Origin of the sequence: Thalassospira sp. ER-Se-21-Dark (genome assembly GCF_017922435.1) — a bacterium.
Lineage (GTDB): Bacteria > Pseudomonadota > Alphaproteobacteria > Rhodospirillales > Thalassospiraceae > Thalassospira.
This window is the reverse complement of record NZ_VDEZ01000002.1, coordinates 909,640-967,310: the sequence shown is the minus strand read 5'-3', so window position 1 is coordinate 967,310 and position 57,671 is coordinate 909,640. Positions and strand designations below refer to the sequence as shown.

Here is a 57,671-nt window from a genome sequence, read left to right as displayed (position 1 = left end):
TCTGACAGCCTGTGCAGGCACGGCACCCAACCAAACCAAGATGGCGGGGGACGTCATCAATGCGGGTGCGCATCCGATCACGATTGTGCCGATGGGCGAATATCGTACCGGGATGCTGGATGAAAGTGCGGCGGAAATCCCGGCATTTGATCCGGTGACAAAGCGCATCTTTGTCGTCAATGGCGCGGACAAAGTGGTCGATATTCTTGATATGTCCGATCCGTCCGAACTGACCAAGATCGCCGCGATTGATCTTTCCACCTGGGGCAAAGGTGCCAACAGTGTTGCCATCAAAAATGGCGTTGTCGCCGTAGCCGTGGAAAACAGCGATAAGCAGGCACCGGGTCAGGCCGTTTTCTTTGATACCGATGGCGGGTTCATTTCAGCGGTCACCGTTGGCGCGCTGCCCGACATGATCAAGTTTTCCCCGGATGGGAAATATGTTCTGGTCGCGAACGAGGGTGAGCCGAATGACGCATTCACCAATGATCCGGAAGGTAGTGTTTCGATCATTGCCATGGCCGGTGGTGCAGAAAACTTGTCCAATGATGACGTCCGCACGGTCGATTTCAAGTTCCTGAATGATGGCAAGCTGCCCCATGGCATGCGGACATCCAATCCGGGGACCTCAAGCGTCGCACAGGATGTAGAGCCGGAATATATCGCCGTCTCCAACGACAGCAAAACCGCCTATGTGTCGCTGCAGGAAAACAACGCGGTTGCGATTATCGATATCGAAACTGCAACGGTCAAAAACGTCGCCGGTCTTGGCTTCAAGGATCATTCGGTGCATGCCTTTGATGCCAGCGACAAGGACGGCAAGATCAATATCCGCACTTGGCCGGTGATGGGCATGTTCATGCCTGACACCATCGATGCGATCAATATTGATGGCAAGGAATGGGTCCTGATCGCCAACGAAGGCGATTCACGCGACTATGACGGTTACAGCGAGGAAACCCGCGTTGGCAAACTGACCCTTGATCCGGTTGCCTTCCCAACCGCAAGCACCCTGCAAAAGGATGAAAATCTTGGTCGTTTGAAGACCACAACCGCGCAGGGCGACGTTGATGGCGATGGTGATTTCGATGTCATCTATAGCTATGGCGCACGGTCGTTCTCGGTGCTGGATGCAGACGGTGAAATGGTCTTTGACAGTGGTGATGCGTTTGAGCAGATCCTGGCGGCGAACTATCCCAACGTTTTCAATTCCTCGGATACTGAAAACTACAGCCGCGACAACCGCTCCGATGACAAGGGCCCGGAGCCAGAAGGCATTGCAAGTGGCTATGTCAACGGCACGCCTTATGCCTTTATCGGGCTGGAACGTCAGGGGGGCTTTATGGTCTATGATCTGACCAACCCGACCAACCCGCAATTCGTCACCTATCACAGTGATCGTCGTTTCTCTGGCAATCCGGAAAATGATACTGCTGGTGAACTGGCCCCCGAAGGCCTGCAGTTTGTTGATGCCAAGGATAGCCCGACCGGGAACGCAATGCTGGTGGTGGCATCGGAAGTATCTGGTAGCACCAAGGTTTATGACTTGAAGTAACCCGATTACAGCCCTGATTACTGGATATGGGGAAGCCGGGCATTGCCCGGCTTTTTCCTTTTTAAACGCCAGATGGAAAACGGTTCAAACCGGTGACGATATCGACTAAACTCCCGCCGCGGTCGGGGACATGGCCGATGAATATCAGGGGAGTTCGGGACACTGACGACGCGACGTGAACCACATATTCTGGTCGTTGATGATGACCAGGAAATCCAGAAGCTTTTGAAGAAGTTCCTGTTGCAACACGGTTTTCGCATTACCACCGTGTCCGACGGCAATGAAATGCATCGTGCACTGCGCGACTGGAAAATCGATCTGGTGATTCTTGATATCATGTTGCCGGGCGAGGACGGCTTTGCGCTGTGCCGGGACGTTCGACGGACCTCCAAGGTGCCGATTGTCATGCTGACTGCGGTGGGCGAGGATACCGACCGTATTCTTGGCCTTGAACTTGGTGCAGATGATTACCTTACCAAGCCGTTTAACCCGCGTGAATTGCTGGCCCGCATCCGTGCGGTGTTCCGGCGCTTTGAAACGGGTGCGGTTGGGCCGTCTGATAACGAAGTCGCCCCGGCGCACAAGATCATTTTCGGCGAATGGACGCTTGATATCGGGTCACGTGAATTGCGCGACGCCGATAACGTTGCCGTGCATCTGTCGACGGGCGAGTTTTCGTTGCTGTTGGCACTGGTCAAGAACAACAAGCGGGCGCTGTCGCGTGAACAGCTTGTCGATATTGTGCGCGGGCAAAGCTCGCTACCGTTTGATCGCAGCATCGATATCCAGATCAGCCGCCTGCGCCGCAAGATCGAAAAAGACGCCAAGAACCCGAAACTGATCAAGACAGTGCGCGGCATCGGCTATCAGTTCTGCGCCGACACCCAAACGATTTAGGCCGACTCATGGCCGATATGTTCGCAAAATTCAGCAACTATATGCGCCGCTACAAGCCGCGCACGCTGGGCGGGCGTATCTTTCTTCTTATGATGCTGGGCGGGCTGATCATTGCAGTCCTTAGCGCCATGGCATCCTATTACGTGATCGAGCGGGACGAACGCATTGGCCGGGCCTATACACTGGGCTTTACCATTCGCGAACTGGTACGGATAGCCGAAAACCCGGAATTTGAAGAAAACATCATCGATATCGCTGCGCGCGATGGCATGACAATGCGCATCCTGCCATCCGATGATGTCGGGACCTTGTTGTTGTTTTCCAGGCCCGCACAGCATATCGCCATGCCGGTGCGTCTGGCCAATACCGGTTGGCCGACCTCGGTCAAGGTGCATTTCGAACGTGGTCGTTTGAGTGCCGAACAGCGCGCCACCATCGAGGCCACCGAAAATCCCAGCCTGTTTTTTGCCGAACTGTCGCGTGAAATCGCGCGTCTGGGGCTTGAGGCGCAGGTGGAAATCATGATGCCGTCGGGCAAGCGCATTCTGGTGCACCATAACGAACTGTGGGCGAACTATTCATCGCCGTCGCTGGTTTTTCTGATGTTCCTGATGGGGGTGGCCGCGGTTCTTGTCGTGTTTGCCGGGCTTGCCGATTTGTTGGCAGGGCCGTTCAAGCGCCTGACGCGTGCGATCATTGATCACGCCGATGATGTCAGCGGCCCACCGGTCGAGGAACGCGGACCGACCGAGGCCCGGTCAATGGCCGCGGCCTATAACGATTTGCGCGAACGTATTTCAAGGATGCTGGGGGACCGCACCCGGATGCTGGCCGCCATTTCGCACGATTTGCGCACACCCAGCACGCGGTTAAGACTACGCGCCGAGTTCATTGAAAATGATGAGCTGCGCGAAACCGTTTTGCGTGATCTTGATGAAATGGACAGTCTTCTCAATGACGCGCTTGATTTCCTTGGTGACTGGATCGCCAAGGAAGAAGAACGCACGGTTGACTTCATTTCCGTGCTTGAGGCCATCTGTGACGATTACGCTGATCTTGGCCGCCCGGTGAGTTTTGCCGGGCCACAACCCTTGCAGTTCAGTTCGGTCCATACGGTGTTCGGCGGCAATGATGATGCCCATTCCTTTGAGGGCAAACGCAGCATCCGGTTGTCCTGCCGTCCTGGCACGTTAAAGCGGGCCTTTACCAACCTGATTGAAAATGCCCTGAAATACGGCCATCGCGCCAATGTCAGCCTCGAAGCAACGGCCGATACCGTGCTGGTCACCATTCGTGACGAAGGGCCCGGTATCCCGGTCGAACATCAGGATAAGGTGTTCCTGCCGTTTTATCGTGTCGAAGGATCTAGGGCGCGCAGCACCGGGGGCAGTGGTCTTGGGCTGTCAATCGTGAAAACCGTGATTGATGCCCATGACGGACGCATCGAGTTGCGCAATTTGCCGGGAAAAGGTCTGGAAGTGATCGTGTCCCTGCCGCGCAGGGTTTAGGCCGAAGTCGCACAGTATCGGGCAGAGCAGGGCCCAAAAAGAAGAATGGCGGGTGGCCCCCAGAACCACCCGCCAATCAGATCAGATCCGCAACTCGGTATCCGGGTCAAACAGACTGATCTGAGACATGTCGGCCGAGAACGTCATGCTCTCGCCCGGTTTCGGCTGACGGTCCGGACGGACGCGCGCCACGATTTCCTTACCGGCGATTTCGATCACGGTCATCGTGTCGGCACCGGTCGGTTCGATCACTTCGACCTTGCTGTCAAAATTGACATACTGGCTGCCCGGTTCGTCCGACCCGGTACGCTTGTGGGTCAGGGCTTCGGGGCGAATGCCGAACACGACATCCTTGCCGATATAACCACGATAGCTTTCCGGCGCCTCAAACAGCGGCAGGACAATCGGGTTGCCATCGCGCGGGATGGTCAGGGCCAGCTTGCCATTGTCTTCGGTCAGGGTCGCGTCAATGAAGTTCATCGACGGCGATCCGATGAAGCCTGCCACAAACATGTTGTTCGGGCGTTCATAGATGTTCTGCGGCGTATCGAACTGCTGGAGGATACCGTCCTTCATCACCGCGATGCGCGATGCCAGGGTCATGGCTTCGATCTGATCGTGGGTGACATAAACGATGGTCGAGCCAAGACGCTGATGCAGCTTCTTGATCTCGGTCCGCATGTCGACACGCAGTTTCGCATCAAGGTTGGAAAGCGGTTCGTCAAACAGGAAGATATCCGGATCACGCACAAGCGCGCGGCCCATGGCCACACGCTGACGCTGACCACCCGAAAGCTGGGACGGTTTGCGATCCAGAAGTGCTTCGATCTGAAGCAGCTTGGCAACATCGGCAACGGCCTTGTCACGTTCCTGATTGGAAACGCCACGGATTTCGAGGCCAAAGGTGATGTTCTTGCGCACCGTCATGTTCGGGTAAAGCGCATAGGACTGGAACACCATGGCGATGTTACGGTCTTTGGGATGCACGTCGTTGATAACGCGATCCCCGATGCGGATTTCCCCGTCGGTGGCTGTTTCCAGACCTGCAATCAGGTTCAGAAGGGTCGATTTGCCGCAACCGGACGGACCGACAAGGACGAGAAACTCGCCATCGTCAATCGCCAGATTGATTTCCTTGAGAACTTCGACAGGGCCAAAAGCCTTGCGAACTTTATCGAGGGTGAGTGATGCCATTTGCTTATCCCTTCACCGAGCCGGCGGTCAGGCCGCGGACGAAGTATTTGCCGGCGAGAACATAAACCAGCAACGTCGGAAGGCCGGTCAGCAGGGCTGCTGCCATATCAACGTTGTACTGTTTCACGCCGGTTGTGGTGTTGACGATATTGTTGAGTGCGACGGTCATCGGTGCGTTTGCGCCAGAGGCGAACGAGGCACCGAACAGGAAGTCGTTCCAGATCTGGGTGAACTGCCAGATGACCGAAACCACGATAATCGGGGTCGAGATCGGCAGAATAATGCGCCAGAAAATGGTGAAGAACCCGGCACCGTCAATGGTGGCTGCCTTGACCAGTTCGTCCGGGATCGAAACGTAGTAGTTCCGGAAGAACAGGGTGGTAAAGCACAGGCCGTAAACGACGTGGACCAGAACAAGGCCCGGGGTCGAGCTGGCAAGACCAAGCTTGCCAAGAACCTGCGACATCGGCAGCAGAACGACCTGGAACGGAATGAAGCAACCAAACAGCAGCAGGGCAAAGACGATGTTCGCACCCTTGAACCGCCACTTGGTCAACGCATAGCCGTTGATCGCGCCAAGGAAGGTCGAAATCAGAACGGCGGGGATCGCCATTTTGACCGAGTTCCAGAAATAGATTTTGATCCCGGTACATTCGACACCAACGCAGGCTTCGTTCCATGCATAGTTCCATGCATCAAACGTCACCACGCGCGGCAGCGAAATCAGCGACCCTTCACGAATTTCGTCAAGCGACTTCAACGAGGTCGAAATCATGACGATCAACGGGAAAAGGTAATAGGCCGCAAACAGGATCAGAATAAGATACAGCAACCCGCGCAGAACGGTATGTTTCCAGCCTGCATCGTGGCTATAGGTCTGAATATCAGCCATTTTTCTTGCCTCCGCGCAGTTCGGAATACAGATACGGCACAATGATCGCCATAACGGTCGCCAGCATCATCATGGCACTTGCGGCACCAACACCAAGCTGGTTACGCTGGAACGCCATCGTGTACATGAAGGTTGCCGGAAGATCGGATGAATAGCCCGGGCCACCACCGGTAAGCGCAATGACAAGGTCAAAGCTTTTGACGGCAAGGTGAGCCAGAACGACGATCGCACTCAGGAAAACCGGGCGGATCGACGGAATGATGATACCGAAATAGATCCGGGGCAGGCTGGCACCGTCCATATAGGCTGCGCGAATGATGTCCTGATCGACGCCGCGCAATGCCGCAAGGAACATTGCCATGACAAAGCCCGATGCCTGCCAGACTGCTGCGATCACAACCGTGTAGATCGCCATGTCCGAATTGACCAGCCAGTCGAACTTGAAGCTCGTCCAGCCGAGGTCATGCATCATGCTTTCAAGGCCAAGGCCCGGATTAAGAAGCCATTTCCAGACAGTACCCGTCACGATGAAGGACAGGGCCATCGGATAAAGGAAGATCGTACGAAGCGCACCTTCGGCGCGAATACGCTGATCAAGAAGAACTGCCAGAAGGCACCCGATGATCAGGCAGGTCACAATAAACAGACCGCCAAAGATCAGCAGGTTTTCAATGGCAACATGCCAGCGTTCCATCTGCCACAGACGTTCATATTGCCGAAGCCCTGCCCAATCCCAGACGGGAAGCATGCGCGACTTGGAAAACGCCATATAGCCGGTCCACAGGATGAACCCGTAGACAAAAAACAGGGACGCAGCAAAGGACGGTGCAACAACGATCTTGGACAGATGACGCTGGATGCTGGCCGTCAGGTTGCTTTCGGTGCTTTGAGAAGCCCCCATAACCTTTGCCTCAAAAGTTAAATGAGTGGGAAACAGGCCCCGGAAATTCCGGGGCCTGCAAATTGCTCATATCTCAGATTGTACTGATCAGATGAGATTAGTCTTTGGCCAGTTCAACAGCTTCGACCAGACGCGAGACGGCTTCGTCAGACGACATGTCGGAGTTGAAATGTGCGGTCACGACGTCAACGATCGCACCTGCAAGGTGGCCACGAAGCGCCATGCCATGTGCCATGGACGGAAGGAAACCACCGGCTTCCTGTGCGGCCTGGAGGTCAGCTTCGGACTTCTTGGCGCAATCGTCGAACTTATCAAGCGAAACGCCTGAACGTGCCGGGATCGAACCTTTGAGAAGGTTGAAGGTTTCCTGGAACTTCTCGCCAACAATCAGTTCGGCAAGCAGTTTTTGGCCTGCGACCTTGTCGTCGCCCGAAACGTTGAACATGGCAAAGCTGTCAACGTTGAACAGATAACCGTTTTCAGACGGGGTTGCGGCACAGATGAAGTCTTTGCCCGGTACTTTGCCAGCAGCAAGGAATTCGCCTTTTGCCCAGTCACCCATGATCTGCATGGCGGCTTCGCCATTCATGACCATTGCAGTTGCAAGGTTCCAGTCACGACCCGGGAAGTCGGCATCGACATAACCACGGATTTTGCGCATCTGGTCAAACACCGCTTTCATGGTGTCGGAGTTCAGGGCGTCTTCGTCGAGATCAACCAGGGCGCTCTGGAAGAATTCCGGGCCGCCAAGGCCAAGAACGACGGTTTCAAAGACGGTTGCGTCCTGCCACGGCTGACCACCATGGGCAACCGGCGTGATGCCAGCAGCCTGGAGTTTGTCAGCAAGGGCGTTGAACTCGTCCCAGGTGGTCGGTGCGGAATCGGCACCAACTTTTGCCAGAAGGGTCGGGTTTGCCCAGATCCAGTCAACGCGGTGAACGTTTACCGGAACAGCAACATAGTCGCCTTCGTATTTCATAACGTCCTGGATCGCAGCCGGGATAACGTCATCCCAACCTTCAGCAGCGGCAACGTCATTGAGATCAGCAAGGGCACCCTGTTCAGCCCATTCCTGAATTGCCGGACCTTTAAGCTGAACAGCAGCCGGTGCATCACCCGACAGAACGCGCGAACGCAGAACGGTCATGGCTGCATCGCCAGCACCACCAGCGACCGGGCTATCAACCCAGGTGCCGCCATTGGCTTCGAAATCTTCTTTAAGGGATGCGACAGCTTTTGCTTCGCCGCCCGAAGTCCACCAGTGCAGAACTTCAGCGGTCGGCTCGGCATGAGCAAAGTTAGCAGTCGCGAGTGCAGAAAACGCCACACCAGTGGCGAGGATGGTTTTGCGCAGATACATCTAGGTTTCCTCCCTGGCTTTTAACCATTTGCAGCGACAACATGCTGCGAGAAGGGGCACAATGCATCCACAAAACTGTAACAGGGCGTTTCCAGATTGCGAACTGAAACACTTTGTTACAAAATTGGCAATATACATCGCTAATATATTGCAGAGCAGCAAAAACAATTAGGGCGTTTGTCGGCATTAAAGCTGTGACGCATCGGAATAAGTGCATTGAATTTAGTCGTGATTATCATGCGATAACAGGGGAATAGAGGACGGCCATGTGGAATAGCGCACCTGTTATCGACTGGATCGCCAAAGAAGGTCGCCTGATCGAGGATGCAAATGCCTTCCTTGACCAACTGATGACACGGATCAACGCCCAAGGATTTCATATTGCACGCATGCGCTGCTCGATGGAGGCACTCCATCCACAAGTTGCCGTCTGGTCGTTTCTTTGGGATCGCGAACACGGGGCCCGTCTGTGGGAAGCCACCCATGGCATTCATGAAAGCGGTTCTTACATCGGAAGTCCGGTCGAAGACGTGAACCTGCATGGGGGCCCGGTGCGCATTCACCTTGCCAGGGTCAATCCGGCCGATCATCACCCGCTTGTCGGCGAACTGATCGGCATGGGGTTGACCGACTATTATTGTACCCGCATTCGGTTCAGTGGCGGCCGCTGGTGCGTGATGACCATCGCGACAGACCAGCCCGACGGTTTCGATGACCCAGAAATCGCCTGTTTCGAAGGATTACTGGATCACGTTGGCGGGGTGCTTGAACTGCATGTGACCAAACGGATCGAACATTCGTTGCTTGATACCTATTTGGGCGAACGCACCGGCGCGCGGGTCATGCATGGTCATATTCGTCGCGGCGACGGCGAAACCATTCGTGCAGCCCTTTGGTTCAGTGACGTGCGCGATTTTACGGTGATGACCGAAACCCTGTCGGTCGAGCAGCTGCTTGACAGTCTTAACGTCTATTTTGAAACGGTTGAACGTGCCGTGCGCGCCCACGGTGGCGAGATTTTGCGTTTCGTCGGCGATGCGATGCTGATTGTCTTTGCCCAGGAAAACAATCAATCCGCTGAAAGTGTCTGTGAAAACGCGGTGCGTGCGGCCGAGGCCGCCTTGGCCGATCTGGAAAATGTCAACCGCAACCGTTTGAAAGAAGGGCTGCCGATTCTTCGCTTTGGCGTCGGGCTTCATTACGGCGAAGTGGTCTATGGCAATGTTGGCGGCACCCATCGACTGGATTTCACCGTGATGGGGGTGGCGGTAAACCGGACGGCCCGTCTGGAAAGCCTGACCAAACAGATCGGCACACCCTTGTTGATGTCAGATGTTCTGGCAAGCCACATCACCGAGCCGACGGTTTGCTGTGGTGACTTCGCGGTCAAAGGCGTTGCCGCGCCGCTTACCGTCCACGCCCTTCAATCAGCTTTGCCTTTTGCCAAGGTCGCAGAGGGGAACGCCTAGGCAGGGCATGGGGCAGGGCGTTTTGATCTGAAAACTCAGCGAAAATGCTGCGCTGCACTATGCGCGTTCAGGTGTAATTCAACTCAAAACATCATACTTAATGCCCGCATCAGCCACGGATTGACGGGTATGGTTTGTTCATATGTGTTTATCTGTGAATAAACGGCACAGATGATATGCATTTTTTGGTGGTTGAGGATCAAGTGGAATTTCGACATATTGCAACGCGAAGCAAGTCAGTGAATGCGCCAGACAGTTGGAGGTCACCTCCAAGGCAGCATTCGAAATTGTAACCCAAGGAGGTTCAACATGTTCCTGTCCAGTATTCTTGTTGCTGTTCGCCGTTGGGCCTATGCACGCTCGGTCGCGAATGAACTTTACGGCCTTGATAAGCGCGATCTTGATGATGTCGGGATTTCCCAGTGGCAGATCAAAGACGTTGCTCGTAAAGCAGCACGTGACGCGATTGCATAACGCTCGCACCATATAGGCACCCGTCAATCGGGATTGCCAATGCTAAAGCCGGACACAAGTCCGGCTTTTTGTGTTTCTGGTATGGCTTCTGGTCCAAACCAATCCGGACAAAGTCACGCAGCGTATGGAAGCAATGTTCTTGTGATTGCGAGTTCCGTTTGCATGCCGCTGGTTTGTTTCCGCATTTTAAATCTGTCCACCACACCCGATGCAACTGTTGTCGTTGGGTGGTGCTGATGCGCACACCAATCACAATTGTCTGGTTAAAGCGCGACCTGCGTCTGCATGATCATGCGGCGCTGAATGCGGCGATTGCTGCCGGATATCCTGTTGCGTTGCTTTATGTCGTCGAGCCCGACTATTGGCGACTGCCAGACACATCTGCACGGCATTGGCAGTTTATCCGCGCGTCGCTTGATGAACTGGCATCTGATGCCCGTGCGCTTGGTCAATCCCTTACCGTGCGGGTTGGCGATGTTGTTGATGTCTTGGCCAGGCTCGCCGACACATTTGATATCCGTGCCATTCATGCACACGAAGAAACCGGCAATCTCTGGACATTCAAACGTGATCTGGCCGTTTCGGACTGGGCCCGCCAACATTGCATTACATTCCAGGAACATCGGCAGTTTGCGGTCATCCGTGGCAGGCTTGATCGCGATCACTGGCACGGGGCATGGCAGGCGTTTTTTGCCAGCCCACCGACCGGGCAGGTGAGGTTTCAAACACCTGCTGTTGATCTTGATCCCGGCTCAATTCCCGAACATCCGATTGCACACCTTTCCGCACCTTGCAATGACCCGCAGGGTGGTGGACGGCGCGCGGGGATGCGGCTGCTTGACAGTTTCCTTGAATATCGCTGGCAGAGATATCACCGCGAAATGTCATCGCCGCGAACCGCATTTGAAAGCTGTTCACGGCTAAGTCCACATATTGCCTATGGCACAGTATCCTTGCGCGAAATCATTCATGCCGTGCGTGAAAGACGGCGCGATATCCATGCCATGCCTGCAACAGATCGCCCAAAAGGATTTCTTTCGGCGCTAAAGGCGTATGAAAGCCGGCTGCACTGGCATTGCCATTTCGTCCAGAAGCTTGAAACCACACCGGGGATCGAGATTGAAAACCTGCATCCGGCCTATAACGGGTTGCGGCCTGATCATCCCGATGATCCGGGATTTCTGGCGTGGAAAGCGGGCAGAACCGGATTTCCGTTCATCGATGCCTGCATGCGCGCCCTTGATCACACCGGCTGGATCAATTTCAGGATGCGCGCGATGCTGACAGCCTTTGTCAGCTATCAGCTTTGGCAACATTGGCGCGAACCCGCCTTGCATCTTGCCCGGCAATTTGTCGATTACGAACCGGGCATTCATTACCCGCAAATTCAAATGCAATCAGGCACGACCGGGATCAACACGCCGCGCATCTATAACCCGGTCAAACAATCCAATGATCAGGACCCCGATGGTGCGTTCATACGCCGTTGGGTGCCTGAACTGCGTGACGTTCCGGACGCGTTCATTCACGAACCCTGGCGTCTTGCCCCGATTGAACAGATTGATCTGGGCGTTGAGATCGGAAAACATTATCCGGCGCCGATTGTCGATCATATGGCCGCCGCCCGGCATGCCCGCACCAACATCTGGGCCATTCGCAAAAACGATGATTTCCGCGATCAGGCACAGCAAATCGTCCAACAGCATGGCAGCCGAACATTTAAACAGAAACGACCGCCGGCCGGGCGCGATAAATCCGATCAACAGATCAGGTTTGATTTCTGATCCTTAGAAAAGGCTGCCTTGTTCTGATGCGGTATCAAGCTTGCCATCATCAAGTTTGCGTAAAAACGCGTCGGCCTGTGCGATCAGATCGCGCTTTTTGTCGTCCTTCATGCGGGCCCAATTACGGTATGGCATGCCAAGGCGCGGATTATTGCCAAGCTTGTCGGCGTTGCGATCCAAAAAATGCCAGTAAAGCGCGTTGAACGGGCAGGCATCCTTGCCGGTATTGTTGCGCGGGTTGTATTGGCAGTCCTTGCAGTAATCAGACATACGGTCGATATATTTTCCGCTGGCCGCATAGGGCTTTGACGCCATCTTGCCACCATCGGCATATAACGCCATGCCAAAGGTGTTGGGAAGCTCAACCCACTCAAACGCGTCGATATAGACCGCCAGATACCAGTCGCAGACCTCTTTGGGATCAAGCCCAGCCAGCAGGGAAAAATTGCCAATCACCATCAAACGCTGAATGTGATGTGCATAAGCATTTTCAAGCGTTTCCCCAATCGCCTGTTTCAGGCAATTCATCGGCACATCGCCATCCCAGAAAAATCCGGGCAGGGGGCGTTTGGCATCGAAATGATTGTCGCTGCCGTAATCCGGGCCAAGATACCAGTAAAGCCCACGGACATATTCACGCCAGCCAAGGATCTGGCGAATAAACCCCTCGACCGCGTTCAGTGGCGCCTTGCCCTCGTGATAGGCTTTCTCGGCCGCCCAGCAGACTTCATCAGGCAACAACAGCCCGGTATTGAGACACGGGCTGATCAGGGAATGATAAAGGGTGGCGCTTTTGACCGTCATCGCATCCTGGTAATCGCCAAACTGCGCCAAGCGATGCTTGATGAAATGATCAAGTGCCGCAAGCGCATCTTGGCGGGTGACCGGCCAGCCGAATGACGCAACATCCCCCAGTGCATCGGGAAAATCATCGCAAACGCGATCAAGCAAGTCCTGCGTGATCTTGTCGGGTGAAAATGTCTTTGGTGATGGGGGCGTCACATCATCGGGCAGGCTTTTACGGTTGTCGTGATCAAAGTTCCACTGCCCGCCAACCGGCTTGCCATCGGGTTCCATCAGGATGCCGGTATCGCGTCGCAAACCGCGATAGAAATACTCCATCCGGAGTTCCTTGCGGTCCTTGGCAAAATCCGCGAATGCCGAAAACGGGGCAAATAACCGGTCATCGGCGCGCACATCAACCGAGATATCAAGGTTTTCGGACCATGCATCGATTTCATGTTTGACCCGCCATTCGCCGGGCTCGGTGATGATGACTTCTTTGACGTTGTGTTCGGTAACGGCCGCTTTCAGGGCGTCGGTAAAGGACTTGGTCGGATGGTTTTGATAGTCAAAATATGCGACGTGAAATCCGTTTTCGCGCAAATCCTCGGCAAAGTGGCGCATCGCAGACAGGATCATCACGATTTTCTGTCGATGATGGGGGACATAGGTCGCCTCATCATGCGGCTCTGCCATGACGATCAGGTCCTGATCGGGATCGGCGTCCTTCAGGCTTGAAAGCGACGGTGTCAGTTGATCACCAAGGATGAAACGAATGGTTTGAAAGCGCGGCTTCATGTTTTGCTTCAATCTATTGCACGGCAGTTGCGAGTCGTACGAAAACATCCGGGCACAAGATCTTTGCGAAGGGCAATTTCGCCGAACCGATTTTCATTCTCAGGGAAATCCGTGCGAATGATTTTTAGTCATTCACCCCAACTGGCTTATTTCGGAAAAATCGGCTAAATTATTGATAATGGTAATCAAAGGCGCGTTTTTTCCTTGAAACAAGCCGGGTGGATTCCCACTATCTGCATAGCCCAACCATCAGGAGAGCCATGATGAAAGGTGATCCCAAGATCATCACATATCTTAATCGCATTCTGACCAACCAGTTGACTGCGATTAACCAGTATTTCCTGCATGCCAGAATGCTGCGGGACTGGGGCGTGGAAGAAATGGGCGAGTATGAGTACAAGCTCTCGATCAAGGAAATGAAACGCGCCGACGACACGATTGAGCGCATTCTGTTTCTTGAAGGTCTTCCCAACCTCCAGAACCTCAACAAACTGATGATCGGCGAAAATGTCGAAGAGATCATCAGCTGTGACATGAAGTTTGAATTGGCGTCTCTGCCGCTTCTGCGCGAAGCCATCACCGCCTGTGAAAAGGCCGAGGACTTTGTGACGCGCGATCTGCTTGTGAAATTCCTGGAAGAACAGGAAGAGCACGTTGATTGGCTTGAGACCGAAGAATGGCAGCTCGAAAATGTCGGGATTGCAAACTACATCCAGAGCCGTTCAGGCGACGGCGACTAATCAGATCAGGAGTATTACGCCATGAAGGGTAGTAAAAAGGTCCTCGCCGCGCTGAACAAACAGCTCACTGCCGAACTGTCGGCGGCCGACCAGTACAACACACATGCTGAAATGTATGCCGATTGGGGCCTGCATTCGCTCTATGAGCGCATGCATCACGAAAAGGATGAGGAGCTCGAACACGCCAAGCGTCTGATCGAGCGTATCCTGTTCCTTGAGGGCGTGCCCGATACCGCATCGCGTGAACCGATCAAGATCGGCAAAACCGTGCCCGAGATGATGAAAAACGATCTCGAACACGAATATCACGTGATCAATCTTCTGAAAAAGGCGATCAAGATCGCCGAGGCAGAGGACGATTTCCAGACCCGTCAGATGCTGGTCGCCCTGCTTGATGACAGCGAAGAAGATCACGCCTATTGGCTGGAACAGCAGATCCGCCTGATCGACATGATGGGCCTGCCGAACTACATTCAGTTCCGCGCAGCCGGGGAACCAAGCCCGGAAGGCTGATCATCAGCCAGCAAACAATTTTCAGAAGGCCCCGGCAATGTCCGGGGCTTTCTTTTTTTGGTATCAGAGGCTTAGCTCTGGCTTTTTATATATCTCTTTTTTATCTTGACCTTCCAGTTGCTGGAAGGTCTATCGTGCCCCATATCTTGTAATAACCCCTTTTTTTGAGGTGCGTGATATGGATCGCCGAACAGACGAGTATGATACCGCAGCAGGCGGTGGGGCATCCGTGCAGCCAACTGCCAATACCAGCGAAGTAAACCTCGAGATTGAAGGCATGACCTGTGCAAACTGTGCGGGCCGTGTTGAAAAGGCCATTGCTGGTCTTGATGGTGTTTCTGATGTCACCGTGAACTTTGCGCTCAACAGTGCAAATGTGCATTTTGACGACAGCAAGCTTGATACATCCAAAATCGCCGAGGCAGTCGCGGATTCAGGCTATAGCGTCGTGACCCAGCAGCTTTCCTTTGATGTCGATGGCATGACATGCGCGAACTGCGCTTTGCGGGTTGAAAAGGCACTTTCCGCATTGCCGGGCGTCACCGAAGCCAGTGTCAATTTCGCACTGGAACGTGCAGATATCTTGGCCCTGTCGGGCAAGGTCAATGATGCGATCGCGATCAAGGCGATCGAGGATGCAGGCTATCACGCAACGTCACGCAATAAATCCGGATCCGAAGAGGGTGACTCAGACGAAGCGGCACGCAACGAAAAGAAGCAGGATAAATCCCTGATCCTTCTGGCGGTATCGGCATTGCTGACCGCACCACTGGTTTTGCAGATGGTCTGGATGAACCTTGGTGTGTCCTATCATCTGCCGGCATGGGTTGAACTTGTACTTGCGACCCCGGTTCAGTTCTATATCGGTGCACGCTTCTATCAGGGGGCATATGCAGCCCTGCGCCATCGCAGTGCCAATATGGATGTGCTGGTCGCCCTTGGCACGTCGGCGGCCTATTTCCTCAGCCTCTATAACATGCTGACGGCCAATGCCGGGCAGACCCATCTGTATTTCGAAGCATCGGCTGCGATCATTACCCTGATCCTTGCGGGTAAAATCATGGAAGAACGCGCCAAACGCGGGGCATCAGCCGCTATTCGTGAATTGATGGCGCTCCGTCCACGGCGTGCGCGCAAGGTGGTCGCGGGCGAAGGAGAACAGGATGTTGCGATTGAAAGCCTTTCGGTCGGCGATATCGTTCGCGTTTTGCCGGGCGAACGTGTGCCGGTCGATGGCAAGGTTCATGCCGGTGAAAGTGAACTTGATGAAAGCCTGATTACCGGGGAAACCCGACCCGTGGCGCGAATCACGGGCGATACTGTCGTTGGTGGCGCTGTGAATGGCACCGGGCGTCTTGATATCGAAGTCAGTGCCGTTGGCGATGATACGACGCTGTCGCGCATCATTCGCCTGGTTGAAAAGGCCCAGACCGGCAAAGCCCCGGTGCAGAAGCTTGTCGACCGGGTATCGGCCGTGTTCGTGCCGATTGTGGTTGTCATTGCACTGCTGACCCTGGGCGCATGGTTGTTTACCGGCTTTGGCGCAGAGGCATCCATCGTTGCCGCGGTGTCGGTGCTGGTGATTGCATGTCCTTGTGCGCTTGGTCTGGCGACGCCGACTGCGCTGGTGGCCGGTACCGGCAGTGCTGCGCGCAACGGCATTCTGATCCGCAATTTCGAGGCACTTGAACAGGCCCATAATGTCGATACCGTCATCTTTGACAAAACCGGCACCCTGACGGAAGGCACGCCGACCGTGCGCGATATCTGCCCGGTTGAGGGTGTTGACCGTAATGAGTTGCTGCGCCTGACCGCAGCCGTTCAGGCCGCCAGTGAACATCCCCTTGCGCGTGCGGTTGTCTCGATTGCCAAGGATGAAGGCGTATCACTGCCCGATATCGATAACTTCAAGGGCAAAACCGGTGCCGGTGTCATGGCCGATGTTGAAAAGCACAAGATCGCCATTGGCAGCGAAGCTTTGCTGAGTGATCTTGATATCGCAGGTCCGGCGCAGGATCTGGCAAAGGACATCAAGAAACACGAAGGCGAAGGCAGAACCGTTATTCTGGTTGCGATTGATGGCACGTTTGCCGGTTACCTGACCCTTGAGGATCGCATTCGCGAAGGTGCCAAACAGGCAATTGCCGATCTGAAGGCACGCGGTATTTCATCGATCATGTTGTCGGGTGACAGTCAGGATGTCGCAAGCCACGTGGCGCGCGAACTTGGTCTGGAACGCGGCGAAGGCCGCATTCGCCCGCAGGACAAGGCACGTGAAGTCGAAAAACTCCGCAAGGAAGGCCGTCATGTCGCTATGGTTGGTGACGGGATCAATGATGCGCCCGCACTGGCCGCTGCCGATGTCGGTATTGCCATGGGCGGTGGCACCGATGTTGCCATGGAAACGGCTGGCATCACCCTGATGCGGTCTGATCCGGCACTTGTGTCTGCCGCGATTGATATTTCGATCGCCACCCGTCGCAAGATCGCACAGAACCTGTTCTGGGCCTTTGCCTATAACGTGGTCGGTGTTCCGTTGGCAGCATTCGGCGTGCTTAGCCCGGCGATTGCAGGTGCGGCGATGGCACTCAGCTCCGTCTCGGTTGTTGGTAACTCGCTGACATTGCGGCGCTGGACAGTCCGGAAATAGGAGAGGGCGATGAACATTTCTGACGCCGCGACTGAATGCGGACTTCCGGCGAAAACCATCCGTTATTACGAGGATATTGGTCTGGTTTCGCCGGGGCGCTTGGCCAACGGGTATCGTGACTATGACGAAAACGATCTGCACAAATTGCGGTTTCTGCAACGTGCCCGCGGGCTGGGATTTTCGGTCGAAGATTGCCGGGTGTTGCTGTCACTTTACGAGGACCGCAACCGTGCCTCTTCCGATGTAAAGGAAATTGCCAAGACCCATCTGGCAGAGATCGAACGCAAGATTGCCGAACTTCAAAGCCTGCGCGATACACTTTCCGACCTTGTGCAGTCCTGTCATGGCGATGATCGTCCGAACTGCCCGATCATCAATGATCTCGCCCGCAAGGCGTGATGCTGAAACACAGATGAATGAGAGAACACATTGAAGAATAAAGGTGTTATGGCGCTTGGCGCCCTTGTCGGTGCGGCGATTATGTATGGCATCGTCACATTCTTTGGCCCGGGCGAGAGCACGGATCAGGATGTCTCATTGCGTCCCGATGATCTGCAACTCGTGGCGCAGGGCAAGAAGATCTATGACGCAAATTGTGCGTCCTGCCATGGTGCCAGACTTGAGGGCGAAGCCAATTGGCGTGAACGCGGTCCTGACGGTTTGCTTCCGGCGCCACCCCACGACGAAACCGGCCATACCTGGCATCACCCCGATCAGGTGTTGTTTGAACTGACCAAATACGGACCGGCGGCGATGGCCGGAGGCGATTATAAATCGGCAATGCAGGGATATGAGGGCGTGCTGAGCGACGCGGAAATCATTGCCAGCCTGTCTTACATCAAAAGCCGCTGGCCCAAGGACGTGATCGCGCGGCACGACCAGATCAATCAATCTGCAGCCCAATAAGGCCTTGAAATCAAAAGACCCGCCTCGGACATGTCCGGGCGGGTCTTTTGCGATACAGAGTTAACGGTATCGGGTTACGGGCGGGGCAGAGTAATGCGCACGGTCGTGCCCTTGCCAAGGTCGCTTTCGATACTAAGCCGTCCGCCATGCAGTTCGACCAGAAGCTTGGCCAGTGGCAGGCCAAGACCGGTGCCGACACTTTCCTTCACCCCGGATGGATGAAGCTGCGAGAACCGGGCCAGCGCACGGGGAATGTCATTCGGGCTCATGCCGACACCATTATCCTCGATCGCAAAACTCACGTCTTCGTCGGTTGTGGTCAGTCCGATGCGGATCTTGCCATGTTCGGGTGTGAATTTTGCCGCGTTACTCAGGATATTGATCAGGATCTGTTTGAGTTTGAGCTTATCACAAAGCATCGATACCGGCTGATCCGGCAGATCGAATTGCAATTGATGGCTGCGACGCGAAATATCATCGCCGACAAGCCGGGCGGCATCGCGTATTACAGAACCAAGATCAGCCTTTTCAAGCTGCAAGGTCATTGAACCGGCCGACAGCTTTGACACATCCAAAACATTATTGACCAGTTCAAGCAGGTGCTTGCCCGCCTCGTAAACGTCACGGCCGCATTCGCGATACCCATCGGGCAGATCGCCAAGAACCCCATGCGCAATCAGTTCGGAGTTGCCGATAATCGCATTAAGCGGGGTGCGCAATTCGTGGCCCATATTGGCGATAAAGTCGGATTTTGACGCGTTGGCATCTGATTGATTGCGGTTTTGCTCCATCAGGGTGCGTTCGGCCTGTGCCTGACGGTCATTTTCAAGCAACGTCATCAACACCGCGGTCCGGGTTTCATTGTTCTGGCTATATTCAAGCGGCGCAATGGACAGATCGCAGACGTGGCTTTCCTTGGCGGCACCGACCAGAATGATATCGCCGCGCCAGGTCCTGCCCGAAGAAAACACATCTTCGATATCGCTCATTAGACCCTTGGAAATGAAACCGGCCTTGCGGCCCAGCATGCGATCACGCGAAACGCCGATCAAACGCGCGATGGCTTCGTTACATTGCATGACGATGCCGTTGCGGTCGCATATGACGGCGGCATAGGGCAGGGCGTTCAGAACAACCTGGTCGGCCAATGGCACATTGGTTGAACCAATTGGTGTGTTGCTGGTCATGTCAGCCCGTGATCCCATAATAATCAGGTCGTCCGCTAAAAGCGGTCGATACCCAGCCCCGTCAGAGAGATGTCAGGGGTCTTGTCGCTGATGAGATCGGCGACGGCTTTTGCTGATCCGCAACTCATCGTCCAACCCAACGTCCCATGCCCCGTATTAAGGTATAGATTAGCATACTTCGTATCCCCAAGAACAGGGGCAGAATCCGGCGTTACCGGCCGCAAACCCGACCAGAAATCAATGCTGGAGCGATCACCTGAATTCGGGAATAATTCCAGTGCTTTATCAACGATAAGTTTTTGGCGGCGTGGCGACATCCGAAGGTTATAGCCATCCAGCTCCGCTGTGCCAGCAACTCGAAGGTGTGTTCCAAGTCGCGAATACACCATTTTCACACTGTCATCGATCAGGGCCGTTTCGGGTGCCCCGGAATAGCCGGTGGTATCGATGCTGATCGAGTAACCCTTGCACGGATAAATCGGCAATTTAATGCCAAGCGGGGCCAGCATCAGCGGGCTGTAGCTGCCCAGACAGACCAGAAAGGCATCCGCATGGATGTCACCCTTGTCAGTTTGAACACAGGTGATCTTGCCCTCATCGTGCAAAAGGCCGGTGATGTTGGTATTGAACTGAAACGATGCGCCCCTGGAAATGCAATGTTCGCTCAGACGTTCGGTGAATTTGCGTGCATCACCGCTTTCATCGTCGGGGGTAAAGCTGCCGCCAATGATCGGGGCTGTGGCATCACGCAGGGCCGGTTCAATGCTAAGACATTCTTGGGGCGAGACAATTCTTCGGTTAAGGCCATATTCCTGCATCTGGGCAGTGGCTTTTTCGACCGCGACCATGTCTTGCTCGGTGCGGCAGATATGCAGGATGCCACGTGTGCTATGATCATATTCCAGATCAAGCTCGTCGCGAAGCGCGCGCAGGCAATCGCGACTATAGATCGCAACGCGAAGCGCCTTTTCCAGATTGATCATGGCCCGCGCATCGGTGCAGTTGCGCAAGAACCGAAGGCCCCATGAAAACAGCTGCGGGTCAAAGCGCATCCGAAACAGAAGCGGGGCTTCTTCGCGACCAAGCCAGTTCAGGATTTGTTTGGGGGAGGATGCATTCGCCCAGGGTGTGGCGTGACAGGCAGAAATCTGACCGCCATTGGCAAAGCTTGTTTCCTGCGCACTGGCATGCCGACGATCAACGACCGTAACCTGATGACCATTTTGCAAAAGATACCAGGCCGCCGTTGTCCCGATGACCCCGGCACCCATGACGACTACATGCATGCGGGCAAAGCCTTGCTGCGGAAAGTTTCGTGTTACGGTCTGATGGTCAGCCTTTCTGCCAACTATCCGACATGCGAATTTCGCTGCACTATAGTGGGGTGAAATTTAAATGGCTACAGTCGACTGGACCTGTTTTAAATGCTGTCTTGATGCACAACGCAGACCGGAAGATCAAGACAAGGATGACGGGGTGAAATGTTTGAAATCCTGACAACCGATCAAATGTACGAAGCAGACCGTCGCACAATCGAAGGCGGCATTCCCGGCGACGTTTTGATGCAAAATGCCGGTCGCGCCGTGTTTGAGGAAATCATCCGTCATTGGTCGCCGCGTTCCGTATCGGTGTTGTGTGGACCCGGCAACAACGGTGGTGATGGTTTTGCGATTGCCAAGCTTCTGCGCGATGAAGGCTGGTCGGTGCGTTTGGGCCTGATGGGCGATGTTGCTGATCTCAAGGGGGACGCGGCCTTGCATGCCGCGCGCTGGGAAGGGGCGACCGAACTTCTTTCACCCGCCCTTGTTGTTGGTGCGGATCTGGTGGTCGATTGCATTTTCGGGGCCGGGCTTGCGCGCGCCATTACCGGTGACGTGGCCGAACTTGTCACCACAATCAATTCAAGCCCGTGCAGCGTTGTGGCAGTCGATGTGCCATCGGGGATTGATGGCAATACCGGCATGGTTCTGGGCGTTGCGGTGAAGGCCGACCTGACCGTGACGTTTTGTCGGGCAAAGCCCGGGCATTATCTTTTACCGGGGCGTTTGATGTGCGGTGAACTGGCCGTGCGAGATATCGGCATAACCGATCAGACGGTCCTTGATATTGCGCCAGCCTGTTGGCGCAACGATCCGGTTTTGTGGCGGGCTGGCATCCATTGGCCGGGGCTTGAAGGCCACAAATACCATCGCGGGCATCTTTTGGCCTTTGGCGGCGCTACCATGACCGGGGCAACCCGCCTTGTGGCACGCGCCGCACGCCGATCCGGTGTGGGGCTTCTGACCATCGTGGCAGATGCGCAAGCGTTACCGATCTACGCATCGGATGCGCCGGGCAACATGACCGCCCCGATGACTGCGTTTGATGCGCTTGTGAATGACTGTCGTCATAATGCCTTTGTCATCGGGCCGGGATTTGGCGTTGGTGATGATACCCGTGCCCTTGTTTTGAAGCTTTTGCATCTGTGTCGGGCGACGGTGCTTGATGCCGACGCACTCACAAGCTTTGCCGAAGATCCGTCTACCTTGTGCTTTGCCGTTCAAGGCCCGACCGTCCTGACCCCGCATGAGGGCGAATTTGCCCGCCTGTTTCCTGATATTACCGGCGACAAGCTTTGTCGGGCACGGGCCGCGGCCAAACGCTGTAGCGCGACTGTTCTGATAAAGGGGGCTGATACGGTGATTGCCGCGCCGGACGGGCGGGCAGCAATCAGTGCGGTGGATGTGCCTTGGCTGGCAACCGCCGGATCGGGCGATGTATTGGCCGGGATCATTGGTGGTTTGATGGCGCAAGGCATGGACAGTTTTGACGCCGCCTGCATGGGGGTATGGCTTCATGCACGAAGCGGGGCGGATATGGGCCCCGGCCTGATCGCCGAAGACATTCCGGAACATCTTCCGGCTGTCTTGCGCGAACTTTGGCTGGCGTCGCGCAAAAAGGCATGACGTAAAATGAAGGTGAATAAGAAGTCGCCGCAGCCGCTGGCACTTGCGGTATAATCACCCGATATAAAAACGGTATGGCGTGATGGGATGGATCATCACGTATTGAGGAAACGATTTGAAGTTCTTCTGATATCGGAGTGGGAGACAGGCATGTCTCAGACGTTTCTCGACAGAACCCTTGATAATCTTCGCGGCGCCTGGCGCGAACTGCGCGATAGCCCGGTGGTGCGTGGCCTTGGTTTTGATGAAAGCCAGACCCGCCAGGATCGCTGGCGTGAACAAATCGCCGATTGTCTGGCAAGGCGCGGTGGGGCGGTATCGGCCCGTGCGCGTGCAGCCGCCCTTGGGCATGATTTCTTGCGCCTTGATGATGCGGGGAAACGTGAATTCCTGCATCTTCTGGTTAATGAATTCGGGGTGGATCGCGACCGTGTTGCGGCTGTTATGGCCGATTGGACGGCGGCTGATGATCTGGCCGAACAGGCATTGCTTGAAACTGAACTGCGTGCCGCACTGGTGCCGCCGTTTCGTTTGATCCTCAAGGAATTCAATTCATTACCACAAGGTGTGAAGTTCCTGGTTGATCTGCGCGCCGATCTTTTACGCTGGCGCAAGGAAGCCCCTGGGCTGGCCATTCTGGAACGCGATCTCAAGACACTGCTGGCAAGCTGGTTTGATATCGGCTTTCTCGAACTGAGCCGCATCACGTGGAATTCACCGGCAGCCCTTTTGGAAAAACTGATCGCCTATGAAGCGGTTCACGCCATTCAAAGCTGGGATGATCTTAAACGGCGACTGGCGTCAGACCGGCGGTGTTTTGCCTTCTTCCATCCCGGCATGCCAGATGAACCGCTTATTTTCGTGGAAGTCGCGCTTGTGAATGGCATTGCTGGCAACGTCGATGAACTGATCGAAAGCAAGGATAACGATTTGGGCGGCACGGAAAAGGCGCCCAAAAGCGACGCGAAGCCGGATACGGCAATCTTTTATTCAATCTCGAACGCGCAGGCCGGATTGGCGGGAATCAGCTTTGGGGATTTCCTGATCAAACGTGTGGTCGCCCAATTGCAACGCGATCTGCCGCATCTCAAACAATTTTCTACCTTGTCGCCGATACCGGCACTGCGCAGCTGGATGGATCGGCAGCTTGATACCATGGCCAAGGGGGAGGAAACCGGCCTGCCCAAGGCGATTGAGGCGGCCCTGACAGATTGCGATGACATGCTGGGGCCAAAACCACCCGCCACCAGCCCGGACGGGGTTTCTGAACGGACACGGACCAATATCGAGTACCTGACGGCGTGGTATCTTTTGAATGCCAAGCGGCCCGGTATGGACACCGCCTTTGATCCTGTCGCGCATTTTCATCTGAGCAACGGGGCGCGGGTTGAACGGCTGAACTGGAACGGCAATGCCAAGGAAAATGGCTGGAACCAGTCATTCGGGATGATGGTGAACTATCTCTATGACCTTTCGACCATCGAAAAAAATCACGAAAGTTACGTCGGGCAGGGCAAAATCGCGGTTTCCAGTGCCGTAAAACGTCATTTCCGCTAGGGTTGCGTTACCTGAAATCGGCTGATTGCCGTCGATTTAGGCCCTGTTTGACGGATATTTTCGACAAGATTGCGTTTGTCGAAAAGGCGATGCTTGCATGAGGGGATCGAAGTTTGTATTAAGGCGCACTCATTCCGGTGTGACCGGAGTGATTTCTATGCTTGTGTGCGGGTGTGGCGGAACTGGTAGACGCGCTGGATTTAGGTTCCAGTGGAGCAATCCGTGGGGGTTCGAGTCCCTTCACCCGTACCATAAGCAGGCCGAAAATTTGACCGGGTACCATATTCGTTTAGTCGTATTGACTTTCTGACGTCCGGACTGCGTCGCGTAACGGACATTATTCGAACCAAGCAAAAGAGTTATCTATGCAGGTTACTGAAACCAAAAACGAAGGCCTGGCGCGCGAGTTCAAAGTCGTCGTGCCCGCCGCACATATCGAAGAAAAAGTCGTCGCCAAACTTGACGAGATCAAGGATCAGGTTCGCCTGCCGGGCTTCCGTCCGGGCAAGATTCCGGCGAAACTCCTGCGTCAGCGTTACGGCCAGGCCGTCATGGGCGAAGTCCTTGAAGCCGCTGTCAACGAAAACACCGGCAAGGTTCTGAACGACAATGACCTGCGCCCGGCTGTTCAGCCGAAAATCGAAGTCACCAAATTCGATGAAGGCGGCGATCTGGAATTCGACATCGCAGTCGAAATCATCCCGGCCATCGAAGCAATGGACTTCAAAAAGCTGAAGCTGACCCGTGAAGTCGTTGAACTTGACGACAGCAAGGTGAACGAAACCCTCGAGCGCATCGCATCCGCACAGGGTACGACCGCACCGCTCGCACGTAAGCGCAAGTCCAAAGCCGGTGACGTTGTTGTTATCGACTTCCTGGGCAAAATCGACGGTGAAGCGTTCGAAGGCGGTAAAGCCGAAGATTACGAACTCGAACTCGGTTCGGGTTCCTTCATCGAAGGTTTCGAAGATCAGCTGACCGGTGTGAACGCTGGTGACGAAGTCGTCGTCAAAGTGAAATTCCCGGAAGCTTACGGTGCTGCCGAACTCGCAGGAAAAGATGCTGAGTTCGACGTAACCGTTAAGGAAATCAAGGAAAAGAAACCGGCTGAGCTGGATGATGAACTGGCCAAGAAACTCGGTCAGGACAGCCTTGAGTCCCTTAAAGAAGCGATCCGCAAGGACTTTGGCCGCGAATACGAATCGGTTTCCCGTCAGAAAATGAAGCGTCAGCTTCTTGATGCGCTGGCTGAAAACCACAGCTTCGAACTGCCGAAGTCGCTCGTTGAAAACGAACTCGAAGGCATCATCGGCCAGATCAAACAGGCCCGTGAAGCTGGACAGGAAGACGACGAGACCAAGGGCAAGTCCGAAGAAGATCTGACCGAAGAGTTCCGCGAAATCGCAGAACGTCGCGTTCTTCTGGGTCTTCTGCTTGCAGAAGTCGGCCGTGAGAATGAGATCCAGGTCACTCAGGAAGACGTCAACAAGGTCCTCGTTGCCGAAGCCCAGAAATATCCGGGTCAGGAACAGCAGGTTATCGAATTCTATAAAAATAACCCGCAGGCCTTGCAGGCGCTTCAGGGCCCTGTATATGAAGACAAGGTCGTTGATTACATCGTCGAACTCGCCAAGGTAGAAGAAAAAACCGTTTCGGTTGAAGACCTTCTGAAGCCGGAAGAGGAAGACGAAGCTCCGAAGAAGAAATCGGCTGCTAAAAAAGCACCGGCGAAAAAGGATGCAGAGAAAAAGGCTCCGGCTAAAAAAGCCCCGGCCAAGAAAGCTGCAGCCAAAAAGCCGGCCGCTAAAAAAGCTGCTGACAAATCCGAAGACAAGTAATCCGGCCGGACACGGTTTAGGATCATGCAGGGAGATTGCAGTTGATGATTGAAGAACGGATGAATTCGCTTGTACCGATGGTCGTTGAACAGACCAGCCGTGGCGAGCGTGCCTATGACATCTTTTCGCGCCTTCTTAAGGAGCGCATCGTTTTCATCAACGGTCAGGTCCATGACGGCATGTCGTCACTGATCTGTGCGCAGTTGCTGCATCTCGAATCGGAAAATCCGGATAAGGATATCTCGCTTTACATCAATTCACCGGGCGGTGTTGTGACCTCGGGTCTCGCCATCTATGACACCATGCAGTACATCCGTTGCGATGTCTCCACGGTGTGCATGGGGCAGGCGGCATCCATGGGCTCGCTGCTTCTGATGGCCGGTGCAAAAGGCAAGCGTTACTGCCTGCCCAATGCACGCGTCATGATCCACCAGCCGTCAGGCGGCTTCCAGGGTCAGGCATCGGACATCGAAATTCATGCCCGTGAAATTCTGGCTCTGCGTCAGCGTCTTAACGAGATCTATGTCGAACATACCGGCCGTGATCTCAAGACCATCGAAGACGCAATGGAGCGTGACAACTTCCTCACCCCTGATCAGGCCAAGGAATTTGGTCTGATCGACGAGGTCGTTACATCGCGTCCGAAGCCGGAAAGTGATGAAAAGAAAGACTGATCACTCAGGTGTGATTGGTGGAAACGCCCCGGTGATCAGCCGGGGCGTTTTTTTATGTCTTGCCTCATGGCAGTTTTAAGTCATAGACAAGAGTATGTGCAGGCTTGGGCGTTATTGTTCGGAACTTGCTGGCCGCCCGAACGTTTGGGTGATTAATGCAAGGGGTTTCGCAACCAAGATAGCGAACCCATATCAAACATGACGCCATAAAGCCGAAAAGCGCAGATTAAACGTTGAGATCGGTATCGTTTACCGGCTAACATGGCGATAAAAGATAACGTCAAACGTAATTGGGGTTTGTATGAGCAAATCGAATAGCGGGGACTCCAAGAACACTCTGTACTGTTCTTTCTGTGGAAAGAGCCAGCACGAGGTTCGCAAGCTCATCGCCGGTCCAACCGTGTTCATCTGTGATGAATGCGTAGAGCTTTGCATGGACATCATCCGCGAAGAGCACAAAACACATCTCGTCAAATCGGCAGACGGGGTGCCTTCTCCGCAAGAGATTTGCAAGGTCCTTGATGACTATGTCATCGGTCAGGGCCATGCGAAGAAAGTTCTCTCGGTCGCGGTTCACAACCATTACAAGCGTCTGCACCATTCCAGCAAGAATGAAGACATCGAGCTGGCAAAATCGAACATCATGCTGGTCGGTCCGACCGGTTGCGGTAAAACGCTTCTGGCCCAGACCCTGGCACGTATTCTTGATGTGCCGTTCACCATGGCAGATGCCACCACCCTGACCGAAGCCGGTTATGTGGGTGAGGATGTCGAAAACATCATTCTCAAGCTGCTGCAGGCTGCTGACTACAATGTCGAGCGGGCCCAGCGCGGCATCGTCTATATCGACGAAGTCGACAAGATTTCGCGCAAGTCCGACAACCCGTCCATCACCCGTGACGTTTCGGGCGAGGGCGTGCAGCAGGCATTGCTCAAGATCATGGAAGGCACTGTTGCTTCCGTACCGCCGCAGGGTGGCCGGAAACATCCGCAACAGGAATTCCTGCAGGTCGACACCACCAATATCCTGTTCATCGTCGGCGGCGCGTTCGCTGGCCTGGACAAGGTGATTTCCCAGCGTGGCAGGGGTAGCGCAATCGGCTTTGGTGCCGATGTCCGTGGCCCTGATGAACGCCGTGCTGGTGATGTTCTGCGCGAAGTCGAACCGGAAGATCTTTTGAAGTTCGGTCTTATTCCGGAATTCATTGGTCGTCTGCCGGTTCTGGCAACGCTCGAAGACCTCGACAACGAAGCTCTGGTCCAGATTTTGACCGAGCCGAAAAACGCACTGATCAAGCAGTATCAGCGCCTGTTCGATATGGAAGACGTGAAACTCACCTTCCAGACGGATGCGCTCAAGGCGATTGCCGACAAGGCAATTGAACGCAAGACCGGTGCGCGTGGTTTGCGCTCGATCATGGAAGGCATCCTGCTTGAAACCATGTTCGATCTGCCGACCATGGAAAGTGTCGAGGAAATCGTCATCAACGCTGACGTCGTTAATGGGAAGGCAAAGCCGTTGCTGATCCATGCAGAACGTCGTGAAGGTGTTGAAAATACTGCCTGAACGTAATTCCCGCACCGGCAACTATTGCGGTGCGGGAAATCCGGATTATCTAACGATTATCTAAAACATGTTCGCGTTGCTTGCGGGGCCTATGGCAGGACCGCACAGCAGCGTTACGGCTCAGAGTAGGGAAAGAACATAATGGTCGAATTGGCGCGTGGCGAAATATACCCGGTGCTGCCGTTGCGTGACATTGTCGTGTTCCCGCACATGATTGTTCCGCTGTTTGTCGGACGTGAAAAATCGGTGCGTGCACTCGAAGATGTGATGCGCGAAGACAAGCAGATCCTGCTTGTCACCCAGAAAGACGCCGGTCTTGATGACCCGGCTGTCGAAGATCTCTATGAAATTGGTACTGTCGCAACTGTCTTGCAGCTTCTCAAGCTGCCGGACGGAACCGTCAAGGTATTGGTTGAAGGCGGGAAACGTGCCGAAATTACCGGCTACGTTGATAATCCGGAATTCTTCCAGGCCTATGGTTCGGTGCGTGAAGACAGTGACGAGGATGACAGCGAACTCGAAGCGCTGGCCCGTTCTGTCGTCACCCAGTTCGAACAGTACATCAAACTGAATAAGAAAATTCCGCCTGAAGTTCTGGTTTCGGTCAATCAGATCGAAGAACCGGCCAAGCTTGCCGATACGGTGGCATCCCACCTGTCGCTGAAGATTTCTGAAAAGCAGGAATTGCTGGAAACCAAGCTGGTTGGCGATCGTCTGGAACGTATTTTCGGCTTCATGGAATCCGAAATCGGCGTGTTGCAGGTTGAAAAGAAAATTCGCAACCGCGTCAAACGCCAGATGGAGAAAACCCAGCGCGAGTACTATCTGAATGAACAGCTCAAAGCCATTCAGAAGGAACTGGGCGAGGGCGAAGATGGCAAGGATGAAGCTTCTGAAATCGAAGAGAAGCTGAACAAGGCCAAAATGCCCAAGGAAGCCAAGGAAAAGGCACAGGCAGAACTCAAGAAACTGCGCAATATGAGCCCGATGTCGGCAGAAGCCACCGTGGTGCGCAACTATCTTGACTGGATGGTGTCCATTCCGTGGAACAAGCGTTCGCGTGTTTCCCATGACCTGAAAAAGGCCAAGAAGGTGCTCGACAAGGAGCATTACGGTCTGGAAAAGGTCAAGGAACGCATCCTTGAATATCTTGCGGTTCAGGCGCGTACCAAAAAGGTCAAAGGTCCGATCCTTTGCCTTGTTGGTCCTCCCGGTGTTGGTAAAACCTCACTTGGCAAGTCCATGGCCAATGCGACCGGGCGCAGCTTTGTACGTATGTCACTCGGTGGGGTTCGTGATGAATCCGAAATCCGTGGTCACCGCCGGACCTATATCGGGTCCATGCCGGGCAAGATTGTCCAGGGCATGAAAAAGGCGAAATATTCCAACCCGCTCTTCCTTCTCGACGAGATTGAAAAGATGGGTTCGGACTTCCGCGGTGATCCGGCCTCGGCCCTGCTTGAGGTATTGGATCCGGAACAGAACTCGACCTTTAACGATCACTATCTCGAAGTCGATTACGATCTTTCGGATGTGATGTTTGTCACCACGGCCAACTCGCTTCGCATGCAGCAGCCGCTGCTTGACCGTATGGAAATCATCCGGATTTCCGGTTACACCGAAGACGAGAAAGTCGAGATTGCCAAACGTCACCTCATTCCCAAGCAGGTCAAGGATAATGGCCTGAAGAAAGGGGAATGGAGCATCTCGGACGAGGCACTTCGTGATCTGATCCGGTATTACACCCGCGAAGCCGGTGTGCGTAACCTTGAACGCGAACTGGCCAAGCTGGCCCGTAAGGCGACCAAGCGTATCATGCTTGAAAACCTGAAAACGGTTCGTGTCACCCCGCGCACACTTGGCAAATATGCCGGTATCCGCAAGTTCCGCTTCGGCGAGACCGAGGGTGAAGATCAGGTCGGTGTTGTTACCGGTCTTGCCTATACCGAGTTCGGTGGTGATTTGCTTCAGATCGAATCTGTTACCGTGCCGGGCAAGGGCAACATGAAAACCACCGGTAAACTCGGTGAAGTCATGACGGAATCGATTCAGGCGGCGACCTCGTTTGTCCGTTCGCGTGCGGTTGATTTCGGAATCAAGCCAACCTTGTTCCAGAAACGTGACATCCACGTTCACGTGCCAGAAGGTGCCACCCCCAAAGACGGCCCGTCGGCCGGCGTTGGCATGGTGACCTCGGTTGTTTCGGTTCTGACCGGCAACCCTGTGCGCAAGGACGTTGCGATGACCGGCGAAGTTACGCTGCGTGGCCGTGTGCTTGCGATTGGCGGTTTGAAAGAAAAGCTCTTGGCTGCGTTGCGCGGCGGGGTGAAAACCGTTCTGATCCCGCAGGAAAACGAAAAGGATCTCGAAGAGATTCCGGACAATGTCAAACGCGGCATGGAAATCATTCCGGTGTCGCATGTTGACGAAGTTCTGAGCCACGCCTTGGTCAATCCGCTTGTCCCGATCGAGTGGGAAGAAGAGGTTGATGACGTTGCTGTCAAATCCAAGGACGGCGAAGAATCGGAAATCGGCGGTGTGACGACTCACTAAGGATCGTCAGAACGCGCAGAAAACAAGGGGGCCGACACTGTCGGCCCCCTTTTTCTGTGGATAACTTTGCCCAAGAATCGGCACAGGAACATGTCGGGATTGGTGTAAAGCGCAAAAAATCGAAAAAAACGTCAAAAACCGCAGAAAACTGCGTCTCTCGCATTGACGAGCTGTTGGCGACCTGCTTACACTGCCCATGCAACAGGTTTGGGGCAAACCAAATTTCCTCATAACTCCGAACGTCCAAACAAGGGGGCCAGGAAGTGAATAAAAACGATCTCGTTGGAAGTGTAGCTGCTAAAGCTGATCTGTCCAAAGCTGACGCTGCAAAAGCGGTTGATGCTGTTTTCGATTCCATCACCGATTCTCTGAAATCCGGCGACGAAGTTCGTCTGGTTGGTTTCGGTACCTTCGCTGTCGCTGCTCGCGCTGCTTCAAAAGGTCGCAACCCGCGCACCGGTGAAGAAATCGACATCCCGGCATCGAAACAGCCGAAGTTCAAGGCTGGTAAAGGCCTTAAGGACGCCGTCAACTAAGTTTGACGATGTTCAGCTAAAAAATGCCGGTGACTTGCGTCACCGGCATTGCTTTTTGGAAAATCCATGCTATGTTCCGCTCCGCTTCGGGGCCATGGACCCCAAGAAGACGGGTGATTAGCTCAGCTGGTTAGAGCATCTCGTTTACACCGAGAGGGTCGGGAGTTCGAATCTCTCATCACCCACCATGATAAAGGCAGCCCTAAAGGCTGCCTTTTTTGTTTTTCCGATCCTTGCGAATCATCCAGCCCAAGTTTTGCGTTTCAGACCCGCCGGGCGCTTGTGTCATGTGCCTGAAAATACAGGGAAATCAGGCCATTTTGGCAGGCTTGGGTTGAGCATTTGCCAAAGATAATCCGCCCTGAAATAGAAGTTACATTTTTATGCAAAACTGGCATTGCTTTTTGGGAAAACCATGGTAAGTTCCGCCCGCTTCCGCAGAACAGCGCGGTTTGCAAAAGGGTGATTAGCTCAGCTGGTTAGAGCATCTCGTTTACACCGAGAGGGTCGGGAGTTCGAATCTCTCATCACCCACCATGATAAAGGCAGCCTTAAAGGCTGCCTTTATTCGTTTCCGGATTTTGCGTATCCCGACGCCTTGTAAGCAGTTGCTTTGCTTCCCCATATCGTCCTTCGGACAGGGGCTTGTATAAGTTGACGCTTGGTCGGCAGACAGGCACTGTTGATGCCATGGTCAAGAGAATCGGAACCTTCAAGATGAACAGTAATCCGGCCCGCCATCTGTCTGGCCCTGAGCGTATCAGCCGTGTCGCAATGCCAACGCGTTTCGCGCGTCAAACATGGTCGATATGCCGACAGGTTCTGATCGTTCTGTGTCTGCCGGTAATGCTTGCCAGCTGCTATCTGCCGGAGGCCTTTACGATTGATCTGTCCATGGAGCGTAATGGCGATTACCGACTGAGCTACCGCGGTTTGCTGGTGCAGCCAAACATTACCCAAGGCCTTCTGGATAAAAGCCTGGATGCGGAGGGTGAAAAGGAAAAGGTCGCCAAGGTTTTGGCCGATCTCAAGCGCGATTCGGCTGTAAGACAGCTGACCTATACCGGGCGCGGTGTGTTTAACATGGTCTATGAAAAGCGTGGCAACATCATGCGCGAAAAAAGCTTCGTCTTTGTCCGTCGGCAATCGCGCATACTGGAAATGTTCTTTAATTCAGAGCGAAACACCGTTGAAATTCGGGGTGGCTTTGTCCCGGATCAGTATCAGGACCGCCTGACTGCACTGGGCTACCAGATGACCGGCAAGATCGAGGTTCGTACGACCGCAGGGGTGCGGAGCCACAACGCGGCAGAATTCCGTGAAATCAACGGTCAGAACCGCCTGCGCTGGGAAATTCAGTCGATCTCTGATCCGGTACCTAACGTCATTCTGGGCTAGGGCAGGGTAGTTTGGCTTAGCTTGGGATATTCCCCCATCTGATCGCGCCTGACGAACGAAAAAAGGGACAGCATTGGCTGTCCCTTTGGTGTTTGTGCAGTTGCGGTATTTTGGTGGGGGCTAGAAGACCATTTCGTCTTCGGCGCCGCCTTCGGAAATGACGATCTGGCCCTGTGCGGCCAGTTCCTTGGCCAGCTGGACGATCATCATCTGCGACTCTTCGACGTCTGACAGACGGACCGGGCCCAGCGCGTCCATATCTTCCTTCATCATCTTGCCGGCGCGCTCGGACATGTTCTTGAAGAACAGGTCGCGCATCTGATCGGTCGACCCTTTCAGGGCCAGGGCAAGCTTGTCCTTTTCGACCTGACGCAGCAGCGTCTGAACGCCGTTGTTGTCGAGACGCGCAAGGTCTTCGAAGGTGAACATAAGCGCCTTGATCTTCTCGGCCGAATCACGGTTACGTTCTTCAAGCGCAGTAAGGAATCTGTCCTGACTTTGGCGGTCAAGGCTGTTGAAGATATCCGCCATCAGTTCGTGGTTATCACCACGCGAACCGCGCGCAAGGTTCGACATGAACTCGGTGCGCAGCGTCTTTTCAATGTTATCGAGAACTTCTTTCTGAACTGCTTCCATGCGCAACATACGCATGATGACTTCCATCGAGAAGTTTTCCGGCAAAAGTGAGAGAACCGACGCAGAATGTGCGGGTTTGAGTTTGGACAGAACCACACCGACGGTCTGCGGATATTCGTTTTTAAGGTAGTTCGCCAGAACCGCTTCGTTCACGTTGTTCAGCTTGTCCCACATGGTACGACCCGCAGGGCCGCGGATCTCTTCCATGATGCCGTTCACGCGGTCTTCGGGCAGTACCTTGGAAAGCAGGCGTTCGGTGGTATCAAACGAACCGACCAGTGACCCGGTTGAAGAAAGCTGGTCAGCGAATTCGACGAAAAGGCGCTCAACGATATTAGAGTTGATCGTACCGAGGCTCGACATGGTTTGGGAAATCTCTTTGATTTCCTCGTCATCCATCATGCTGAACATCTTGGTTGCGTGCTCTTCCCCAAGAGCAAGCATGAGAATCGCTGCCTTTTCAGGTCCGGCCAGTGATCTGTATTCTTCTTTTACGCGCCCCACGGGTGGTCTTCTCCGTCGTAATGACTCTGTTCGGGGTGGAACCTGACGCCCGAACCTGCCTCTATCGCACCGTAAGATAGGGGTTATTTGTCAACAATTCTATAAAAGCCGACACCCCTTTGCAAAGCCCCATCGGTATAAAGCGCCCTAAATGTACAAAATTGATTAATGCCGTACAATTTCGGGGCCAAATTACCCCGCAAAGGGTGATGTTTGCAGGCGCAATTGTCGAATGGGTTGAAATCGTTGCTAGCTGCTTGACTTGGTTTGGGGGGTGGTCTAACAAAGGCGCGCCGATTGATGGTCATTTTGCGGGCGTAGCTCAGTTGGTTAGAGCGCCGGCCTGTCACGCCGGAGGCCGCGAGTTCAAGTCTCGTCGCTCGCGCCATGATCCATCATCTGTTGTCTTTTTTAGGGCGAATTGTCTTTTCCGCGGTCGCCTTTTCTTGTGTTGCTAATGCTGCTTCGCACGATTGGGTCTTGATCATCTCGACGTCCAGCCCGATATCGGACGATAGTAAACGGTAAAAAGATTAGAAAGTTTCCGGTCTTAGAGCATGTTCAACGTGCTTGGGGACTGGAACTTGTGCGGTGCATACGTTATGGTGCGCCGTAATTGGCCAGGTGGGGACCTGGTCGGGTCAAAAGGCCTGTTCTTGAGAGGTCAGAGAGATGCAAGAGCTTCTTTCGGAATATCTTCCGATCCTGGTATTCATCGGGATCGCCGTCGGTCTTTCGGCGGTAATCGTCATCGCGTCGCTGGTTCTTGCCAAGCAGGCACCGGATGTTGAGAAACTGTCCGCATACGAGTGCGGGTTTGCGCCGTTCGAAGACGCGCGCATCAAGTTCGACGTTCGGTTCTATCTGGTCGCAATCTTGTTCATTATTTTCGACCTCGAAGTCGCCTTCCTGTTCCCGTGGGCTGTAACCCTCGGTGATATCGGAACATTCGGCTTTGTATCGATGGTGATCTTCCTGGCTGTTTTGACGGTCGGCTTTATCTACGAATGGAAGAAGGGAGCTTTGGAATGGGAGTGAGCACCAACTCAGGCGCACCCCTGGCACCCGGTTCGGATCAGGATGCAATGCTTAAGGGCGTGTTTGACGAGATGAACGACAAGGGCTTTGTCCTTGCCAATCTCGATAAACTCGCAAGCTGGGCAAGCACCGGTTCCTTGTGGCCGATGACTTTCGGTCTGGCCTGCTGTGCTGTTGAGATGATGCATTCGGCGGCGTCGCGTTATGACCTTGACCGTTATGGTCTGGTTTTCCGCCCAAGCCCGCGTCAGTCGGACGTGATGATCGTTGCTGGTACCCTGACCAACAAAATGGCCCCGGCACTGCGTAAGGTCTATGACCAGATGGCAGAGCCGCGCTGGGTTATTTCGATGGGCTCGTGCGCCAATGGCGGCGGTTACTATCACTATTCTTATTCGGTGGTGCGCGGTTGTGATCGCGTTGTGCCAGTGGACGTATACGTTCCCGGGTGCCCGCCGACAGCCGAAGCGCTGATTTATGGCGTGATGCAGCTGCAAAAGAAAATCCGCCGTACCGGTGTCCTGACACGCTGATCCGTAATAGGGGGCTTGCATGAGCGAACTGCTCAGCGATAACAGCGCTGCTTTGAAAGATCTGAAAGATCTGGTGGCGTCACAGCTGGCCAACGAAATTCTCGAAAGCGAGATTCGTTACGGCGAGCTGACCATCGTCGCCAAGCGCGATGATATCCTTAAAGTTCTGACCTTCCTTCGGGATGATACCGGCTGCTTGTTCAAGCAGCTTATTGATGTTTGTGGTGCAGACTACCCGGAACGCATTGAGCGTTTCGACGTCGTTTATCACCTGCTGTCTCTCAAGCATAACCTGCGCATTCGTGTGAAGGTCCGTACTGACGAAGACACCCCGGTACCAAGCTGTGTTTCGCTGTTCAGCGCCGCCGACTGGTTCGAGCGCGAAGCGTGGGACATGTACGGTATCTTCTTCGCCGGTCATCCGGATCCCCGCCGTATTCTGACCGATTACGGTTTTGAAGGTCATCCGCTGCGCAAGGACTTCCCGCTGACCGGGTATGTCGAAGTGCGTTATGACGACGAACAGAAGCGTGTTGTCTACGAGCCGGTCAAACTGGTTCAGGATTTCCGTAATTTCGATTTCGAAAGCCCATGGGAAGGCATCCAGCATGTTCTTCCGGGTGATGAAAAGGCGGAGGGCAACGCCTGATGTCAGAACAAAAAATCAAAAACATGACCATGAACTTCGGCCCGCAGCACCCTGCGGCGCACGGCGTTCTGCGTTTGGTTCTGGAAATGGACGGCGAAGTCGTCGAACGTTCCGACCCGCATATTGGTCTTCTGCACCGTGGTACGGAAAAGCTGATCGAATATAAGACCTATATTCAGGCAACTCCGTATTTCGACCGTCTCGACTATGTCGCACCGATGAACCAGGAACATGCATATTGCCTGGCCATCGAAAAGCTGATGGGCGTCGAAGTGCCCAAGCGTGCGCAGTATATCCGTGTTCTTTATGCGGAAATCGGTCGTATTCTGAACCACATTCTGAACCTGACCGCGTTCGCACTGGACGTTGGTGCGATGACCCCGCTTCTGTGGGGCTTTGAAGAACGTGAAAAGCTCATGGAATTCTATGAGCGCGCCTGTGGCGCCCGTCTTCACGCCAACTACTTCCGTCCGGGTGGCGTTGCTGCCGATCTTCCGGCAGGCTTGCTTGATGATATCGACGCATGGGCAGACCAGTACGAAATCTTTATGAAAGACTTCGACCGTGTTCTGACCGGCAACCGTATCTTCAAACAGCGTACGGTCGATATCGGTATCGTCAGTGCCGAGGAGGCCCTTGATTGGGGCTTCACCGGTCCGAACATCCGTGCATCGGGTCTGGCGTGGGATCTGCGCAAATCGCAGCCTTATGACTCTTACGAAGAATTCGACTTCGACATTCCTGTCGGCAAGAACGGCGATTGCTATGACCGCTTCCTTGTCCGTTTCGAGGAAATGTGGCAGTCGCTGAAAATCATCAAGCAGGCCATCAAAAATATGCCAGATGGTCCTGTCATTGTTGAAAACAACAAAGTGGCACCGCCGTCGCGCGCCGAAATGAAGCGTTCGATGGAAGCCCTTATTCACCACTTCAAACTCTTCACCGAAGGTTTCCACGTACCGGCCGGCGAATGCTATGCCGCGGTCGAGGCACCGAAAGGCGAGTTTGGTGTGTATCTTGTTTCGGATGGCTCGAACCGTCCGTATCGCTGCAAAATCCGCGCCCCGGGGTTCCCGCACCTCCAAGGCATCGACTTCATGTCAAAAGGCCACATGCTGGCCGACGTCGTTGCCAATATCGGGTCGCTAGATATCGTGTTCGGTGAGATTGACCGATGAGCCATTTGAGAAGACCAGCTCCGAAAGAGCTTCAGCCGACCAGCTTTGCTTTCACGCCTGAAAATCAGGAAAAAGCAAAGAAGATCATCGCCAAGTATCCGGAAGGCCGCCAGCAGAGCGCGGTCATGCCGCTGCTTGATCTGGCACAGCGTCAGACCGAAGGGAACTGGGTTCCGACCGTCGCAATGGATTACATTGCCGACATGCTCGAAATGCCGGCCATTCGCGTCTACGAGGTCGCAACCTTCTATACGATGTATAACCTTGCCCCGGTGGGTAAGAACTTCATCCAGGTTTGCACCACCACGCCGTGCTGGCTTCGCGGTTCTGCCGACGTTGTCGATACCTGCAAAAAGGAACTCGGCATCGGCGTTGGTGAAACCACCGAAGACGGTCAGTTCACCATGATCGAAGTCGAATGCCTTGGGGCGTGTGTCAACGCACCGATGATGCAGATCAACGACGATTATTACGAAGACCTGACGCCGGAAACGACCAAGGCCATCCTCGATGCCCTCAAAAAGGGCGAGAAGCCGAAAGCCGGTCCGCAGAGCGGCCGCAAAGGGTGCGAGCCGATCGATGGTCCGAAGGTTCTGAAGGCATTCTGTGGCTGCGGCGCAGCCCCGCAGGATGCTGATGCTAGCGAAGGGGACGCCTGATATGCTGCAGGATAAGGATCGTATCTTTACCAACCTGTATGGTTTCCAGGATTTCGGCCTTAAAGGCGCGCAGTCCCGTGGCAACTGGGATGGTACCAAGGCATTGATCGAAAAAGGCCGCGACTGGATCATCGACGAGATGAAAGCATCCGGTATGCGTGGTCGTGGGGGCGCTGGCTTCCCGACCGGCCTGAAATGGTCCTTCATGCCCAAGGAATCTGATGGTCGTCCGAGCTACCTGGTTGTGAACGCCGACGAAGGTGAACCCGGTACCTGTAAAGACCGCGAAATCATGCGCAATGATCCGCACACTCTGGTTGAAGGTTGCCTTCTGGCCAGCTTTGCGATGAATGCGCATGCGGCCTATATCTATATCCGTGGTGAATTCTATCACGAGGCATCCAACCTGCAGCGCGCGATTGACGAGGCATACGAAGCCGGTCTGATCGGTAAAAACGCCTGTGGTTCTGGTTGGGACTTCGACCTTTACCTGCATCTCGGTGCCGGTGCTTACATCTGTGGCGAAGAAACCGCCCTGATCGAAAGCCTCGAAGGTAAAAAAGGCCAGCCGCGCCTGAAACCGCCGTTCCCGGCGAACGCAGGCCTTTATGGTTGCCCGACCACGGTCAACAACGTCGAATCAATTGCTGCTGTTCCGACCATTCTGCGTCGTGGCGGTTCGTGGTTCGCTGGTTTTGGCCGCGAAAACAACCACGGCACCAAGCTGTTTGCCATTTCCGGTCACGTCGAAAAGCCGTGCACTGTCGAAGAAGCCATGAGCATTCCGCTCAAGGAACTGATCGAAAAGCATTGCGGCGGCGTTCGTGGCGGCTGGGATAACCTTCTTGCGGTTATTCCGGGCGGTTCATCTGTTCCGCTGATGCCAAAAGACGTCTGTGATGACGTGCTGATGGACTTTGATGGCCTGCGTGAAGTCGGCTCCGGTCTTGGGACCGCTGCTGTCATCGTCATGGACAAGTCGACGGACATTGTCTACGCGATCGCGCGTCTGTCGGAATTCTACAAGCATGAAAGCTGTGGTCAGTGCACGCCGTGCCGTGAAGGTACCGGCTGGATGATGCGCATGATGACGCGCATGGTTCGCGGCGAAGCCACGCTCGATGAGATTGATCTGTTGTGGGATGTGACCAAACAGGTCGAAGGCCACACCATTTGTGCGCTTGGCGATGCTGCTGCATGGCCGATTCAGGGCCTTATCCGTCACTTCCGTCCCGAAATGGAACGTCGGATCAAGGAATATCGCGCACGGATCGCGGCCTGAGAGAGGCCTGTTGAGAGGGATTGAGACATGCCGAAACTAACAGTTGACGGTATTGAAGTTGAAGTAGAAGCCGGGGCGACAGTCCTTCAGGCCTGTGAAGAGGCCGGTAAGGAAATCCCGCGTTTCTGCTATCACGAACGCCTGTCAATCGCCGGCAACTGCCGTATGTGTCTGGTGGAAATGGAACGTGCGCCGAAACCGGTCGCATCCTGCGCCATGCCTGCGGCAGATGGAATGGTGATCAAAACCGATTCCGACCTTGTGAAAAAGGCACGCAACGGTGTGATGGAATTCCTGCTGATCAACCATCCGCTGGATTGCCCGATTTGTGACCAGGGTGGTGAATGTGATCTTCAGGACCAGGCAATGGCCTATGGTTTTGACTCTTCACGTTACGCCGAGAAAAAACGTGCGGTGAAGGACAAGGAACTGGGCCCGATCGTCAAAACGATCATGACCCGTTGCATTCACTGCACCCGTTGCGTTCGCTTCTCCGAGGAAGTCGCCGGTGTCGGCACCATGGGTGCTGTTTACCGTGGCGAGGACACCGAAGTCGGACCGTATATCGAAGCCTCCATCAACTCCGAGCTTTCAGGCAACCTGGTTGACCTGTGCCCGGTCGGTGCTCTGACTTCCAAGCCGTATGCGTTTACCGCGCGTCCGTGGGAGCTCAAGAAAACCGATAGCGTCGATGTCATGGACGCTGTTGGCTCGAACATTCGTATCGATGCCCGTACCGGCGAAGTGATGCGTGTTCTGCCGCGCACCAACGAAGACATCAACGAAGAATGGATTTCGGACAAAACCCGTTACGCCATTGATGGCCTGAAACGTCAGCGCCTTGACCGTCCGTATGTTCGCAAGGATGGCAAGCTGCAGCCGGCAAGCTGGGACGAAGCATTTGCTGCGATCAAGGCAAAGGTTTCTGGCCTGGATGGCAAGAAAATTGCCGCCCTTGCGGGTGACACGGTCGATTGTGAATCGATGACCGCGCTGAAAGACCTGATGGGTAAGCTTGGTTCGCCGAACCTTGATTGCCGTCAGGACGGCTCGAAGATCGGTGGCCCGCGTGCCTCCTATATCTTCAACAGCACGATTGCCGGTATTGACGAGGCAGATGCCTGCCTGATCGTTGGTGCCAATGTCCGTGCCGAAGCGCCGATCATCAATTCGCGTCTGCGCAAACGCTGGCGCACGACCGCTGGCGATTTCAAAGTCGGCATCATTGGTGAAAAGTGGGATCCGACCTACAAGAACGATTATCTTGGTGCGGGTCCGGAAACCCTCCAGGAAATCCTGGATGGCAAGAACGAGTTCGCCAAGGTTCTCAAGGCTTCTGAAAAGCCGATGATCATTGTCGGTATGGGCGCGCTTAACCGTGAAGACGGTGATGCGGTTCTTGCTGCCACCCGCGCCATTGCCGAGAAATACGGCATGGTTTCCGGGGAATGGAACGGCTTTAACGTTCTGCACACCGCGGCATCGCGTGTTGGCGGTCTTGATCTCGGCTTCGTGCCGGGTGAGGGCGGTCTGGCAACCAATGACATTCTCGATGGTGCCGCCAAAGGCGATATCGAGGTTGTCTATCTTCTGGGTGCCGACGAAGTCGACATGAGCAAACTGGAAAAGGCATTTGTCATTTACCAGGGTGCAATGGGTGATGCCGGGGCGCAGGCAGCCGACGTGATCCTGCCAGGGGCTGCTTACACCGAAAAGAATGGCACCTATGTCAACACCGAGGGCCGCGCTCAGCAGGGCTGGCGTGCGATCTTCCCGGTTGGTGACGCGCGTGAGGACTGGGCGATTGTTCGTGCACTTTCCGGTGCGCTGGATCTGACCCTGCCATACAACAATATCGATGCCGTTCGCTCGCGTATGGTGGAACTCAGCCCGACCTTTGCGTCGCTGAACGTTCCGACCAAGGCAGAATGGACCGATTTCGGTGTGTCAGGTGACATGAAGTCTGATGGCTTCGTATCGCCGGTTCGCAATTTCTATATGACCGACCCGATCAGCCGTGCTTCGGTGACGATGGCCAAATGTACTGAGGCCTTTGTCAAGGATGCGGCTGCCGAGAAGGTTGCCTGAGTAAGGGGAGCGACGATCTGATCGTCGCTCATCCCGCAAGGGGGTGTCCCAATTTTGGGACGAAACGCAAAAGATACGGTTTGACCGATGGAACTTCTTTGGGACGGATATATTGAACCGCTCGTCTGGATCGTCGCCAAAATTCTGGCGATTGTTCTGCCGTTGCTGGGTGCTGTCGCCTATCTGACCTACGCCGAGCGTAAGGTCATCGGTGCTATTCAGCTCCGTAAGGGCCCGAACGTTGTGGGGCCGTTTGGCCTGCTGCAGCCGCTTGCCGATGGTTTGAAGCTGTTTCTGAAAGAGACAATCATTCCAAGCAGCGCGAACAAGGGCGTGTTCATCATCGCCCCGATGCTGACCTTTATTCTGGCAATCATTGCCTGGGCGGTTATTCCGTTCGACGAGGGCATGGTTCTGGCCGATCTGAATGTCGGTATTCTTTACATCTTCGCGATTTCTTCGCTGGGTGTTTACGGTATCGTGATGGCCGGTTGGGCATCGAACTCCAAATACGCCTTCCTTGGTGCGCTGCGTTCCGGCGCCCAGATGGTTTCGTATGAGATTTCGATTGGCCTGATCATCATCTCGGTTCTGCTGACGACCGGTTCGCTGAACCTCAGCGACATTGTCCGCGGGCAGGTCGGTGGTATCTGGGAGTGGAACTTCGTTTATCACTTCCCGATGTTCATCGTCTTCATCGTATCCATTCTGGCAGAAACCAACCGCGCACCGTTTGACCTTCCCGAAGCGGAAGCCGAACTGGTCTCGGGTTATAACGTCGACTATTCGGCAATGACCTTTGCGCTGTTCTTCCTGGGTGAATACGCGAACATGATCCTGATGAGTGGCCTGTGCGCCATTCTGTTCCTGGGTGGCTGGAGCGCGCCGTTGCCGTTCCTCGAATTCATCCCGGGCGCAATCTGGTTCATCATCAAGATCTGCTTCGTTCTGTTCATCTTCCTGTGGGTCCGTGCAACCTTCCCGCGTTACCGTTATGACCAACTGATGCGTCTGGGCTGGAAAATCTTCCTGCCGCTGTCGTTTGCATGGGTCATGCTGGTTGCCACGTTCCTCGTTGTTTTTGACAAGGTCCCGGCCTGATCGCCGCGCATCGGCAAGAGAGAGGTAAACGATGTCATTTATTGATCGGACGGCCCGGAGTTTCCTGCTCGCGGAACTCGTTTCGGGAATGGCGCTCACCTTGAAGTACATGTTCAAGCCCAAGGTGACGATCAACTACCCGTACGAAAAAGGTCCGCTGAGCCCGCGTTTCCGTGGCGAACACGCACTGCGCCGTTACCCGAACGGCGAAGAGCGTTGCATCGCCTGCAAACTTTGCGAAGCCATTTGCCCGGCACAGGCCATCACAATTGAGGTCGAGCCGCGCAACGACGGTTCGCGTCGTACCACGCGTTACGACATTGATATGACGAAATGCATCTATTGTGGCTTCTGCGAGGAAGCCTGCCCGGTGGATGCCATCGTCGAAGGTCCGAACTTCGAGTTCGCAACCGAAAACCGCGAGGAGCTGTTCTATGACAAGGACAAGCTGCTGGCAAACGGCGAGCGTTGGGAAGCCGAGCTTGCTGCACGATTGGAGGCAGACGCACCTTATCGGTAAGTGTCGCGTCTGATCGTTAGAAAGAGAGTTCATGGGCCGTTGCCAGCCAAAGGGGCAGCAACGGTTCGCCAAGGGGGTACCTTATGGTCGTACAGGCTTTGGCTTTTTACCTGTTTGCTACCGTCGCGGTCTTGTCCGCGACTGCGGTTGTGACCGTTCGCAACCCGGTGCATTCGGTACTGTTGCTGATCTTGACATTCTTTAACGCAGCAGGACTTTTCGTCCTGCTGGGTGCCGAGTTTCTCGCCATGCTGCTTGTCGTCGTCTATGTCGGCGCGGTTGCAGTCCTGTTCCTGTTCGTCGTCATGATGCTCGACATTAACTTTGTCGAAATGCGTCAGGGCTTTTTGAACTACCTGCCGATCGGCGTTCTGATCGCGGTTGTTCTGTTTGTCGAGCTGGCACTGGTTGGCGCTGGCTGGACTCTTACGGATGAGGCGGTCGCGGTTCTCGCGCAGCCGACACCGGCAGGGCTGACCAACGTCGAAGCACTCGGTCAACTGATTTACACCGATTACGCATACATCTTCCAGGCGGCTGGTCTGGTTCTGCTTGTTGCGATGATTGGCGCAATTGTCCTGACACTGCGTCACCGTGAAGGTGTCCGTCGTCAGAAAATCTCCGAGCAGGTCAAGCGTACCCGCGCTGATACGCTTGAAGTCAAAAAAGTTCCGGTCGGAAGGGGGATCTGATGGAAATCGGTCTTGCACATTATCTGACCGTCGCGGCGATCCTTTTCACACTCGGGATCTTCGGCATCTTCATGAACCGCAAGAACGTCATCATCATCATGATGTCGATCGAGCTGATGCTGCTGGCGGTCAATATCAATCTGGTCGCGTTCTCGTCGTTCCTCGGCGACCTCGTCGGACAGGTATTTACCATCTTCGTTCTGACGGTTGCTGCGGCTGAAGCGGCAATTGGTCTGGCGATCCTGGTCGTCTATTTCCGTAACCGCGGCACCATCGCGGTTGAAGACATCAACATGATGAAGGGGTAAGGCAGATATGTATCCGTTGATTGTATTCCTGCCCCTGATCGCGGCAATCCTTGCCGGGGCCATCACGCTGGTCGGCGCCATGTCGACCGCAAAGGATGCCCCGCATGACAGCCATGGTCATCACCATCATGGTGTGTCCGCGTCGGATCGTCTGGCACAGCTGGTCACCGTTGCCGGTGTCGTGATTGCCTTTGTGATTTCGATCTTTGCCTTTGTCGATGTTGCCCTGGGCGGCAACCCGGTTGTGATTGAACTGTTTACCTGGATTTCCTCGGGCAGCTTCGATGCGTCCTGGTCGCTGCGTATTGATACGCTGACCTGTGTGATGCTGATCGTTGTCACCGGTGTGTCCTCGATGGTTCACATCTATTCCATCGGCTATATGTCGCATGACCCGGACAAGCCGCGCTTCATGGCGTATCTCAGCCTGTTCACCTTTGCGATGCTGATGCTGATTACCGCCGACAACCTGATCCAGCTGTTCTTCGGCTGGGAAGGCGTTGGTCTGGCATCTTACCTTCTGATCGGCTTCTGGTATTCCAAACCGTCGGCGTCGGCCGCTGCGATGAAAGCATTCATCGTCAACCGTGTCGGTGACTTCGGCTTTGCCCTTGGTATCTTTGCGGTTTATGTCCTGTTCGACAGCGTTCAGTTCGACGTCATCTTTGGCAATGCCGAAGAAGTCGCAGGAACCACGCTGATGTTCCTGGGCCATGAGTTCTCAGCCCTTGAGATTACCTGCTTCCTGCTGTTCATCGGTGCGATGGGTAAATCGGCACAGCTTGGTCTGCACACCTGGCTTCCGGACGCAATGGAAGGCCCGACCCCGGTTTCCGCCCTTATTCACGCGGCAACCATGGTGACGGCCGGTGTGTTCATGGTCGCGCGTCTGTCGCCGATCTTTGAATATGCTGAAACCACCCTGATGATCGTGACCATTGTTGGTGCCTCGACCGCGTTCTTTGCGGCCACCATCGGCTGTGTTCAGAACGACATCAAGCGCGTCATTGCCTATTCGACCTGTTCGCAGCTGGGCTATATGTTCTTTGCCTGTGGCGTGTCGGCTTATTCGGCGGGTGTCTTCCACTTGATGACGCACGGCTTCTTCAAGGCGCTTCTGTTCCTTGGTGCCGGTTCGGTCATCCACGCCATGTCCGATGAACAGGACATGCGCAAGATGGGCGGCATTGCCAAAATGGTTCCGCTGACCTTTGCTGTGATGGTGATTGGGACGCTTGCGATTACCGGTGTTCCGGGCTTTGCGGGTTACTATTCCAAGGACCTTATCCTTGAAAGCGCCTATGGGGCACATACCGGTGTTGGCCTGTATGCGTTCTGGGCAGGTATCCTTGCGGCTCTGATGACCTCGTTCTACAGCTGGCGTCTGATCTTCCTGACCTTCTTCGGCGCACCGCGTGCTGATGAACGCACCATGGCGCACGTGCATGAAAGCCCGGCGATCATGACCGGTCCGCTCCTGTTCCTGACCGTCGGTGCTGTCTTTGCCGGCTGGTTCGCCAAGGACTGGTTCGGTGGCGGCGACTTTGAAGAAATGCTGACCTTCTGGAATGGCGCACTCTTCATGGCCGAAGGTCACAACGCTCTGGAAAATGCACACCATGTTCCGGGTTGGGTGAAATGGGCACCGTTTGTTGCCATGATCACCGGTCTGTCGCTTGCGATTGTCATGTACAAGCTCGTACCGTCGCTTCCGCGCACGCTGGCCAACACCTTCAACGGTGTTTACCGCTTCGCGCTGAACAAATGGTACTTCGACGAGCTCTATGACAAGATTTTCGTCAAGCCGGCCTTTGCTTTGGGTTATGGCTTCTGGAAATCAGGGGATGGTGCCATCATTGATGGTTGCGGTCCGGATGGTGTGGCAGCTGCTTGCCGTAACATCGCACGTCGCGTCAGCGCCATTCAGAGTGGTTTCGTCTATCACTATGCATTTGCGATGCTGATCGGCATTGCAGCGCTGGTCTCCTACACAATTTGGAAGATGGGTTAACGGGCGATGAGTGATTGGCCAATTCTTTCGATCGTCACTTTCCTGCCGCTGGTCGGTGCAGCCCTGCTGCTGCTGATCAATGGTGAAGAGGCGACTGTTGCCCGCAATTCCCGTTGGGTTGCGCTTTGGACCTCGGGGTTCACATTCCTCGTATCCTTGATGCTGTGGGTGAACTTCGATGCAACGACCGCAGATTTCCAGTTCGTCGAGCAGGCGGACTGGATGCCGGGTCTGAACATTTCCTATCACATGGGCGTTGACGGTATTTCCGTTCTGTTCGTCCTGCTTGCGACCTTCCTGACACCGATTTGTATCCTGTCGGCATGGGAAGCGATCCAGAAGCGCGTGAAGGAATACATGATCGCCTTCCTCGTTCTTGAAACGATGATGGTCGGCATGTTCAGTGCCCTTGACGGTCTGCTGTTCTATCTGTTCTTCGAAGGCGTCCTGATCCCGATGTTCATCATCATCGGCGTCTGGGGTGGTCAGCGTCGCGTCTATGCGGCATTCAAGCTGTTCCTTTATACCCTTCTTGGTTCGGTCCTGATGCTGGTGGCACTGCTAGCGATGTATTTCGAAGCGGGCACCACCGATATCCCGACCCTGATGGAATACGGCTTCGATTATAATATGCAGCTCTGGCTATGGCTGGCCTTCTTTGCATCGTTTGCTGTTAAAGTACCGATGTGGCCGGTCCATACCTGGCTGCCCGATGCCCACGTTGAGGCACCGACAGCTGGTTCTGTGATCCTGGCTGGCGTGCTATTGAAAATGGGTGGTTACGGTTTCCTGCGTTTCTCGCTGCCGATGATGCCGCTGGCGTCTGAAACCTTCGCACCGCTCGTCTTCACACTGTCGATTGTTGCAATCATCTACACATCGCTGGTCGCCCTTGCGCAGCAGGACATGAAAAAGCTGATTGCATATTCGTCGGTCGCCCATATGGGGATCGTGACCATAGGTGCATTCACCTTTAACCAGCATGGTATCGAAGGTTCGATCTTCCAGATGCTCAGCCACGGTGTGGTTTCCGGTGCGCTCTTCCTGTGTGTCGGTGTGGTCTATGACCGTATCCACACCCGCGAAATCGACGCCTATGGTGGTCTTGTGCACCGTATGCCGAGCTACGCACTGATCTTCATGTTCTTCACCATGGCATCGGTTGGTCTGCCGGGTACGGGCGGGTTCGTTGGTGAAATCCTCGCACTTCTGGGTGCGTTCGAAGCCAACACCTGGGTCGCATTCTTTGCGGCAACCGGTCTGATCCTTGGTGCGGCCTATGCGCTGTATCTCTATCGCCGGATTATTTTCGGGGCACTCACCAAAGAGAACCTGAAAACCATCCTCGATCTGAGCCCGCGTGAATGGATTATCTTTGCACCGCTGGTGATCATCGTTCTGTGGATGGGGGTCTATCCGGTCTCCTTCCTCGACATCATGCATGTCTCGGTTGAGAACCTCGTCAACCAGGTCGAAACGGCCCAGGCTGCAGCGGCACAAGCCGCCCAGCTGGCTGCGAATTGAGGGGAATGAACATGGGAGTTTCTATGCTCAACCTCGGGGCCGCGCTGCCCGAAATGTTTATGGCAGTTTCTGCCTTGGCGCTGTTGATGCTTGGGGTTTTCGCCGGCAAGGACAAATCCTTCCGTACCGTATCCTGGCTGGCAGTTGCCGCCCAGGTCATTACCATCGCACTGGTGGTGATGGGTGATGGTGGTTCGGCATTCTTTGGTCAGTTCAGTGCTGATCCGTTTGCCAAGTTCTGCAAGGTCCTGATCCTGATCGGTTCTGCAACCGGCATCATCATGGCCATGAACTTTGCCGAGCGTGAAAACATGGCACGCTTCGAGTTCCCGATCCTGATCTCTCTTGCCACCCTTGGCATGATGGCGATGGTATCGGCAACCGATATGCTGTCGCTGTATCTTGGTCTCGAACTGCAGTCGCTTGCACTTTATGTTGTCGCTGCCATCCGCCGTGATACCGTGCGTTCGACGGAATCGGGTCTGAAATACTTCATCCTCGGTTCGATCGCCTCGGGCATCCTGCTGTATGGCATGTCGATGGTCTATGGCTTCACCGGCACCACGAACTTCACCGTTCTGGGCAATACGCTTGTCGGTGGTGAACTGCCGCTGGGCGCGCTGGTTGGTCTGGCCTTCATCTTTGCCGGTCTGTGCTTCAAGGTTTCCGCCGTTCCGTTCCACATGTGGACCCCGGACGTTTATGAAGGTGCGCCGACCCCGGTCACGTCCTTCTTTGCGGTTGCCCCGAAGATTGCCGGTCTGGCGCTGTTCATCCGCGTTGCCGTTGGTCCGTTTGGCGGTGCTGTCGAAGACTGGCAGCAGATCATTGTCCTGATCTCCATCCTGTCGATGGCGGTTGGTTCGTTTGCAGCTCTGCGTCAGGAAAACATCAAACGCCTGATGGCCTATTCGTCCATCGGTCACGTTGGTTTTGCACTTGTCGGTCTGGCCGCAGGCACGCAAGAAGGTGTCACCGGTGTTCTGGTTTATCTGGGTATTTACCTTGTCATGAACCTTGGCACCTTTGCCGTCATCCTGTGCATGCGTCGTAACGACCGCATGAACGAGGAAATCACCGATCTTGCCGGTCTTGCGAAAACCAAGCCGCTGATGGCTGCGATCACTGCGATCTTCATGTTCTCGATGGCAGGTATCCCGCCGCTGGCTGGCTTCTTTGGCAAGTTCTATGTCTTCAAGGCAGCCGTCGATGCCGGTCTTGTGACGCTTGCAGTAATCGGCCTCGTGACCTCGGTTGTCAGTGCCTATTACTACCTGCGTATCATCAAGGTCATGTATTTCGACGAGCCGGTCGAAGGCTTTGATCGCAATGGTACCGAGATGAATGTCATCATGGCGGTTGCCACGATCATCATCCTGGCCTTCGTCTTCTTCCCGAACCCGCTGATGGATAGCGCAGCTGTTGCCGCGGCATCGCTGTTTGGGATGTAAGAATGGCATTGCGAACGATCCGTCTTCCCGAAGGTTTCACCCTTCACGAACTCGAAGCGGTCGACAGCACGAATGAAGAGGCCAAGCGCCTCGCAGACAAGGGCGCCCAAAGTGGCGCCCTTGTTATAGCCAGAACCCAGACGTCTGGCCGTGGCCGCCGTGGCCGTGCCTGGTCGTCACCGGTGGGTAATCTGTATTCGTCGCTGTTGCTGCGTCCGACCTGTTCACTGGCCGAAGCCGCCCGTCTGACCTTCCTGATTGCTGTTGCCATGGCCGAGGCGGTTGAAACCGTCACCGGCGGCATGGTGCGCCCGGATTGCAAATGGCCCAATGACCTGATGGTCAATGATCGCAAGATTTGCGGTATCCTGCTTGAAAGTGCCTCCAATCAGGGTTCAGCAACCGATTACCTTGTGATCGGGGCAGGGGTGAATGTCGCCTTTTTCCCCGACGATGCCGAACGCCCGGCAACCTCGTTGGCGGCTTTGGGCTCCCCGGTGTCGGTTACGGATCTGATATCAACCTATGTTGCGCGCGTTGCACACTGGTTGCCGATCTGGGAACAGGACGGTTTTGCACCGATCCGCGAAGCTTGGCTGGCGCGGGGATATGGCATTGGCAAGCCGGTTGTCGCCCGCCTGACCGAACGCGAACTTCAGGGAACTTTCGTCGGGCTTGATGAGGGCGGCGAACTTATCCTAAGAGAAGACAGTGGTCTTGAGCACCGCATCGGGGCTGGTGAAGTGTTCTTCGCTGCCTGATATAACCAAATAGCTTGCTTTGTAGCGGAGGCTTGTAAGCATCATGTTGCTTGCGATTGACGCCGGGAACACCAACATCGTCTTTGCGGTTTTTGATGGCGATACCATCAAGGGCCAGTGGCGCTGTTCCACCACCACCGAACGCACCGCGGACGAGTTGGGCGTGTGGTTGCATCATCTTTTCACGCTGTCTGGCGTGCCCAAGGACGCAATTACGGGGGCAATTATTGCCACTGTGGTGCCGGCTGCGGAATTCAGCCTCAAGACCCTGTGTCGCCGTTATTTCAACGTCGAACCGATGGTTGTCGGCGATCCTGCGGTCAATCTTGATATGAAAATCATCATGGACCGACCAAGCGAGGTGGGTGCAGACCGCCTTGTCAACGCGATTGCTGCCCATGAACTGTTTGGCGGGCCGCTGGTGGTGCTTGATTTCGGGACGGCCACGACATTTGACGTTGTCGATGGCAATGGTGATTACCTTGGCGGTGTGATTGCACCGGGGGTCAACCTGTCGATCAAGGCCCTGCATATGGCCGCGGCCCAGCTGCCGATGGTCGCGATCGAAGCCCCGCGCAGTGTGGTGGGCAAAAACACGGTCGAAGCCATGCAGTCAGGGGTCTATTGGGGCTATGTCTCGATGATCGAAGGGTTGCTTGCGCGTATTCGCCAACAGCAAAATGTCGACCAGATGAAAGTCGTGGCAACCGGCGGGCTTGCGCCGCTCTTTACCAAGGCGGTTGATGAAATTGAATATCTGCACGGTGATCTGACCATGCTGGGTTTGTTGATGATCTATCGTCGCAACAGCCAGCAGACCGAACGCCCTACAGGATAAAGACTTGCGTGACGCAAGGGGAACGATTATCCCGCATGTAATTGATGCGCCGAAAACAAAGGATATAGCTTCCGTGGATTTGTATTTGCCAAAAGATGACGTTTTGTTCGTGCCGCTCGGAGGTTCCGGCGAAATTGGCATGAACCTGAACCTTTATGGCTATGACGATCAATGGTTGATGGTCGATATGGGGGTTTCGTTCGGCGAGGAAGGGTTGCCGGGCGTCGATGTGGTCATGCCCGACCCGACCTTTATCGAGGAACGCAAGGACAAGCTGCTTGGCCTGGTCCTGACCCACGCGCACGAAGATCACCTGGGCGCGGTACCGTATCTGTGGCCGCGCTTGAAATGCCCGATTTACGCGACCCCGTTTGCCGCCGAATTCCTTAAGGCCAAGCTGTCTGAAACCGATTTTGCCGACCAGGTGCCGATCCATGTGATCGAACTGGGCGGGCGGTTCCAGCTTGGTTGCTTTGATATCGAATTCGTCACCATGACGCACTCGATCCTGGAACCCAACGCCCTTGCCATCAGAACCCCCAAAGGCCTGATTGTCCATACCGGCGACTGGAAGTTCGATCCCGATCCCCAGATTGGTGAGGCATCGGATGTCAAAAAGCTCGAGGCACTTGGCGATGAAGGCGTCATGGCGCTGGTCTGTGATTCGACCAATGTGTTCTCGGAGGGCAAAACAGGCTCCGAAGGCGATGTCGCCAAGAACCTGTCCAAACTGTTCGCCGAACATCCGCAGGGGCGCATTGCCGTTGCCTGCTTTGCCACCAACGTTGCTCGTGTACAGTCGGTGATCGAAGCCGCCCATGAAAATGGCCGTTGTGTCGGGCTTGCCGGCCGGTCGCTGAACCGCGTAACAGAGGCCGCGCGCGAAGTGGGCTACCTCAAAGGCTATCCGAACCTTCTGACCGACGAAGACGCCATGGAAGTGCCCAAGGATCAGGTGCTTTTGCTTTGCACCGGATCACAGGGCGAACCCCGTGCCGCATTGTCGCGCATTGCCAAGGGTGATCATCCCACCGTTCAACTCGATCCGGGCGATACTGTTGTGTTCTCGGCGCGTGAAATTCCGGGCAATGAAAAGTCTATCGGCTATATCCAGAACCTGCTGATCCGCCGTGGCGTCAAAGTCATCACCGCGCGCGATGAACCGATCCACGTATCGGGCCATCCGGGCCGTGAAGACCTGACGCGCATGTATCAGCTGACCCGTCCGAAAATCCTGGTCCCGGTGCATGGCGAAACCCGCCATCTTTGTGAACAGGCCGCCCTTGGTGCGGAATGTCAGATCCCCGAACAGGTCATCCCGCATGATGGCACGGTCATCCGGTTGGCGCCTGGCGATGCACATGTTCTCGGCGTGGCAGAGGCCGGCGTTCTCGCCCTTGATGGCGGTCGGTTGCTTAAACGCGATGCCGATACCTTCCGTAACCGCAATCGCATCGTCTGGAATGGCGTGATGTTTGTGACCGTGGTGCTCAACCAGTTTGGCGAAATGGTCAATGAACCGATGATCACCGCACCCAGCCTGTTTGACGAGCCCGGCGAAGAAACCCGTCTGGATCAATTTGCGGCCGAAATCGGCAATCGCATTGATCAGCTTAATGACGAAGAAGTCATGAATGACGCCACAGTGATCCTTGCCGTGCGTCAGGCTTTGCGCCGTCCGGTGCGTCAACGTATGGGCAAACGCCCGTTGATTGAAGTGCATCTGGCGCGCGTGAAAGAGCAGGGATGATCCGCCAAGTAACGGGCATTCGACCAAAAGCGCAGTTGTCTTAAAGATGTTCACCGTCCTAGATTGGCCCCAATCGGGCAGATGAAAGACGTTAGGAGAACACCATGATTGGACGGCTGAACCACGTTGCGATTGCTGTGCCGGATCTTGAAGCCGGGATTGCGCAATATCGCGATGTTCTGGGCGCAAAGGTCTCGGAGCCGCAAGACGAGCCCGATCACGGCGTGACGGTTGTGTTTGTCGAACTGCCCAATACCAAGATCGAACTACTCTATCCGTTGGGGGACAATTCCCCGATCAAGGGTTTCCTTGAAAAGAACGCGTCCGGCGGCATTCATCATGTCTGCTACGAGGTCGATGACATTCTGGCCGCGCGTGACAAGCTGCAGGCAAGTGGTGCACGTGTTCTGGGTGATGGTGAACCCAAGATCGGTGCCCATGGTAAACCGGTCTTGTTCCTTCATCCCAAGGATTTCAACGGAACCCTGGTCGAACTCGAACAGGTTTGATTAGGTACTGACCTTAACGAGACCCATCTCACAACGTCCGGCCTTGCAAAACAGGTCGGGCGTTTCTATCGTCTTTCAAACATTCAGATGCTGCATCCAACCCGAAGGCACCCCTATGAACTGGTTTTCCGGACTTCTTGTTTACATCGTTATCTGGTGGCTGGTTTTGTTCATGGTGCTGCCGGTCGGCGTCAAGCGGGTCGAAAATGTTGAACCGGGCCATGACAGCGGCGCACCGGAAAAGCCGCATATGTGGAAAAAGATCCTCGCCACCAGTCTGATTTCGGCAATCCTGTGGGGGGTCGCATGGTTTGTCATCACCAGTGGCATGATCGAAGTCCGACCGCCGCAATAAGGCGTTTGTCCCAAGCTGCAAAACATAAAACCCCGCAACATTTTGTGCGGGGTTTTGTCGTTTGGCGCGTCGTAAGCCCTGCAGAAAAATCATGGCTTAGCGCGCCGATTGGGGCAGGGGCAAAAAAAAAAAGCAAGATCACAAGGATCTTGCTAAGACGCTATTTTTATAGCTGTTTTCCCGTAATCTTTTTATACTTCCTCCTAAGACCTGGGCTTATGCACAGGTTTTATTTCGACGTCGCGCCTGCTTCTTGTATGCTTATTGGCAACAAAGCCTCCCGCAATATTATGAGCGGCTGCGATACGCCTTCCGCAACGATCTTGCGCCGTTAGCGGACGACTAAAAAGCCACATGTTTCGTTTTTATGCAAGATGTTTTGACCAAACTTCACAAATGAATCGTTGCTGCATTGCACACAGATAGGACGAAACTAAATCATGCCCCAGTTTTCATTGGTCCAATCTATTTCAAGCGCCGGATTAGGTCATAAAATCAGACTATTGGCTCCTGTGACTGCGGTGATGCTGATGGTGTCTCCACTCATCACGGCCTACGCGCAGGACGAATCCCCATTCCCCTCCGCGACCGAACAAATGGATGGCGGTGCTGCGGATGATGCTGCAGCAACAAGTGAGGCACCGGCACCAACGATCATCGTTACGCGTGCTGCTTGCAAGGAATTGGTCACGCATGTGCCCGACGACGATGTGGCGTACAAGCCAGGTGTTGATGTGCGCGGCAATGCGGTTGCCCCGGCCGATTTAAACGGGGGCAGCAACATCTTGAAGTCACTGCCCAAGGAAATCGAATTTCCGGTCACCATCGACTTCTTTAAATATTCCGGCATCACCGTACCGGACGGGGTCAGCGGCGAACAGAATATCGGCAAGATCACCTATCGCAACGGGCGGGTTTATTTCAATGATCAGCCACTTGGCGATGATGCCAATAACGCTGAACTGATTGATGCATGCCGCAAGGCGGGCTTTCGTTGATTGCCGTCGCCGTTTTGCCATCTTTGGTGCTTAACCAGCCATCGATGATATAAAGCAAGTTCCGGCTTGCGTTTCGGGCGGCTCTGTCGCATTTTCCGGGCAAGGTTATTACAGACCCAAATATTCAGATCTGATCATCACGAGGCATTGATGCGTCTTTCCCAGTTCTTTCTGCCGACCCTGAAGGAAACCCCTTCGGAAGCCCAGATTGCGTCCCATCGTCTGATGCTCCGCGCCGGTATGGTGCGTCAGCTGACCGCAGGGATATATTCCTGGCTGCCACTCGGCCACCGTGTTCTTAAAAAGATCGAACAGATCGTTCGTGAAGAACAGGACAAGATCGGCTTTAACGAGCTTCTGATGCCAACCATTCAGCCGGCCGAGCTGTGGCAGGAAAGTGGTCGTTATGATGATTACGGTCTTGAGATGCTGCGCATCACCGACCGTCATGATCGCAAGATGCTGTTTGGTCCGACCAACGAAGAAGCGATCACCGACATTTTTCGCAAGGATGTGCGCTCTTATAAACAGCTTCCACAGCTGCTCTATCATATCCAGTGGAAATTCCGCGACGAAATCCGCCCGCGCTTTGGCGTGATGCGGGGGCGCGAATTCTACATGAAAGACGCTTATTCGTTCGATATTGATTACGAAAGTGCGCGTCACACCTATAACAAGATCTTCCTGGCCTATTGCCGCACCTTCACCCGCTTGGGTGTCAAGGCGATCCCGATGGTGGCCGATACCGGCCCGATCGGTGGTGATCTTAGCCACGAATTCATCATTCTGGCCGATACCGGCGAAAGTGAAGTGTTCTGCGACAAGAAGTGGCTCGACAAGGACCTGACTGGCAAAGGTGTCGATCTCAATGATCGTACCGGCCTTGAAAACTGGGTACAGGGCACGCTTGAAGATTACGCCGCGACCGAAGAAATGCATGATGCCAGCAACGAGGCCGTAACCGCCCTTGGTGATGACCTTGTCACCACGCGCGGCATCGAAGTTGGTCACATCTTCCACTTCGGTACCAAATATTCCGAACCGATGGGCGCAACCGTCCTTGGTCCGGATGGCACCGAAGTTCCGGTTCAGATGGGTTCGTACGGCATTGGTGTGTCGCGCCTTGTCGGTGCATTGATCGAGGCATCCCACGACGAAAACGGCATCATCTGGCCGGAATCTGTCGCGCCGTACAAGGTTGGCCTGATCAACCTGCGTACCGGTGATGATGAATGCGATGCGGCCTGTGAAGATGCCTATGCCAAACTGACCAATGCCGGGATCGAGGTCCTTTATGATGACCGCGACATCCGGGCCGGTGGCAAGTTTGCCGATATGGATCTGATCGGTCTGCCCTGGCAGATCGTCATTGGCCCCAAAGGCCTTAAAAACGGCGTTGTTGAACTCAAGAACCGCAAATCGGGTGAGAAAACCGAAGTCACCTTCGAAGCGGCGCTTAATCAGCTTAGCGCCTGATAAAATATGCTTTCGGACGGGGCAGCTTGTGCTGCCCCGTTGCCATTTTCGGTTTGAACGCTAAGTTCTTTGTTCATACCTTTTTCCTGACCCGCTTCCACAAGGATCGATTGCCCATGTTCAGTCCGTTCGAACGTATGGTGGCCTTTCGCTACCTGCGTCCACGTCGGCAGGAAGGCTTTGTTTCCGTCATCGCCATCTTCTCGTTGCTCGGCATCATGTTGGGTGTTGCGACACTCATCATTGTCATGTCGGTGATGAATGGTTTCAGGGCGGAACTGCTTGGCCGAATTCTCGGGCTGAACGGCCATATCTCGGTCTATGCACAGGGCAATGGCGGCCTTGGTGATTACGCCAAGATCGAAGACGAGATTGCCAAAAACGGCAATGTAGTTCTGACCGTACCCGTGGTCGAAGGGCAGGTGATGGCATCGAAAAACGGCCGTGCTTCCGGTGCCATTGTGCGCGGCATGCGCCCCGAAGATGTCAAGAAACGCGAAACCATCGCCAATAATATCGTTTTCGGATCCTTGGATGATTTCAAGGGCGAAGACACCGTGATCATGGGCGCACGTCTGGCCATGAAGCTTGGCGTGGGGGTTGGCGATACGGTCAACCTTATCTCGCCCAAGGGCAATGTCACCGCATTTGGTTCCGTGCCACGTGTACGTGGCTATACCGTGGCGGGCTTGTTTGATATTGGCATGTATGAATATGACAGCGGCTTTATCTTCATGCCGCTGGAGGCCGCGCAGGTCTATTTCCGCCTGCCGGAGAAAATCACCCATTTTGAAGTGATGCTTGAAGATATCGGCGCACTTGATGACACGATGGAGGAATTGCTGACAAGCTTGTCCGGGCAATCCTTGCGTCTGGTCAATTGGCAACAATCCAATGCCGGGTTCTTTAATGCGCTTCAGGTCGAACGCAATGTGATGTTCCTGATCCTGACCCTGATCATCCTTGTTGCTGCCTTTAACATCATTTCCGGCATGGTCATGCTGGTAAAGGATAAGGGGCGTGATATCGCCATCCTGCGCACCATGGGCGCGACCCGTCAGTCGATCATGAAGGTGTTCTTCCTGGCTGGCGCCTCGATTGGTGTGCTGGGCACGATTTCGGGTCTGGTCATTGGGGTTCTGTTCTGCCTGAACATCGAGAATATCCGTCAGTTTATTCAAAGCCTGACCGGGACTGACCTTTTCAATGCCGAGATTTACTTCCTGTCGCAGTTGCCGGCCGACATGGATGTCGGCGAGGTCGTTATGGTTTGCATCATGTCGCTGACATTGTCCTTCCTTGCCACGGTCTATCCGGCATGGCGGGCATCGCGCCTCGATCCGGTGGAGGCCCTGCGTTATGAGTGATCTGTTGAAAACAACTGCCGAACAGCGCGCGCGCAAAGTCGTACTGCGCCTTGAAAAGATTGACCGCATTTTCAATCAGGGCCCCGATCAGCTCGAAATTCTGAAATCGGTTGATCTCGAAATCCATCAGGGTGAAATCGTTGCCCTTGTCGGGCCTTCAGGCGCGGGTAAGTCAACCCTGCTTCAGATTGCCGGTCTTTTGGAAAAGCCCGATGGCGGGTTGGTGTCCATCGGGGGCAAGCGCAGCACGGATCTGTCTGATCTGGCGCGCACTGAAATGCGCCGCAGCCACATCGGCTTTGTCTATCAGTACCATCATTTGCTGCCGGAATTTTCAGCCCTTGAAAACGTCGTCATGCCGCAAATGATCAAAGGCCTTAAACGGGCCGAAGCCGAAGAACGCGGGCTGGAATTGCTGCGTTGTCTTGGCCTTGAAAAACGTGCCGATCATCGTCCCGCACGTTTGTCAGGCGGCGAACAACAACGCGTGGCGATTGCCCGTGCGCTGGCCAATGTGCCTGATGTGCTGTTTGCCGACGAACCCACCGGCAACCTTGATCCGCAAACCGCCGAAACGGTGTTTGGCATGCTGATGACACTGGTGCGTGAAACCGGTCTGGCGTCGCTGATTGCGACCCATAACCCGGAACTTGCACGCCAGATGGATCGGGTGGTGACCCTGCGCGACGGTCATTTGATCGAACTCGATCCCGCTGATCTTCCCTAAGCGATCAAAATTCTTTAAGCTGGTTTTGCCGCGCCGG

The 57,671-nt window shown here is 54.7% G+C and carries 50 protein-coding genes and 4 tRNA genes (1 of these 54 running past the window's edge); 46 read left to right on the top strand and 8 right to left on the bottom strand.

Annotated elements, in window-relative coordinates; all coding sequences use genetic code 11:
* The 3 genes from FHI25_RS12185 to FHI25_RS12175 all read left to right on the top strand — a co-directional run.
* A protein-coding gene (locus tag FHI25_RS12185) for a choice-of-anchor I family protein (RefSeq protein ID WP_246879051.1) crosses the window boundary here: on the top strand, nucleotides 1-1,555 show its 3' portion. The gene continues 41 nt to the left of window position 1, outside the view; 1,555 of the gene's 1,596 nt are visible here — the last part of the coding sequence; the start codon falls outside the window, past its left edge; its stop codon occupies nucleotides 1,553-1,555.
* A gap of 162 nt (nucleotides 1,556-1,717) precedes the next feature.
* On the top strand, nucleotides 1,718-2,452 hold the full coding sequence (locus FHI25_RS12180; protein WP_063086944.1) for a response regulator: 735 nt from the start codon (nucleotides 1,718-1,720) through the stop codon (nucleotides 2,450-2,452).
* 8 nt (nucleotides 2,453-2,460) lie between these two features.
* On the top strand, nucleotides 2,461-3,960 hold the full coding sequence (locus FHI25_RS12175) for an ATP-binding protein (RefSeq protein ID WP_210518058.1): 1,500 nt from the start codon (nucleotides 2,461-2,463) through the stop codon (nucleotides 3,958-3,960).
* Nucleotides 3,961-4,041: 81 nt separating this feature from the next.
* Here the strand turns inward: FHI25_RS12175 and ugpC are convergent, their stop codons facing one another.
* The 4 genes from ugpC to FHI25_RS12155 form a co-directional block, all read right to left on the bottom strand.
* A complete protein-coding gene (gene ugpC, locus FHI25_RS12170; protein WP_064782009.1) occupies nucleotides 4,042-5,154 on the bottom strand; it encodes a sn-glycerol-3-phosphate ABC transporter ATP-binding protein UgpC in 1,113 nt (370 codons plus the stop codon).
* A 4-nt stretch (nucleotides 5,155-5,158) separates the two neighbouring features.
* Nucleotides 5,159-6,046: a carbohydrate ABC transporter permease gene (locus FHI25_RS12165; protein WP_063086947.1), complete on the bottom strand. Its 888-nt coding sequence runs from the start codon at nucleotides 6,044-6,046 to the stop codon at nucleotides 5,159-5,161.
* Nucleotides 6,039-6,947 (bottom strand): sugar ABC transporter permease, encoded by a 909-nt coding sequence (locus FHI25_RS12160; RefSeq protein ID WP_008891832.1) that lies wholly within the window; start codon nucleotides 6,945-6,947, stop codon nucleotides 6,039-6,041. Before FHI25_RS12160 ends, FHI25_RS12165 begins: the two co-directional genes overlap by 8 nt.
* 97 nt (nucleotides 6,948-7,044) lie before the next feature.
* The gene (locus FHI25_RS12155) at nucleotides 7,045-8,307 is read right to left on the bottom strand and encodes an ABC transporter substrate-binding protein (RefSeq protein ID WP_063086948.1); all 1,263 of its coding nucleotides are present in this window, start codon (nucleotides 8,305-8,307) and stop codon (nucleotides 7,045-7,047) included.
* A gap of 266 nt (nucleotides 8,308-8,573) precedes the next feature.
* Here FHI25_RS12155 and FHI25_RS12150 point away from each other — a divergent pair, with 266 nt between their 5' ends.
* The 3 genes from FHI25_RS12150 (at nucleotide 8,574) to FHI25_RS12140 (ending at nucleotide 12,034) form a co-directional block, all read left to right on the top strand.
* Complete coding sequence (locus FHI25_RS12150; protein WP_210518056.1) at nucleotides 8,574-9,776, top strand: adenylate/guanylate cyclase domain-containing protein; 1,203 nt, start codon at nucleotides 8,574-8,576, stop codon at nucleotides 9,774-9,776.
* A 309-nt stretch (nucleotides 9,777-10,085) separates the two neighbouring features.
* Nucleotides 10,086-10,250 carry a DUF1127 domain-containing protein gene (locus FHI25_RS12145; RefSeq protein ID WP_008891829.1) on the top strand — a complete coding sequence of 55 codons (165 nt, stop codon included), beginning with the start codon at nucleotides 10,086-10,088 and terminating at the stop codon, nucleotides 10,248-10,250.
* 236 nt (nucleotides 10,251-10,486) lie between these two features.
* Nucleotides 10,487-12,034, top strand: a complete 1,548-nt coding sequence (locus tag FHI25_RS12140) for a deoxyribodipyrimidine photo-lyase (protein ID WP_246879050.1) — start codon at nucleotides 10,487-10,489, stop codon at nucleotides 12,032-12,034.
* Nucleotides 12,035-12,037: 3 nt separating this feature from the next.
* Here the strand turns inward: FHI25_RS12140 and FHI25_RS12135 are convergent, their stop codons facing one another.
* Nucleotides 12,038-13,615 (bottom strand): cryptochrome/photolyase family protein, encoded by a 1,578-nt coding sequence (locus FHI25_RS12135; RefSeq protein ID WP_210518052.1) that lies wholly within the window; start codon nucleotides 13,613-13,615, stop codon nucleotides 12,038-12,040.
* Nucleotides 13,616-13,878: 263 nt separating this feature from the next.
* On the opposite strand from FHI25_RS12135, the gene bfr (FHI25_RS12130) reads away from it, so the two are divergent.
* The 5 genes from bfr (FHI25_RS12130) to FHI25_RS12110 all read left to right on the top strand — a co-directional run bounded on the left by bfr (FHI25_RS12130) (nucleotide 13,879) and on the right by FHI25_RS12110 (nucleotide 18,424).
* Nucleotides 13,879-14,355, top strand: coding sequence for a bacterioferritin (gene bfr, locus FHI25_RS12130; protein WP_008891826.1), 477 nt, complete (start codon nucleotides 13,879-13,881; stop codon nucleotides 14,353-14,355).
* Between the two features lie 21 nt (nucleotides 14,356-14,376).
* Nucleotides 14,377-14,868: a bacterioferritin gene (gene bfr, locus FHI25_RS12125; RefSeq protein WP_008891825.1), complete on the top strand. Its 492-nt coding sequence runs from the start codon at nucleotides 14,377-14,379 to the stop codon at nucleotides 14,866-14,868.
* A gap of 178 nt (nucleotides 14,869-15,046) precedes the next feature.
* Nucleotides 15,047-17,518, top strand: coding sequence for a heavy metal translocating P-type ATPase (locus FHI25_RS12120; protein ID WP_210518050.1), 2,472 nt, complete (start codon nucleotides 15,047-15,049; stop codon nucleotides 17,516-17,518).
* Nucleotides 17,519-17,527: 9 nt separating this feature from the next.
* Nucleotides 17,528-17,917 carry a Cu(I)-responsive transcriptional regulator gene (gene cueR, locus FHI25_RS12115; protein ID WP_008891823.1) on the top strand — a complete coding sequence of 130 codons (390 nt, stop codon included), beginning with the start codon at nucleotides 17,528-17,530 and terminating at the stop codon, nucleotides 17,915-17,917.
* A gap of 30 nt (nucleotides 17,918-17,947) precedes the next feature.
* Entirely contained in the window at nucleotides 17,948-18,424 is a 477-nt protein-coding gene (locus FHI25_RS12110; protein ID WP_246879049.1) for a cytochrome c, read from the top strand.
* 74 nt (nucleotides 18,425-18,498) lie between these two features.
* On the opposite strand, the gene FHI25_RS12105 is transcribed toward FHI25_RS12110, so the two are convergent.
* Together FHI25_RS12105 and FHI25_RS12100 are read right to left on the bottom strand one after the other, a co-directional pair.
* Nucleotides 18,499-19,611 (bottom strand): PAS domain-containing sensor histidine kinase, encoded by a 1,113-nt coding sequence (locus FHI25_RS12105; RefSeq protein ID WP_210518048.1) that lies wholly within the window; start codon nucleotides 19,609-19,611, stop codon nucleotides 18,499-18,501.
* Between the two features lie 35 nt (nucleotides 19,612-19,646).
* Nucleotides 19,647-20,963, bottom strand: a complete 1,317-nt coding sequence (locus tag FHI25_RS12100; protein ID WP_349238016.1) for a D-amino acid dehydrogenase — start codon at nucleotides 20,961-20,963, stop codon at nucleotides 19,647-19,649.
* A gap of 129 nt (nucleotides 20,964-21,092) precedes the next feature.
* Here FHI25_RS12100 and FHI25_RS12095 point away from each other — a divergent pair, with 129 nt between their 5' ends.
* From FHI25_RS12095 to FHI25_RS12045, 11 genes are all read left to right on the top strand, one after another.
* Nucleotides 21,093-22,556, top strand: coding sequence for an NAD(P)H-hydrate dehydratase (locus FHI25_RS12095; RefSeq protein ID WP_210518043.1), 1,464 nt, complete (start codon nucleotides 21,093-21,095; stop codon nucleotides 22,554-22,556).
* A gap of 150 nt (nucleotides 22,557-22,706) precedes the next feature.
* A complete protein-coding gene (locus tag FHI25_RS12090) occupies nucleotides 22,707-24,113 on the top strand; it encodes a malonyl-CoA decarboxylase (protein ID WP_210518041.1) in 1,407 nt (468 codons plus the stop codon).
* 167 nt (nucleotides 24,114-24,280) lie between these two features.
* Nucleotides 24,281-24,365: transfer RNA gene (locus FHI25_RS12085), tRNA-Leu, on the top strand.
* A gap of 113 nt (nucleotides 24,366-24,478) precedes the next feature.
* Nucleotides 24,479-25,951: a trigger factor gene (gene tig, locus FHI25_RS12080; protein WP_210518039.1), complete on the top strand. Its 1,473-nt coding sequence runs from the start codon at nucleotides 24,479-24,481 to the stop codon at nucleotides 25,949-25,951.
* Nucleotides 25,952-25,995: 44 nt separating this feature from the next.
* A complete protein-coding gene (gene clpP, locus FHI25_RS12075; protein WP_008891816.1) occupies nucleotides 25,996-26,625 on the top strand; it encodes an ATP-dependent Clp endopeptidase proteolytic subunit ClpP in 630 nt (209 codons plus the stop codon).
* A 301-nt stretch (nucleotides 26,626-26,926) separates the two neighbouring features.
* Nucleotides 26,927-28,192, top strand: a complete 1,266-nt coding sequence (gene clpX, locus FHI25_RS12070; protein ID WP_008891815.1) for an ATP-dependent Clp protease ATP-binding subunit ClpX — start codon at nucleotides 26,927-26,929, stop codon at nucleotides 28,190-28,192.
* Between the two features lie 141 nt (nucleotides 28,193-28,333).
* Nucleotides 28,334-30,745: an endopeptidase La gene (gene lon, locus FHI25_RS12065; protein ID WP_064790436.1), complete on the top strand. Its 2,412-nt coding sequence runs from the start codon at nucleotides 28,334-28,336 to the stop codon at nucleotides 30,743-30,745.
* A gap of 263 nt (nucleotides 30,746-31,008) precedes the next feature.
* Complete coding sequence (locus FHI25_RS12060) at nucleotides 31,009-31,281, top strand: HU family DNA-binding protein (protein WP_008891813.1); 273 nt, start codon at nucleotides 31,009-31,011, stop codon at nucleotides 31,279-31,281.
* Between the two features lie 111 nt (nucleotides 31,282-31,392).
* Nucleotides 31,393-31,469, top strand: a tRNA-Val gene (locus FHI25_RS12055).
* A 272-nt stretch (nucleotides 31,470-31,741) separates the two neighbouring features.
* Nucleotides 31,742-31,818 (top strand) — tRNA-Val (locus FHI25_RS12050).
* A 180-nt stretch (nucleotides 31,819-31,998) separates the two neighbouring features.
* A complete protein-coding gene (locus tag FHI25_RS12045; protein WP_246879048.1) occupies nucleotides 31,999-32,679 on the top strand; it encodes a hypothetical protein in 681 nt (226 codons plus the stop codon).
* Nucleotides 32,680-32,799: 120 nt separating this feature from the next.
* On the opposite strand, the gene fliG is transcribed toward FHI25_RS12045, so the two are convergent.
* Nucleotides 32,800-33,819 carry a flagellar motor switch protein FliG gene (gene fliG / locus FHI25_RS12040; RefSeq protein ID WP_008891232.1) on the bottom strand — a complete coding sequence of 340 codons (1,020 nt, stop codon included), beginning with the start codon at nucleotides 33,817-33,819 and terminating at the stop codon, nucleotides 32,800-32,802.
* A 311-nt stretch (nucleotides 33,820-34,130) separates the two neighbouring features.
* Here fliG and FHI25_RS12035 point away from each other — a divergent pair.
* The 24 genes from FHI25_RS12035 to FHI25_RS11920 all read left to right on the top strand — a co-directional run bounded on the left by FHI25_RS12035 (nucleotide 34,131) and on the right by FHI25_RS11920 (nucleotide 57,634).
* Nucleotides 34,131-34,207: transfer RNA gene (locus FHI25_RS12035), tRNA-Asp, on the top strand.
* Nucleotides 34,208-34,491: 284 nt separating this feature from the next.
* Entirely contained in the window at nucleotides 34,492-34,857 is a 366-nt protein-coding gene (locus tag FHI25_RS12030; RefSeq protein WP_008891231.1) for an NADH-quinone oxidoreductase subunit A, read from the top strand.
* The gene (locus FHI25_RS12025; RefSeq protein WP_040823994.1) at nucleotides 34,848-35,390 is read left to right on the top strand and encodes an NADH-quinone oxidoreductase subunit B; all 543 of its coding nucleotides are present in this window, start codon (nucleotides 34,848-34,850) and stop codon (nucleotides 35,388-35,390) included. The genes FHI25_RS12030 and FHI25_RS12025 overlap by 10 nt, the downstream gene beginning before the upstream one ends.
* Nucleotides 35,391-35,409: 19 nt before the next feature.
* A complete protein-coding gene (locus FHI25_RS12020; protein WP_008891229.1) occupies nucleotides 35,410-36,039 on the top strand; it encodes an NADH-quinone oxidoreductase subunit C in 630 nt (209 codons plus the stop codon).
* Nucleotides 36,039-37,217, top strand: coding sequence for an NADH-quinone oxidoreductase subunit D (locus FHI25_RS12015; RefSeq protein WP_064781505.1), 1,179 nt, complete (start codon nucleotides 36,039-36,041; stop codon nucleotides 37,215-37,217). The genes FHI25_RS12020 and FHI25_RS12015 overlap by 1 nt, the downstream gene beginning before the upstream one ends.
* Nucleotides 37,214-37,876 carry an NADH-quinone oxidoreductase subunit NuoE gene (nuoE, locus tag FHI25_RS12010; RefSeq protein WP_063089383.1) on the top strand — a complete coding sequence of 221 codons (663 nt, stop codon included), beginning with the start codon at nucleotides 37,214-37,216 and terminating at the stop codon, nucleotides 37,874-37,876. Before FHI25_RS12015 ends, nuoE begins: the two co-directional genes overlap by 4 nt.
* A gap of 1 nt (nucleotide 37,877) precedes the next feature.
* Entirely contained in the window at nucleotides 37,878-39,158 is a 1,281-nt protein-coding gene (gene nuoF / locus FHI25_RS12005) for an NADH-quinone oxidoreductase subunit NuoF (protein WP_008891226.1), read from the top strand.
* Between the two features lie 27 nt (nucleotides 39,159-39,185).
* Nucleotides 39,186-41,246, top strand: a complete 2,061-nt coding sequence (nuoG, locus tag FHI25_RS12000) for an NADH-quinone oxidoreductase subunit NuoG (protein ID WP_210518037.1) — start codon at nucleotides 39,186-39,188, stop codon at nucleotides 41,244-41,246.
* Between the two features lie 87 nt (nucleotides 41,247-41,333).
* The gene (nuoH, locus tag FHI25_RS11995) at nucleotides 41,334-42,347 is read left to right on the top strand and encodes an NADH-quinone oxidoreductase subunit NuoH (protein WP_008891224.1); all 1,014 of its coding nucleotides are present in this window, start codon (nucleotides 41,334-41,336) and stop codon (nucleotides 42,345-42,347) included.
* A 31-nt stretch (nucleotides 42,348-42,378) separates the two neighbouring features.
* Nucleotides 42,379-42,867, top strand: coding sequence for an NADH-quinone oxidoreductase subunit NuoI (nuoI, locus tag FHI25_RS11990; RefSeq protein WP_008891223.1), 489 nt, complete (start codon nucleotides 42,379-42,381; stop codon nucleotides 42,865-42,867).
* An 83-nt stretch (nucleotides 42,868-42,950) separates the two neighbouring features.
* Complete coding sequence (locus tag FHI25_RS11985; protein ID WP_008891222.1) at nucleotides 42,951-43,559, top strand: NADH-quinone oxidoreductase subunit J; 609 nt, start codon at nucleotides 42,951-42,953, stop codon at nucleotides 43,557-43,559.
* On the top strand, nucleotides 43,559-43,867 hold the full coding sequence (gene nuoK, locus FHI25_RS11980) for an NADH-quinone oxidoreductase subunit NuoK (RefSeq protein ID WP_007089416.1): 309 nt from the start codon (nucleotides 43,559-43,561) through the stop codon (nucleotides 43,865-43,867). Before FHI25_RS11985 ends, nuoK begins: the two co-directional genes overlap by 1 nt.
* 7 nt (nucleotides 43,868-43,874) lie before the next feature.
* Nucleotides 43,875-45,878, top strand: a complete 2,004-nt coding sequence (gene nuoL / locus FHI25_RS11975; protein ID WP_064781502.1) for an NADH-quinone oxidoreductase subunit L — start codon at nucleotides 43,875-43,877, stop codon at nucleotides 45,876-45,878.
* Nucleotides 45,879-45,884: 6 nt separating this feature from the next.
* Nucleotides 45,885-47,402, top strand: a complete 1,518-nt coding sequence (locus FHI25_RS11970; protein ID WP_008891220.1) for an NADH-quinone oxidoreductase subunit M — start codon at nucleotides 45,885-45,887, stop codon at nucleotides 47,400-47,402.
* Nucleotides 47,403-47,413: 11 nt separating this feature from the next.
* Nucleotides 47,414-48,853, top strand: a complete 1,440-nt coding sequence (nuoN, locus tag FHI25_RS11965) for an NADH-quinone oxidoreductase subunit NuoN (RefSeq protein WP_232308431.1) — start codon at nucleotides 47,414-47,416, stop codon at nucleotides 48,851-48,853.
* Between the two features lie 2 nt (nucleotides 48,854-48,855).
* A complete protein-coding gene (locus tag FHI25_RS11960; RefSeq protein ID WP_210518035.1) occupies nucleotides 48,856-49,614 on the top strand; it encodes a biotin--[acetyl-CoA-carboxylase] ligase in 759 nt (252 codons plus the stop codon).
* Nucleotides 49,615-49,657: 43 nt separating this feature from the next.
* Entirely contained in the window at nucleotides 49,658-50,452 is a 795-nt protein-coding gene (locus tag FHI25_RS11955; protein WP_008891217.1) for a type III pantothenate kinase, read from the top strand.
* A gap of 73 nt (nucleotides 50,453-50,525) precedes the next feature.
* Nucleotides 50,526-52,202: a ribonuclease J gene (locus FHI25_RS11950; RefSeq protein WP_210518033.1), complete on the top strand. Its 1,677-nt coding sequence runs from the start codon at nucleotides 50,526-50,528 to the stop codon at nucleotides 52,200-52,202.
* Nucleotides 52,203-52,306: 104 nt separating this feature from the next.
* Nucleotides 52,307-52,711: a methylmalonyl-CoA epimerase gene (mce, locus tag FHI25_RS11945; RefSeq protein ID WP_008891215.1), complete on the top strand. Its 405-nt coding sequence runs from the start codon at nucleotides 52,307-52,309 to the stop codon at nucleotides 52,709-52,711.
* Between the two features lie 115 nt (nucleotides 52,712-52,826).
* Nucleotides 52,827-53,066 (top strand): DUF1467 family protein, encoded by a 240-nt coding sequence (locus FHI25_RS11940; RefSeq protein ID WP_210518031.1) that lies wholly within the window; start codon nucleotides 52,827-52,829, stop codon nucleotides 53,064-53,066.
* 530 nt (nucleotides 53,067-53,596) lie between these two features.
* Entirely contained in the window at nucleotides 53,597-54,064 is a 468-nt protein-coding gene (locus FHI25_RS11935) for a hypothetical protein (protein WP_246879047.1), read from the top strand.
* A gap of 150 nt (nucleotides 54,065-54,214) precedes the next feature.
* On the top strand, nucleotides 54,215-55,540 hold the full coding sequence (gene proS / locus FHI25_RS11930; RefSeq protein WP_064781498.1) for a proline--tRNA ligase: 1,326 nt from the start codon (nucleotides 54,215-54,217) through the stop codon (nucleotides 55,538-55,540).
* Nucleotides 55,541-55,656: 116 nt separating this feature from the next.
* Nucleotides 55,657-56,907 (top strand): lipoprotein-releasing ABC transporter permease subunit, encoded by a 1,251-nt coding sequence (locus tag FHI25_RS11925; RefSeq protein WP_210518027.1) that lies wholly within the window; start codon nucleotides 55,657-55,659, stop codon nucleotides 56,905-56,907.
* On the top strand, nucleotides 56,900-57,634 hold the full coding sequence (locus FHI25_RS11920) for an ABC transporter ATP-binding protein (RefSeq protein ID WP_008891210.1): 735 nt from the start codon (nucleotides 56,900-56,902) through the stop codon (nucleotides 57,632-57,634). The genes FHI25_RS11925 and FHI25_RS11920 overlap by 8 nt, the downstream gene beginning before the upstream one ends.
* Nucleotides 57,635-57,671: the final 37 nt, after the last annotated feature.

Coding starts and splice junctions, on each gene's coding strand:
- FHI25_RS12175 (WP_210518058.1), top strand. CDS start 2,461: ATGGCCGATATGTTCGCAAAATTCAGCAACTATATGCGCCGCTACAAG.
- ugpC (WP_064782009.1), bottom strand. CDS start 5,154: ATGGCATCACTCACCCTCGATAAAGTTCGCAAGGCTTTTGGCCCTGTC.
- FHI25_RS12165 (WP_063086947.1), bottom strand. CDS start 6,046: ATGGCTGATATTCAGACCTATAGCCACGATGCAGGCTGGAAACATACC.
- FHI25_RS12160 (WP_008891832.1), bottom strand. CDS start 6,947: ATGGGGGCTTCTCAAAGCACCGAAAGCAACCTGACGGCCAGCATCCAG.
- FHI25_RS12155 (WP_063086948.1), bottom strand. CDS start 8,307: ATGTATCTGCGCAAAACCATCCTCGCCACTGGTGTGGCGTTTTCTGCA.
- FHI25_RS12150 (WP_210518056.1), top strand. CDS start 8,574: ATGTGGAATAGCGCACCTGTTATCGACTGGATCGCCAAAGAAGGTCGC.
- FHI25_RS12145 (WP_008891829.1), top strand. CDS start 10,086: ATGTTCCTGTCCAGTATTCTTGTTGCTGTTCGCCGTTGGGCCTATGCA.
- FHI25_RS12140 (WP_246879050.1), top strand. CDS start 10,487: ATGCGCACACCAATCACAATTGTCTGGTTAAAGCGCGACCTGCGTCTG.
- FHI25_RS12135 (WP_210518052.1), bottom strand. CDS start 13,615: ATGAAGCCGCGCTTTCAAACCATTCGTTTCATCCTTGGTGATCAACTG.
- bfr (WP_008891826.1), top strand. CDS start 13,879: ATGAAAGGTGATCCCAAGATCATCACATATCTTAATCGCATTCTGACC.
- bfr (WP_008891825.1), top strand. CDS start 14,377: ATGAAGGGTAGTAAAAAGGTCCTCGCCGCGCTGAACAAACAGCTCACT.
- FHI25_RS12120 (WP_210518050.1), top strand. CDS start 15,047: ATGGATCGCCGAACAGACGAGTATGATACCGCAGCAGGCGGTGGGGCA.
- cueR (WP_008891823.1), top strand. CDS start 17,528: ATGAACATTTCTGACGCCGCGACTGAATGCGGACTTCCGGCGAAAACC.
- FHI25_RS12105 (WP_210518048.1), bottom strand. CDS start 19,611: ATGACCAGCAACACACCAATTGGTTCAACCAATGTGCCATTGGCCGAC.
- FHI25_RS12095 (WP_210518043.1), top strand. CDS start 21,093: ATGTTTGAAATCCTGACAACCGATCAAATGTACGAAGCAGACCGTCGC.
- FHI25_RS12090 (WP_210518041.1), top strand. CDS start 22,707: ATGTCTCAGACGTTTCTCGACAGAACCCTTGATAATCTTCGCGGCGCC.
- tig (WP_210518039.1), top strand. CDS start 24,479: ATGCAGGTTACTGAAACCAAAAACGAAGGCCTGGCGCGCGAGTTCAAA.
- clpP (WP_008891816.1), top strand. CDS start 25,996: ATGATTGAAGAACGGATGAATTCGCTTGTACCGATGGTCGTTGAACAG.
- clpX (WP_008891815.1), top strand. CDS start 26,927: ATGAGCAAATCGAATAGCGGGGACTCCAAGAACACTCTGTACTGTTCT.
- lon (WP_064790436.1), top strand. CDS start 28,334: ATGGTCGAATTGGCGCGTGGCGAAATATACCCGGTGCTGCCGTTGCGT.
- FHI25_RS12045 (WP_246879048.1), top strand. CDS start 31,999: ATGAACAGTAATCCGGCCCGCCATCTGTCTGGCCCTGAGCGTATCAGC.
- FHI25_RS12030 (WP_008891231.1), top strand. CDS start 34,492: ATGCAAGAGCTTCTTTCGGAATATCTTCCGATCCTGGTATTCATCGGG.
- FHI25_RS12025 (WP_040823994.1), top strand. CDS start 34,848: ATGGGAGTGAGCACCAACTCAGGCGCACCCCTGGCACCCGGTTCGGAT.
- FHI25_RS12020 (WP_008891229.1), top strand. CDS start 35,410: ATGAGCGAACTGCTCAGCGATAACAGCGCTGCTTTGAAAGATCTGAAA.
- FHI25_RS12015 (WP_064781505.1), top strand. CDS start 36,039: ATGTCAGAACAAAAAATCAAAAACATGACCATGAACTTCGGCCCGCAG.
- nuoE (WP_063089383.1), top strand. CDS start 37,214: ATGAGCCATTTGAGAAGACCAGCTCCGAAAGAGCTTCAGCCGACCAGC.
- nuoF (WP_008891226.1), top strand. CDS start 37,878: ATGCTGCAGGATAAGGATCGTATCTTTACCAACCTGTATGGTTTCCAG.
- nuoG (WP_210518037.1), top strand. CDS start 39,186: ATGCCGAAACTAACAGTTGACGGTATTGAAGTTGAAGTAGAAGCCGGG.
- nuoH (WP_008891224.1), top strand. CDS start 41,334: ATGGAACTTCTTTGGGACGGATATATTGAACCGCTCGTCTGGATCGTC.
- nuoI (WP_008891223.1), top strand. CDS start 42,379: ATGTCATTTATTGATCGGACGGCCCGGAGTTTCCTGCTCGCGGAACTC.
- FHI25_RS11985 (WP_008891222.1), top strand. CDS start 42,951: ATGGTCGTACAGGCTTTGGCTTTTTACCTGTTTGCTACCGTCGCGGTC.
- nuoK (WP_007089416.1), top strand. CDS start 43,559: ATGGAAATCGGTCTTGCACATTATCTGACCGTCGCGGCGATCCTTTTC.
- nuoL (WP_064781502.1), top strand. CDS start 43,875: ATGTATCCGTTGATTGTATTCCTGCCCCTGATCGCGGCAATCCTTGCC.
- FHI25_RS11970 (WP_008891220.1), top strand. CDS start 45,885: ATGAGTGATTGGCCAATTCTTTCGATCGTCACTTTCCTGCCGCTGGTC.
- nuoN (WP_232308431.1), top strand. CDS start 47,414: ATGGGAGTTTCTATGCTCAACCTCGGGGCCGCGCTGCCCGAAATGTTT.
- FHI25_RS11960 (WP_210518035.1), top strand. CDS start 48,856: ATGGCATTGCGAACGATCCGTCTTCCCGAAGGTTTCACCCTTCACGAA.
- FHI25_RS11955 (WP_008891217.1), top strand. CDS start 49,658: ATGTTGCTTGCGATTGACGCCGGGAACACCAACATCGTCTTTGCGGTT.
- mce (WP_008891215.1), top strand. CDS start 52,307: ATGATTGGACGGCTGAACCACGTTGCGATTGCTGTGCCGGATCTTGAA.
- FHI25_RS11940 (WP_210518031.1), top strand. CDS start 52,827: ATGAACTGGTTTTCCGGACTTCTTGTTTACATCGTTATCTGGTGGCTG.
- FHI25_RS11935 (WP_246879047.1), top strand. CDS start 53,597: ATGGTGTCTCCACTCATCACGGCCTACGCGCAGGACGAATCCCCATTC.
- proS (WP_064781498.1), top strand. CDS start 54,215: ATGCGTCTTTCCCAGTTCTTTCTGCCGACCCTGAAGGAAACCCCTTCG.
- FHI25_RS11925 (WP_210518027.1), top strand. CDS start 55,657: ATGTTCAGTCCGTTCGAACGTATGGTGGCCTTTCGCTACCTGCGTCCA.
- FHI25_RS11920 (WP_008891210.1), top strand. CDS start 56,900: ATGAGTGATCTGTTGAAAACAACTGCCGAACAGCGCGCGCGCAAAGTC.